This is a genomic window from Gemmatimonadales bacterium, from assembly GCA_036265815.1.
Classification (GTDB): domain Bacteria; phylum Gemmatimonadota; class Gemmatimonadetes; order Gemmatimonadales; family GWC2-71-9; genus CAVVWJ01.
In genome coordinates this window covers 1-57,671 of record DATAOI010000074.1, presented here as the reverse complement: position 1 = coordinate 57,671, position 57,671 = coordinate 1, and the positions used below count along the sequence as shown (strand labels likewise).

49 protein-coding genes (1 of these 49 running past the window's edge) are annotated in these 57,671 nt (G+C 68.5%); 27 read left to right on the top strand and 22 right to left on the bottom strand.

Features of this window, described 5'->3' with window-relative positions; genetic code table 11:
• Window positions 1-759, top strand: the 3' portion of a protein-coding gene (locus tag VHR41_15870) for a copper oxidase (protein ID HEX3235675.1). The gene continues 315 nt to the left of window position 1, outside the view; the window shows 759 of its 1,074 coding nt (coding positions 316-1,074); the start codon falls outside the window, past its left edge; its stop codon occupies window positions 757-759.
• Here VHR41_15870 and VHR41_15865 read toward each other — a convergent pair.
• Genes VHR41_15865 through VHR41_15855 form a run of 3 tightly spaced genes read right to left on the bottom strand, consistent with a single transcriptional unit; the run spans window position 756 to window position 3,314 of the window.
• Complete coding sequence (locus VHR41_15865) at window positions 756-2,435, bottom strand: glycerol-3-phosphate dehydrogenase/oxidase (protein ID HEX3235674.1); 1,680 nt, start codon at window positions 2,433-2,435, stop codon at window positions 756-758. The genes VHR41_15870 and VHR41_15865 overlap by 4 nt on opposite strands.
• A gap of 10 nt (window positions 2,436-2,445) precedes the next feature.
• Entirely contained in the window at window positions 2,446-2,877 is a 432-nt protein-coding gene (locus VHR41_15860) for a cbb3-type cytochrome c oxidase subunit I (GenBank protein ID HEX3235673.1), read from the bottom strand.
• The gene (locus VHR41_15855) at window positions 2,874-3,314 is read right to left on the bottom strand and encodes an Rrf2 family transcriptional regulator (GenBank protein ID HEX3235672.1); all 441 of its coding nucleotides are present in this window, start codon (window positions 3,312-3,314) and stop codon (window positions 2,874-2,876) included. The genes VHR41_15860 and VHR41_15855 overlap by 4 nt, the downstream gene beginning before the upstream one ends.
• A 207-nt stretch (window positions 3,315-3,521) precedes the next feature.
• Here VHR41_15855 and VHR41_15850 point away from each other — a divergent pair, with 207 nt between their 5' ends.
• The 6 genes from VHR41_15850 to VHR41_15825 are packed head-to-tail and all read left to right on the top strand — an operon-like array spanning window position 3,522 to window position 9,410.
• Window positions 3,522-3,953, top strand: a complete 432-nt coding sequence (locus VHR41_15850; protein HEX3235671.1) for a plastocyanin/azurin family copper-binding protein — start codon at window positions 3,522-3,524, stop codon at window positions 3,951-3,953.
• A 23-nt stretch (window positions 3,954-3,976) separates the two neighbouring features.
• On the top strand, window positions 3,977-5,947 hold the full coding sequence (nosZ, locus tag VHR41_15845; protein ID HEX3235670.1) for a Sec-dependent nitrous-oxide reductase: 1,971 nt from the start codon (window positions 3,977-3,979) through the stop codon (window positions 5,945-5,947).
• 4 nt (window positions 5,948-5,951) lie between these two features.
• Window positions 5,952-6,575 (top strand): hypothetical protein, encoded by a 624-nt coding sequence (locus tag VHR41_15840; GenBank protein ID HEX3235669.1) that lies wholly within the window; start codon window positions 5,952-5,954, stop codon window positions 6,573-6,575.
• A complete protein-coding gene (locus tag VHR41_15835) occupies window positions 6,575-7,834 on the top strand; it encodes a nitrous oxide reductase family maturation protein NosD (GenBank protein HEX3235668.1) in 1,260 nt (419 codons plus the stop codon). Before VHR41_15840 ends, VHR41_15835 begins: the two co-directional genes overlap by 1 nt.
• Window positions 7,831-8,556, top strand: coding sequence for an ABC transporter ATP-binding protein (locus VHR41_15830; protein ID HEX3235667.1), 726 nt, complete (start codon window positions 7,831-7,833; stop codon window positions 8,554-8,556). The genes VHR41_15835 and VHR41_15830 overlap by 4 nt, the downstream gene beginning before the upstream one ends.
• Window positions 8,553-9,410, top strand: a complete 858-nt coding sequence (locus VHR41_15825) for an ABC transporter permease subunit (GenBank protein ID HEX3235666.1) — start codon at window positions 8,553-8,555, stop codon at window positions 9,408-9,410. The genes VHR41_15830 and VHR41_15825 overlap by 4 nt, the downstream gene beginning before the upstream one ends.
• Window positions 9,411-9,522: 112 nt before the next feature.
• Here VHR41_15825 and VHR41_15820 read toward each other — a convergent pair whose 3' ends face one another.
• Together VHR41_15820 and VHR41_15815 are read right to left on the bottom strand one after the other, a co-directional pair.
• The gene (locus tag VHR41_15820) at window positions 9,523-9,705 is read right to left on the bottom strand and encodes a DUF4342 domain-containing protein (protein HEX3235665.1); all 183 of its coding nucleotides are present in this window, start codon (window positions 9,703-9,705) and stop codon (window positions 9,523-9,525) included.
• A gap of 63 nt (window positions 9,706-9,768) precedes the next feature.
• A complete protein-coding gene (locus VHR41_15815; protein ID HEX3235664.1) occupies window positions 9,769-11,157 on the bottom strand; it encodes a nicotinate phosphoribosyltransferase in 1,389 nt (462 codons plus the stop codon).
• A gap of 94 nt (window positions 11,158-11,251) precedes the next feature.
• Between VHR41_15815 and VHR41_15810 the strand changes: the two genes are divergently transcribed.
• Both VHR41_15810 and VHR41_15805 read left to right on the top strand, forming a co-directional pair.
• A complete protein-coding gene (locus tag VHR41_15810; protein HEX3235663.1) occupies window positions 11,252-11,806 on the top strand; it encodes a hypothetical protein in 555 nt (184 codons plus the stop codon).
• A gap of 70 nt (window positions 11,807-11,876) precedes the next feature.
• Entirely contained in the window at window positions 11,877-12,503 is a 627-nt protein-coding gene (locus tag VHR41_15805; GenBank protein ID HEX3235662.1) for a carbonic anhydrase, read from the top strand.
• A 109-nt stretch (window positions 12,504-12,612) separates the two neighbouring features.
• Here the strand turns inward: VHR41_15805 and VHR41_15800 are convergent, their stop codons facing one another.
• From VHR41_15800 to pdxH, 3 genes are all read right to left on the bottom strand, one after another.
• Window positions 12,613-12,927 (bottom strand): hypothetical protein, encoded by a 315-nt coding sequence (locus VHR41_15800; GenBank protein HEX3235661.1) that lies wholly within the window; start codon window positions 12,925-12,927, stop codon window positions 12,613-12,615.
• 171 nt (window positions 12,928-13,098) lie between these two features.
• Window positions 13,099-13,710 carry a DUF4142 domain-containing protein gene (locus VHR41_15795; GenBank protein HEX3235660.1) on the bottom strand — a complete coding sequence of 204 codons (612 nt, stop codon included), beginning with the start codon at window positions 13,708-13,710 and terminating at the stop codon, window positions 13,099-13,101.
• Window positions 13,711-14,517: 807 nt separating this feature from the next.
• Window positions 14,518-15,159 carry a pyridoxamine 5'-phosphate oxidase gene (gene pdxH / locus VHR41_15790; GenBank protein ID HEX3235659.1) on the bottom strand — a complete coding sequence of 214 codons (642 nt, stop codon included), beginning with the start codon at window positions 15,157-15,159 and terminating at the stop codon, window positions 14,518-14,520.
• A gap of 48 nt (window positions 15,160-15,207) precedes the next feature.
• On the opposite strand from pdxH, the gene VHR41_15785 reads away from it, so the two are divergent.
• From VHR41_15785 to VHR41_15775, 3 genes are read left to right on the top strand one after another with little or no spacing between them, the layout of a single operon-like run.
• Entirely contained in the window at window positions 15,208-16,131 is a 924-nt protein-coding gene (locus tag VHR41_15785) for a PHB depolymerase family esterase (GenBank protein ID HEX3235658.1), read from the top strand.
• Window positions 16,132-16,144: 13 nt separating this feature from the next.
• A complete protein-coding gene (locus tag VHR41_15780; protein ID HEX3235657.1) occupies window positions 16,145-17,764 on the top strand; it encodes a long-chain fatty acid--CoA ligase in 1,620 nt (539 codons plus the stop codon).
• Window positions 17,761-18,531 (top strand): glycerophosphodiester phosphodiesterase, encoded by a 771-nt coding sequence (locus VHR41_15775; protein ID HEX3235656.1) that lies wholly within the window; start codon window positions 17,761-17,763, stop codon window positions 18,529-18,531. Before VHR41_15780 ends, VHR41_15775 begins: the two co-directional genes overlap by 4 nt.
• Before the next feature lie 3 nt (window positions 18,532-18,534).
• Here the strand turns inward: VHR41_15775 and VHR41_15770 are convergent, their stop codons facing one another.
• The 8 genes from VHR41_15770 to VHR41_15735 all read right to left on the bottom strand — a co-directional run bounded on the left by VHR41_15770 (window position 18,535) and on the right by VHR41_15735 (window position 34,002).
• Entirely contained in the window at window positions 18,535-25,173 is a 6,639-nt protein-coding gene (locus VHR41_15770; GenBank protein HEX3235655.1) for a YDG domain-containing protein, read from the bottom strand.
• 24 nt (window positions 25,174-25,197) lie between these two features.
• Window positions 25,198-25,485 carry a hypothetical protein gene (locus VHR41_15765; GenBank protein ID HEX3235654.1) on the bottom strand — a complete coding sequence of 96 codons (288 nt, stop codon included), beginning with the start codon at window positions 25,483-25,485 and terminating at the stop codon, window positions 25,198-25,200.
• Window positions 25,486-25,861: 376 nt separating this feature from the next.
• Window positions 25,862-26,755 (bottom strand): sulfurtransferase, encoded by an 894-nt coding sequence (locus VHR41_15760; protein HEX3235653.1) that lies wholly within the window; start codon window positions 26,753-26,755, stop codon window positions 25,862-25,864.
• 227 nt (window positions 26,756-26,982) lie between these two features.
• Window positions 26,983-28,158 carry a glycosyltransferase family 4 protein gene (locus tag VHR41_15755; GenBank protein HEX3235652.1) on the bottom strand — a complete coding sequence of 392 codons (1,176 nt, stop codon included), beginning with the start codon at window positions 28,156-28,158 and terminating at the stop codon, window positions 26,983-26,985.
• A gap of 182 nt (window positions 28,159-28,340) precedes the next feature.
• Window positions 28,341-30,206, bottom strand: coding sequence for a serine/threonine-protein kinase (locus VHR41_15750; protein HEX3235651.1), 1,866 nt, complete (start codon window positions 30,204-30,206; stop codon window positions 28,341-28,343).
• Entirely contained in the window at window positions 30,203-30,796 is a 594-nt protein-coding gene (locus VHR41_15745) for a hypothetical protein (GenBank protein ID HEX3235650.1), read from the bottom strand. Before VHR41_15745 ends, VHR41_15750 begins: the two co-directional genes overlap by 4 nt.
• A 27-nt stretch (window positions 30,797-30,823) precedes the next feature.
• Window positions 30,824-31,390, bottom strand: a complete 567-nt coding sequence (locus VHR41_15740) for a GNAT family protein (GenBank protein ID HEX3235649.1) — start codon at window positions 31,388-31,390, stop codon at window positions 30,824-30,826.
• A 257-nt stretch (window positions 31,391-31,647) separates the two neighbouring features.
• Window positions 31,648-34,002: a DUF5916 domain-containing protein gene (locus VHR41_15735; GenBank protein HEX3235648.1), complete on the bottom strand. Its 2,355-nt coding sequence runs from the start codon at window positions 34,000-34,002 to the stop codon at window positions 31,648-31,650.
• 180 nt (window positions 34,003-34,182) lie between these two features.
• Here VHR41_15735 and VHR41_15730 point away from each other — a divergent pair, with 180 nt between their 5' ends.
• The 3 genes from VHR41_15730 to VHR41_15720 are packed head-to-tail and all read left to right on the top strand — an operon-like array spanning window position 34,183 to window position 36,340.
• Entirely contained in the window at window positions 34,183-35,118 is a 936-nt protein-coding gene (locus VHR41_15730) for a trypsin-like peptidase domain-containing protein (GenBank protein ID HEX3235647.1), read from the top strand.
• Entirely contained in the window at window positions 35,115-35,711 is a 597-nt protein-coding gene (locus VHR41_15725; GenBank protein HEX3235646.1) for a trypsin-like peptidase domain-containing protein, read from the top strand. Before VHR41_15730 ends, VHR41_15725 begins: the two co-directional genes overlap by 4 nt.
• Window positions 35,708-36,340, top strand: a complete 633-nt coding sequence (locus VHR41_15720) for a response regulator transcription factor (protein HEX3235645.1) — start codon at window positions 35,708-35,710, stop codon at window positions 36,338-36,340. Before VHR41_15725 ends, VHR41_15720 begins: the two co-directional genes overlap by 4 nt.
• A 3-nt stretch (window positions 36,341-36,343) precedes the next feature.
• Here VHR41_15720 and VHR41_15715 read toward each other — a convergent pair whose 3' ends face one another.
• Window positions 36,344-37,762, bottom strand: a complete 1,419-nt coding sequence (locus tag VHR41_15715) for a M20/M25/M40 family metallo-hydrolase (protein ID HEX3235644.1) — start codon at window positions 37,760-37,762, stop codon at window positions 36,344-36,346.
• A gap of 91 nt (window positions 37,763-37,853) precedes the next feature.
• Here VHR41_15715 and VHR41_15710 point away from each other — a divergent pair, with 91 nt between their 5' ends.
• Window positions 37,854-38,270: a HEAT repeat domain-containing protein gene (locus VHR41_15710; protein ID HEX3235643.1), complete on the top strand. Its 417-nt coding sequence runs from the start codon at window positions 37,854-37,856 to the stop codon at window positions 38,268-38,270.
• A gap of 8 nt (window positions 38,271-38,278) precedes the next feature.
• Here the strand turns inward: VHR41_15710 and VHR41_15705 are convergent, their stop codons facing one another.
• Genes VHR41_15705 through VHR41_15695 form a run of 3 tightly spaced genes read right to left on the bottom strand, consistent with a single transcriptional unit; the run spans window position 38,279 to window position 43,515 of the window.
• The gene (locus VHR41_15705) at window positions 38,279-39,397 is read right to left on the bottom strand and encodes an aminotransferase class I/II-fold pyridoxal phosphate-dependent enzyme (protein ID HEX3235642.1); all 1,119 of its coding nucleotides are present in this window, start codon (window positions 39,395-39,397) and stop codon (window positions 38,279-38,281) included.
• A 14-nt stretch (window positions 39,398-39,411) separates the two neighbouring features.
• A complete protein-coding gene (locus tag VHR41_15700; protein ID HEX3235641.1) occupies window positions 39,412-41,622 on the bottom strand; it encodes a bifunctional alpha,alpha-trehalose-phosphate synthase (UDP-forming)/trehalose-phosphatase in 2,211 nt (736 codons plus the stop codon).
• Window positions 41,623-41,667: 45 nt separating this feature from the next.
• Entirely contained in the window at window positions 41,668-43,515 is a 1,848-nt protein-coding gene (locus tag VHR41_15695; protein ID HEX3235640.1) for a M1 family metallopeptidase, read from the bottom strand.
• A 296-nt stretch (window positions 43,516-43,811) separates the two neighbouring features.
• Between VHR41_15695 and VHR41_15690 the strand changes: the two genes are divergently transcribed.
• The 3 genes from VHR41_15690 to VHR41_15680 all read left to right on the top strand — a co-directional run bounded on the left by VHR41_15690 (window position 43,812) and on the right by VHR41_15680 (window position 47,310).
• Window positions 43,812-44,417, top strand: a complete 606-nt coding sequence (locus tag VHR41_15690) for a DinB family protein (GenBank protein HEX3235639.1) — start codon at window positions 43,812-43,814, stop codon at window positions 44,415-44,417.
• Window positions 44,418-44,509: 92 nt separating this feature from the next.
• Window positions 44,510-46,072, top strand: coding sequence for a Do family serine endopeptidase (locus VHR41_15685; protein HEX3235638.1), 1,563 nt, complete (start codon window positions 44,510-44,512; stop codon window positions 46,070-46,072).
• 206 nt (window positions 46,073-46,278) lie between these two features.
• Entirely contained in the window at window positions 46,279-47,310 is a 1,032-nt protein-coding gene (locus VHR41_15680) for an SDR family oxidoreductase (protein HEX3235637.1), read from the top strand.
• A gap of 9 nt (window positions 47,311-47,319) precedes the next feature.
• Here VHR41_15680 and VHR41_15675 read toward each other — a convergent pair whose 3' ends face one another.
• Window positions 47,320-48,015 (bottom strand): hypothetical protein, encoded by a 696-nt coding sequence (locus tag VHR41_15675; GenBank protein ID HEX3235636.1) that lies wholly within the window; start codon window positions 48,013-48,015, stop codon window positions 47,320-47,322.
• Window positions 48,016-48,133: 118 nt separating this feature from the next.
• On the bottom strand, window positions 48,134-48,571 hold the full coding sequence (locus tag VHR41_15670) for a PAS domain-containing protein (GenBank protein HEX3235635.1): 438 nt from the start codon (window positions 48,569-48,571) through the stop codon (window positions 48,134-48,136).
• 370 nt (window positions 48,572-48,941) lie between these two features.
• Between VHR41_15670 and VHR41_15665 the strand changes: the two genes are divergently transcribed.
• From VHR41_15665 to VHR41_15630, 8 genes are all read left to right on the top strand, one after another.
• Window positions 48,942-49,088, top strand: a complete 147-nt coding sequence (locus VHR41_15665; GenBank protein ID HEX3235634.1) for a lmo0937 family membrane protein — start codon at window positions 48,942-48,944, stop codon at window positions 49,086-49,088.
• Between the two features lie 123 nt (window positions 49,089-49,211).
• Window positions 49,212-49,457 carry a hypothetical protein gene (locus tag VHR41_15660; protein ID HEX3235633.1) on the top strand — a complete coding sequence of 82 codons (246 nt, stop codon included), beginning with the start codon at window positions 49,212-49,214 and terminating at the stop codon, window positions 49,455-49,457.
• A 227-nt stretch (window positions 49,458-49,684) separates the two neighbouring features.
• Window positions 49,685-50,011: a helix-turn-helix domain-containing protein gene (locus VHR41_15655; protein HEX3235632.1), complete on the top strand. Its 327-nt coding sequence runs from the start codon at window positions 49,685-49,687 to the stop codon at window positions 50,009-50,011.
• A gap of 166 nt (window positions 50,012-50,177) precedes the next feature.
• Window positions 50,178-51,377: an efflux RND transporter periplasmic adaptor subunit gene (locus VHR41_15650; GenBank protein ID HEX3235631.1), complete on the top strand. Its 1,200-nt coding sequence runs from the start codon at window positions 50,178-50,180 to the stop codon at window positions 51,375-51,377.
• A 3-nt stretch (window positions 51,378-51,380) separates the two neighbouring features.
• On the top strand, window positions 51,381-54,572 hold the full coding sequence (locus VHR41_15645; protein HEX3235630.1) for an efflux RND transporter permease subunit: 3,192 nt from the start codon (window positions 51,381-51,383) through the stop codon (window positions 54,570-54,572).
• Complete coding sequence (locus tag VHR41_15640) at window positions 54,565-56,028, top strand: efflux transporter outer membrane subunit (GenBank protein HEX3235629.1); 1,464 nt, start codon at window positions 54,565-54,567, stop codon at window positions 56,026-56,028. Before VHR41_15645 ends, VHR41_15640 begins: the two co-directional genes overlap by 8 nt.
• Window positions 56,029-56,060: 32 nt before the next feature.
• Complete coding sequence (locus VHR41_15635) at window positions 56,061-56,885, top strand: metallophosphoesterase (GenBank protein ID HEX3235628.1); 825 nt, start codon at window positions 56,061-56,063, stop codon at window positions 56,883-56,885.
• 198 nt (window positions 56,886-57,083) lie between these two features.
• A partial coding sequence (locus tag VHR41_15630; protein HEX3235627.1) for a hypothetical protein occupies window positions 57,084-57,671 on the top strand: 588 nt, incomplete at its 3' end.

Below are 57,671 nucleotides of genomic sequence, written 5' to 3'. Positions count from 1 at the left end.
GACCTCACTGCCGAAGTGATAGACTGGGAAGTGGAGCCGGGGCGCACGGTCAAAGCGTGGACCTACAACGGCCAGGTGCCCGGTCCCCAGATCCGGGTGCGCGAGGGCGACCGGATGCGGGTCAACCTCACCAACAAGCTGCCCCAGTCCACCGCGATTCACTTTCATGGACTGGAGCTGCCGAACGATCAGGACGGCGTTCCGTTCATCACTCAGCCGCCGGTCAAGCCCGGCGAAAGCTTCACCTATGAGTTCACGGTGCCGAACGCCGGATCGCACATGTACCACTCGCATCACAACGCGGCCGTGCAGGTCGGCAATGGCTTGCTGGGGGCCATCATCGTCGAGCCCAAGACGGTGCTGAAGGCGCACCGCGCCGACCTGGATTACGTGCTGGTGCTCAACGACGGCTCCCATGGCTTCACCCTCAATGGCAAGGGCTTTCCCGCCACCGAGCCGCTGGTCTGCAAGCAGGGACAGACCGTGCGTATCCGCTTCATGAACGAGGGCATGATGATCCACCCCATGCACCTCCACGGGATGCACATGACCGTCATCGCCAAGGACGGCTGGGATCAGCCCGCGCCGTGGAAGTGCGACACCCTCAACGTCGCGCCGGGCGAGCGGTGGGACGTCCTGGTGCGGGCCACCAATCCCGGCACCTGGGCCTTCCACTGCCACATCCTGCCGCACGCGGAGTCGGAGCATGGGATGTTCGGGATGGTGACCGCGCTGGTGGTGCAGCCCGGCGTGGCCTAGGCCTTCGAGCTGGCCGAGCGAACCTCGGCCAGCTCGGTTGCTTTCCGGCCGGCGCTCCACCCCAGCTCCTCGGCCGCGAGCTCGGCGACAACGCCGAGCTCGCTGTCTGCCGGGGGTCCCGCTGTACCGAGATCGGTTCGTCGAAAGACGCAGTCGGCGAGGGACTGGGCCATCTCTTCCCTGATCGCGTGTACGATTTCCGCCCTCAATGCTCCGGACGTCCCGATCGGCTCGGCGAGCGATCGGTCGGCCTCGGCGAGCCGGAGCACCTCCCGGTGAGACGAGCCATAGTTTCGGGCCAGACGCTCGGGCACAGGCCCCGCCACGCTCGCCGGCATCAGGTCACGGACGCTCTCCCCAACCTCGGACAGAAGCTCCGCGAACCCGGAGAAGGCGCCGCCATGCAAGGGCGTCTCGGCCGTTCGGCATCTCGGCGGCACTGCTCCGAGCTTCCGGAAGGTGAGGTCGACCGCCCGTTCGGCCACTCCCCTTGCCGTGGTGAGTCGGTTGGTGACGACGGTCACTAGTCCCTCGAGTCCGTCCGCCTCCGCGTTGTCGACCACGTGCGAGCGCTTACCGAAGCTGACGTTGCCGCGCACCAGGCCGCTCTCCGCGATCGGCAGCAGGCCGGCGTGAACGCGAGCGATGTCGCCTCTCGCGAGATCGAGGTGCGGCACGGCCTCCTGGATCTCGGCCAGAAAGCCCGCGATCTCGTCCTCCGTGACCGATAGCGCATCGGGATCGCCCCGAAAGACCGCGCTGCTCACTCCCACGAGGGTCACGCCACGCCAGGGCGCCAGGAAGAGATGGCGTGGGCCGCGGCTCAGGATGGCATCGGGATCGCGGTATCTCGTCTGCAGCGCCAGAGCCCGCCCACCGTCGAGCCGCCTCCGGATGACGAATGCCATGTCGCGGGAGAGTGCGATCCGTGCGGTCTGGCGGATGCCGCATCGGACAAAGAGCTGTTCCGCGAACGGCCCCGCGGCGTTCACCACCACCTTCGCACGGACCTGAAAGCGCTCGCCGCTCAGCCGGTCCCCCACCGCTACTCCCGTGACCCTGCCGTTCCGGCGAAGCAGGTCCGTCACCTCGCAGTAATTGGCTGCCTCTCCACCGCTCTCCCCGGCGGTCCGGATAAACTCCCATACCAGGCGCGGCGGATTGTAGACCTGGCCATCCCAGAACATTCCGGCCCCAGTGAGCTCCCGGTGCTCGAGCTCCGGATACCAGGCCACGACCTGCCGGCGGGAGATCAGGCGGGTCCGAGGCACCCGGCGCTCGGGGTCAACCAGCCCTCGGTTCCGGGTGGCGGTGAGCGCCTCGAGCAGCAGGAACGCCGCAGCGAGTGCCTCACCGCCTCGGATGCCGTGGCCGAAGGTCGGCACGACGACGGGCATCGGGTGCACCAGATGCGGCGCGATCCGAAGCAGTGCCGAGCGCTCGCGGGAGGACTCACGAACCCGGGCGACGTCGAGGTGCTGCAGGTACCGGATGCCACCGTGTACCACCTTGAGCGAGTGCGCCGAGGTGGCGCCGGCGAAGTCGCCCCGCTCGAGCAGGGCGGCCGAGAGACCTCGCTGGACCGCGTCCCGGAGAATGGCCGCGCCACAGATCCCTCCGCCCACGACCACGACGTCGAGCTCGCGATCGGCGAGGGCCGCTGGGTTGCGCCTCATCGACCGCTCGTCATCCGGGTTTCCGGGTCGATCGGATGCGGGGCAGGAGATTGTAAAAGAAGAGCACCAGCCCGACGACTTGCCCGACTCCCGCGAGCACGACCACCCAGCGCTGCGGCAGCGGGGGCGCACTCGGCCGCACCACCTCGCCGATGAAGCGAGCGGTGGTGGACACCGTGAGCAGCCAGTAGGCCAGCTCCGCCGCCGCGGGACGGTACTGCACATCGGTCCGCTCGGGACGAGGAAACATCCAGAGCGCGACGCCGAGGATCATCATCATCACGAACCCCACCAGGATGACGTGCGTGTGCGCGCTGATGAGCCTGGGCGTCGGATACTCCCCCGCGAGCTCCCGCCGGATCAGCATCCAGATCCCGAGCCCCAGACCGGCGAGCAGAAAGCCGATCGCGGTGCGCAGGTAGCGCCGGACCAGTGGGCTCACGGATGCATCCCCCTCACCGGCCGAGTCGGGCCGGTACGTCGGCCGGCGAGCAGGTCGGCCACCGACGTGTCAGCGAAGAAGCCCGCCACCTGTGCGGCAACCGCCTTCCAGCTCGCGTGCGCCTCGCAGGCCTGGGCGTCGCTGCACACCGGGCGGCCGAGCAGGCATTGCCGGCCGTCACCGATCCGATCGAACAATTGGATCACCGTGAGGAGGGTGAGGTCCTCCGGCGGGACGGCAAGCCGGAAGCCGCCGCCCTTCCCTCGCGTCGAGCTCAGGATCCCCTCCTGCGCGAGGCGGTGCAGCGTCTTGGACAGATAGTTGCGCGGCACCGCCAGCGCCGCGGCGATCTCGTCCACGCGGGTGGCCGACTCCCCCGACCGCTGGGCGAGGAAGACGACGGTGCGCAGGGCGTATTCGGCGGTTTGGGAGAGCACAGTGGGTCGAAGAGAGCGGGTTTCAGGTGTATTTCATCATATCATCATGATAAAGTCCGATATTACCCATCGTCAAGCTGACGCCAGACCAAGGGGCGTCGACGCCAGGAGGGTAAAGAAAAGCTCATGGAGCCTTCACGGTCTGCCGCTGCTCGGCGGACGATGTTTCCCAGAACCCCAAACGCCTCCATCGAAAGGTGCGCTCCAATGTCGTCGAAGCTGTCGATCCTCGCTCTCGTTGTCCTCGCGCTGCTCCCCGGGTGTGGTGGAGAGCAGTCCAAAGCGGCGAGCGGCACGTCCGCCGCCGCTGCCGATGCGGCGCCCCCCGCCCCCGCCGCGACGGGCACCGTGATCGAAGTGAAGGCCATCAGCGACGAGACCGGCAACCACTTCGTGCCGAACAAGCTCGAGGCGCACCCCGGGGATGTCCTCAAGTTCACCCTGGTGAGCGGGGTCCACAACGTGAGCTTCCCCGCCGACAAGAACCCCGGAGCCACCGGCCTCCCGGAGCCGAGCGACCTGCTGCAGCTCCCCGGCCAGACGCTCGAGGTGCCGGTCTCGTTCAAGCCGGGTGAGTACCACTTCCAGTGCGACCCCCACGCGGCCCTGGGCATGACCGGGGAGCTCGAGGTCGAATAATGCGAACCCAAGGAGACCACATCATGTCCCGCCTGATGCAGTGGGCCGCTCCCCTGTCCATGCTCGGCGTGGCCGCATGCGGCGGCACCAAGCCCGTGGCGCCGGGGCAGCGCGCCATGGCGACCGGCGACGTCCAGAGCGCGGCGCTCGCCACCTACGTGAAGCCCGGCGATCTCGACACCTACTATCTGTTCTACTCCGGCGGCCACTCCGGTCAGGTGTTCGTCGCCGGCGTGCCGTCGATGCGCCACATCGCCACCATCCCGGTGTTCGCTCCGTATCCGGGGACCGGCTACGGCTTCGACGAAGCCAGCAGGAAGATGATGGGCGACTACACCTGGGGCGACGTCCATCACCCGGCTCTCTCCAAGACCAACGGCGACTACGACGGTCGCTGGTTGTTCGTCAACGACAATGCCAACAACCGGATCGCGCGGATCAACCTGCGCGACTTCAAGACCGCCCAGATCCTGGGCCCCATCCCGAATACGATGGGCAATCATGGCTCGTCGATGGTCACCAACAATACCGAGTACGCCCTGGTGGCGACCCGGTTCTCCGTGCCGCTCGGCTCGAAGTACGAATCGCTCGACGACTACGCCACCAAGTACCACGGCGCCTTCACCGGGATCAAGGTGGACCCGAAGGACGGTACCATGTCGGTCGGCTGGCAGATCATGACGCCGCCCTTCGACTGGGATCTGGGCGCCACCGGCAAGGGCCCCAGCGACGGCTGGGCGTTCTGGACCTCGTACAATAGCGAGCGCGCCACCGGCAAGCTGGAACAGACAGCCAGCCAGCGCGACCGGGACTACGTCGCCGTGGTGAACTGGAAGGCGGCCGAGCAGGCGGTGAACGCCGGCAAGACCTTCGAGTCGGGCGGCGTGAAGATGGTCGACCCGGCCAAGGTGCCCGGCGTCATGTATCTCCTGCCCTGCGGCAAGAGCCCGCACGGAGTGGACGTCGAGCCCAACGGTGAGTACGTGATCTGCTCCGGCAAGCTGCAGCCGACCTCGACCGTCTTCTCTTTCAAGAAGATCCAGGAGGCGATCGCCAAGCAGGACTTCACCGGGAACGAGGACGGCATCCCCGTGATCCGGTATGAGGCGGCGGTGGTGATGGAAGTGCCGGTGGGCCTGGGCCCGCTGCACACCCAGTTCGACGGCAAGGGCAATGCGTACACGTCGCTGTACGTGGAGAGCGCCATCGCCAAGTGGAAGCTGCCGCCCTACGCGCCCGGTACCGATCCCAAGTCGGTCGTGCTGGACAAGATCCCGGTGCAGTTCAACGTCGGCCACCTGGTCGTGGCCGAGGGCGACACCCGCCACCCGCAGGGCACCTACCTGGTGGCGATGAACAAGATGTCCAAGGGTCGGCACCTGAACGTCGGACCGTCGATTCCGGAGAGCTCGCAGCTTATCGACATCACCGGGGCCAAGATGAAGATGACCTACGAGAGCTTCACCGAGCCCGAGCCGCACTTCGCGCAGCTGGTGCGCCGGGAGCTGATCAAGCCGATTGAGTTCTACCCCAAGGAGGAGAACAAGGATCCGGATGCGGTGTGGAACCCTCAGGACGCCAAGGTGGTGCGCCACGCGGCCACCCGTACCGTGGAAGGCAAGGTCTACGCCATCCGCAGCTACTTCGAGCCCGGCCGCATCCAGGTTCAGGAAGGGGACACGCTGGTGCTCCATGTAACCAACGCCGAACAGTCGAGAGACGAGATCCACGGGTTCGGCATCACGGCGTACGACAAGAACATCGTGATCGACCCGGGGGAAACCAAGACGGTGAAGCTGGTGGCCCGGAAGTCGGGAGTCTATCCCTATTACTGCACGAACTTCTGCTCGGCGTTGCATCAGGAGATGCAGGGTTACCTCGAAGTGGTGCCGCTGGGGCAGGTGATGGGACTCTATCGCAATAACCAGGGCGAGATGTTCGCGACGAGCCAGCAAAAGGCCGCCGTGGCGAAGCGCGACGTCGCGCAACGGTGATCGCATGAGATACCTCATCGTCAACCGCCGCCGGCTCCTCATTGGAGCCGGCATCCTGGCCGGGCTCGCGATGGTCCTGCCGCTTTGGGGCATGACGCTGGTCAGCACCCAGTATCCCGAAGGGCTCCGGATGGTGGTGTATTCCAATCACATCCGGGGCGACATCGACGAAATCAACGCCCTCAACCACTACATCGGGATGACTCGAATCCGGGACGGCTTCTTTCCCGAACTTCGTCTGCTCCCGCTCGGGCTCGGCCTGGTGGCCGTGGGCTGTCTCTTCGCGGCCCTCGTTCGGCGAATCTGGGCGGACCTGCTCCCGTTGACGTTGATGATCGCGATCGCGGGCTACGGCCTCTGGTCGATGGCTCACCGGCTGTACCAGTTCGGCCACGATCTCGATCCGACGGCGGCGATCCGCATCGCTCCCTTCACTCCGCCGATGCTGGGTCAGAATCAGATCGCCCAGTTCGCTACCTATTCGTACTTCTCCTGGGGCACCTTCCTGGCCCTCGGAGCGGGCGGGCTCGTGACGCTGGCGCTGGTCGCGGATCTGGCGACCCGCCGGCGTCCGTCCAGGCGGCCAGTGGGCGCCGTGAGCCCTACGCCGTCGGGTGTGCCGGCCTGATGCTGGTCATCTCGCTCCTGCTCGTGCAGGTGGCTGCCCCGGCTCGGACGCTGGTGGTGAGTCGCGGGGTGGACGCGCAATACGTGACCATCGGGGCCGCACTGGCGGCGGCTCGGCCGGGCGACACGATCCGGGTCCGACCCGGCACCTACGCCGAGCGGCTCGTGGTGGATCGTCGGGTCACCCTGCTGGGAGATGCGGGCGCGGAGCTCGACGGCGAGCATCGCGGCACCGTGGTCACCATCACGGCCGACTCGGTGACCATCGCCGGTCTGGTGATCCGCTCCAGCGGGCGTTCGCTCAATGCCGATGAGGCGGCGATCAAGCTGGTTCGCGTCCGAGGCGTCCGGGTGCTCGGCAACACCATCGAAGACCCGCTGCACGGCATCTATCTGCTGGAAGCCCACGACGCCACCATCCGGGGGAACCGCATCACCGGTGCGGCGGAGCTGATCGAGCCCCGGCGTGGTAACGGCATCCACCTCTACGGTTCGACCGGGAACCGGATCGAGCAGAACATGGTCCGCGGCACGCGCGACGGTCTCTACTTCTCCTTCGCCAGCGGCAACACGGTGCTCGGCAACACCGTCTCCGGCGTGCGCTACGGCCTGCATTACATGTACTCGGATGACAATCTGTTCGAGCGCAACATCTTCACCCGAAACGCCGCCGGCGCGGCGATCATGTTCTCCAAGCGCATCACCTTCCGGGAGAACGTGTTCGCGCAGCACGTCGGCTACCGGGCCTATGGCATTCTGCTGCAGACCGCCGAGCAGGTGGTGGCCGAGCGCAACCGGATCGAGGGCAACCTGACCGGGCTCTTTCTGGACGGCGCTATCGGCGACGTGTTTCGCCGCAACCTGATCATCGGAAACGGTGTCGGGATCGACCTCCTCGCCAGCGCCGAGGCGAACACGTTCACCGAGAACGTGATTACCGACAATCGGGTCCCGGTCCGCAAGGTGCTCGGCTCGAGCGAGAATGCCTGGGCCGAGGCTGGCCGCGGCAACTACTGGGGTGATCCCGCCGTGTTCGACCTCGATCGGGATGGCATCGGCGACCGGCCCTATCGCGTGGGCGACGCCTTCGCGACCCTGGCCGCGACCCGTCCCGCGCTCGACCTGTTCACCGGGACGCTCGCTGCGCGCGCCCTCGCCTGGGCGGAGGACGCGTTTCCCGTGTTCGACGTGCCGCGGGTCGAAGACCCGCGGCCGCTGGTCCGACGTCCTTTCGTTGCCCCCAGGAGCACCGGCCGATGATCCGCTACGAGCAGTTCACCAAACGGTACGGCAGCATTGCCGCGGCGCGAGACGTGACATTCTCCGTCGCTCCCGGCGAGACCCTCGCGGTCATCGGTCCGAACGGATCGGGCAAGACCACGACCCTCAAGGCGCTGGTCGGCCTCATCCGGCCCACCTCCGGCCGGGTCCTCGTCAACCGCCTCGACGCCACCAGCGGCGGTGCCACCGCGCGCAGTGCGGTCGGCTATCTCCCGCAGCGGCTCGCCTTCCCCGAGGGCATCACCGCTCGCACTGCGCTGCGGCTCTATGCCCGCCTGCGGAGCGTGCCGTCGGGCCAGGCGGACATGCTGCTCGAGCGGGTGAGCCTTGGCGACGCGGCGGATCGCGTCGTCGATGGGTTCTCGGGTGGCATGCGGCAGCGCCTCGGGCTCGCGGCCGCGCTGATTGGCGAGCCACCCGTACTCGTGCTGGACGAGCCAACCGCAGCGCTCGATCCCACCGGCGCGCTGCTGGTCCGGGACCTGCTCGCCGAAATCCGCCGCGACGGCATCACCGTGCTGCTCTCCTCCCATGACCTCGCTGAGGTAGCCAGCCTCGCCGATCGCATCGCCATCTTCACCGCCGGGCGGGTCAGCGCCGTGGGAACACTCGACGAGCTCGAGCTGTGGGCCAGCGTGCGTGGCATCGAAGAGGTCTATCGCCACCTCACAGGCGCGCTGCCGCTCAGGCGCGTGGCATGAGGTCGCCGGCCCGCAGCAGCCGGCGGCGCGCGGCGGACGCCGTGCTCGTGATCGCCGGCGCGGAGCTCCGAGCCGCGCTGCGTGGTCGTCTGCTCCAGGGCTTCGCGGCCCTCTTCGCGGTGTTGGCTATCGGCATCTCCCTGGCTGGGCTCGGCGCCAGCGGGCAGGTGCTGGTGCAGGGATTCGTGCGGACCGCTACCTCGTTGCTGACGCTCTCCCTCTACCTGCTGCCGCTGCTCGGGCTGGTGGTGGGTGCGTACACCTTCGGCTCGGAGGATGGCGGGACCGAGATGCTCCTGGTCCAGCCGGTGAGCCGCCTCACCGTTCTGCTGGGGCGCGCACTCGGGCTCGCCGCGGCGCTGGGTGGCGTGGCGGTGGTGGGCTTCGGGATCGCGGGTGGAGTCGTCGGCGGGTTCGCGGGACGGGATGGGCTGGCGGCCTATCTCACCGTGGCTCTGGGGACGACGGCGGTGGGATGGGCGGCACTCGCGGCGGGCATCCTGATCGGCGTGGTGGCCCGTCGGCGGCCGGCGGCGATCGGGGCGGCTCTGGCCGCCTGGCTCTGCGCCGCGGTGCTCTACGATCTGTTGGCGATCGCGCTGCTGCAGTTCACCGGCTCAGGCGAGCCAGGCGCCTACCTGGTGACCCTCCTGGCCATGAACCCGGTGGACGGCATCCGTGCGCTGGGGCTGGTGACGCTCGGCGCCGACGTACTGCTGGGGCCCACCGGGGCCGCCATGCAGCAGGCGCTCGGTCCCGGAGGCGGTGCCGTCTTGATCCTGGGCTCGCTCGGTGCCTGGTGCGTCCTGCCGGTCGCGCTGGCGGCGTGGCTCTACGGGCGACGGGACTTTTAGAAGGACGGCGGCGACGGCACGGACGGCAGAGATGCAGGAAAGAACCGCAGTCTTGCTGTTCGGCTCCGAGTCGCCGTGGACCTGTCGGGGTTCCGCCGAGGCCCCCCAAGCTTCACGGGCCTCTCGTCTCCAGGGAGGTCCCTCGGTTGAGCGGTAGCTCCATGATGGTCTGCCCCTCCTCGTTCTTGACGATGATCCGCCGGACATTGCCTTCCTGGATCAGGTCCTTTGCCCGGGCGACGAGCCGCTCTCCACTCACCTTGTGCTCCTCGCGCGGGCTCTCACTGGACGTCATGAGTGATTCCTCCGATGTGATGCGCGGCCTCCGGCCGCTGCTGGATTCCCGCCTCCCGTCGATTTAGTCTGCCACAGCCGCTATGGCCGAAGCCTGCCGCGCGCGAAGCGCGCGACTGTAGCTCACCGGATACACGCCGGCGTCTCGCAGCCGTCGCAGCTCCTCCGGCAGCGAGGCGAGCTGCGCGGCGCAGTGCGCGCGGACCTCATCGAGAGCGGGATGGGGCCGGAGCAGCTCGCCCCTGGCCATCACCGGTTGGAGCAGCGGCTCGGCGCCGGCCGGCACCGGCTCGTCCTCAAGGGCCAGCACATCGGCCGCGAAGCGGCCGTCGGCCCGGCGCGTGCGCAGGATCTGCTTCTCCCCCACCCAGGTCTCCTTGTCCTGGCTCAGCTTGAGGATGTCGCGGCCATCGAAGCGCACCAGCTTGTACACCATGTCGAGCGAGGGCGCGTCGGCGGAGACGTTCATCCGGGTCCCGATCCCGAACGCGTCGATCGGCGCGCCAGCGGCCAGGTACGCCTCGACGGCGTGCTCGTCCAGGCCGCCGCTCACCAGGATCGGCACGCCCGCCAGTCCGGCCGCGTCCAGAATGGCGCGCACCTGTCTGCTGAGCCCGACGATGTCGCCGCTGTCCAGCCGCACCCCGGCCAAGCGGCGGCCCTGCTGCGCAAGCAGGCCGGCCACTTCCACCGCCTTGTGGGCGGCGGCGACGGTATCGTAGCTGTCGAGCAGGAGGACCGCGCCCGCGGGAAAGGTCTCCGCGAAGGCCCGGAACGCTGCCATCTCGCTCGTAAATGCGGTGACGAACGAATGCGCCATGGTGCCGGTGACCGGAATGGCGTACTCCATCCCGGCGAGCACGTTGCTGGTGAGCTCGCACCCGGCGATATAGGCCGACCGCGCCGCTTTCATGGCGGCATCGATGCCGGGCGTGCGCCTGAGCCCGAACTCCGCCACGGATCGCCCTCCTGCGGCCAGCACGACGCGGGCGGCCTTGCTGGCGAGCAGCGTCTGCAGATGGCAGAAATTGAGCAGCGCCGACTCCACCATCTGCGCCTCGAGGATGGGGCCGCTCACCTCCAGGATCGGCTCGTCGGCGAACACCACCGTGCCCTCCGGCACCGCGCGGACCTCGCCGGTAAAGCGGAAGCCCACCAGCCATTCGAGGAACGCCTCGTCGAAGAGTCCGAGCGTGCGGAGATGTGCCAGGGCCGAGGACGAGAAGCGTAGGGCGTGGAGGAAGTCGAGCGCGTCCTCCAGCCCCGCCGCTACCAGGAACGCACGCGTCTCGGGCAGCCGGCGAACGAACAGGCTGAAGCTGGCGGGGCCACGAATGCCATGGCGGAAGAAGGCGGCCGCCATGGTGAGCTCGTAGAGGTCGGTGAAGAGCGCCGCGTCCCCGAGGCGCAGCGGCCCCGCGTCGAACCCGCCCTCGGCGTCGCGGATGGCCATCGCGATCCTCTCCCTATCGAGACGGCCGAAAGCTACTGTCCGCCGGGAGCGGTGGCGAGCTTGCGCTCTCCGCCTGCCCCCTCCAACCTTAGCCGTGCAGCAGATCAAGGGGGCGGTACTCAAATCGCGGCTCGCGTTCGTGCAGGAGCACTTCGGCGCGGACGGACTCCGGCGCGTGCTCGCCGCCCTGCCTGAGGGCGATCAGCGCACCCTCCGCATCGTCTTCACTTCCAACTGGTATCCGTTCGAGCTGGGCAAGACCCTCGACGACACCATCGTCCGCGAGCTGGGCGGCGGCAAGGCTGAGTTCTTCGAGCGGCTCGGCGAGGCGTCCGCCGTCAAGAACCTCGGCAGTATCCACAGCGGTTATCTCACCCAGGGTGATGCCCACGGGTTCCTGGCCAAATCGCCCTCGTTCTACTCCCTCTACTATGAGAGCGGCCACCGGGAGTACCAGCCCATCGGGCCTCGCGAAGGGGTGTTCACCACCTATGACGCCGAGACCTTCAGCGCGCCCGATTGCCTGACCGTGATCGGCTGGTATCGGAAGGCCCTGGAGATGTGCGGGGTGTCAGGCGTGCGGATCCTGGAGGAGGAATGTCGAGCACGGGGCGGACTCGTCTGCCGCTACCGGGTGACTTGGACCTGATCCGCGTCCAGCTGCTCGGCGGCGCCCGCCTGCGCACCCTCGTCGTCCTGCTCCGAAGGATGGGGCTGGAGTGATCTCCGCCGCTGACGCCCTGGCGCGCCTTCGGGAGGGCAATCGCCGATTCGTCGCCAATCAGTTGGGGACCGGGGCGTCCACTCCCGAGCGCCGGGTGGCGCTGCTGGCGGGCCAGGAGCCATTCGCCATCGTGTTGGGCTGCTCCGACTCCCGCGTCCCCGCGGAGCTGGTGTTCGACCAGGGCTTCGGTGATCTCTTCGTCATCCGCGTGGCCGGGAACGTCGTGGCGCCCTCCCAGGTCGGCAGCGTCGAGTTCGCCGCGTCGCGCTACGGCACCCCGCTGGTCGTCGTGATGGGCCACTCGCAGTGCGGCGCGGTCTCGGCGACGCTCGAGGAGCTCCTCGGCGGCGAGACGGCGCAGTCCCGTAACCTGCGCTCCATCGTTGATCGGGTCCGTCCACCGCTGGAAACCTTGCTGTCAGGCCGGGATGTGGCCGACCCCGCCGCGTTGATGGCGGAAGCCGTTCGGGCCAACGTCCGGGCCTCGGTGGATCACTTGCGGCACGGGTCCGAGCTGCTGGAGGAGTTGATCAGGAAAGACGGGCTCCTGGTAGTCGGAGCGGAATACTCGCTGGAATCGGGCATCGTGACGTTCTTCGAGGGCGCGTCGCCGACCAGTTAGTCGTCAGAACGGAGCTGCTTGCTGGTTGCGTTTCATGGAGCGGCGGCCGTGCGCGAAGCGGAACGGGGCGCGGATCTCTCCACGCCCCATTCGTATGCGGTTGCGTCTGCTAGCGAGGAGCGCTCGAACTATCGGCGCCCATGCGCGAACTATCGGCGCCCGTTCTAGAACTATCGACGCCCTTGTTGATTGTGTCACCCTTGGAGGTGACCGGCTGCCCCTGGTCGGGGCGAGTCTTGGTCACATTCGGCCCCAGGGTTGATTTACCGGACGAGTCGGTGACGCCGGACTTCGTCTGGTTGGCTTTGGCGGAATCGGACATTCCTGCAGCGGTCGTATCGCGTGCCGTCCCGACCTGCTCGTCGGTGCGGTTCTTCGCGCAGGCCAGGCCTCCAACCAACAAGACGAGGGCGGCGAAGCGCATTGGTGATGGAATTCGCATTTGGACTCTGGCTAAGGTCATGTAAAAATGCGCCCTGGTGTGCGCCGGCGCCTCCCTATCTTCTAGTTTGGACAACGCGGCCTCGGCACTTGCTTATAGTCGCCCGGAGGCCGCGCTTCCGTGAGCCGAATCACGTCGTGCTGCCGAGAGATCCTAGCTCCTGGCCGTGACCCGGGCCCGCGCCACTACCGTGCTATCTACCCCGACATCCTTTCCGAGCCGCCACGCCGATTTCAGGTGGTCCTGCAGCATTGGCAACTCGTACGCGACCAGCTTTCTCACCGGCGCGGAGCGGGCGGATTCACCCTCATTCTTGAGATAACTCACCGCGTCCATGTGGTTCCGGATCACGGTGGCCACGTACTCCCGATCGAATGTCTTGGGATCGGCCTGCTGCAGCCGGTCTAGCTTCCGCTGGTGCAGCGGGCCCAAGCCGGGCGTGAAGGACACGCCGTGCTTCGACGCCATGACAGTCCATTGATCTTGAAGCTTCTGGTGATCAGCGACCATCTGCTGCGCAAACTGCTTGACGGCGGGATTGCCCGCCTTGCGTTGGGCGGCCTCGCCGAGCCGGACCTCCAACAGGTTGTCGGCAGCCGCCTCGTGAATGAACTTACTGTCGCGCCGGATGCTATCGGTGCTTGCGGCCGCCGTGGAGCTTGTGCTCTTCTGGGTACCTGGTGTCGCTTGCGCCTGCAACGAGGCGAATGACGCCACTGCGAGCAGCAATCCGGCGGCTGTGATCGCGTGATGTCGTCCTGACATATGCTTCCTTCCTTTCCTGCGTTCTCTGTCTCAAATATGTGGTCCGTCTCCTGACCAAGTCGGCGCTGAAGAGTCAGCGCGGCCAGGACGTAGGTCGGCCGGGCAAATCCTAGACCAGTCCACACCTGGCGATTTGCAGGTTTGAGTGCCGTCGGGAGGGACAGTTTGGCCTCCGGAATTCGCGCCCGGACAAGGTGACACGCCCGCCCGGCTGGCGGCTGAGTGAGGTCGATCACTGCCCTTGTGGTTGCGCGCGGTCAGCTTATCGGGGCTCGCCTGATGGCGGAGACGATCTGGACGAAGTCGAGGAGGTCAGAGATGCGATATCCATTGGCAGCTGCCCTGCTGGTCATAAGCCTGGCCGGGTGCAAACGCGGGGCTGAAACCGGGCGCGTCGGAGAATCCCGAGACACACTGATCACGAACAAGCAGACACAGGACACCACCATCGTGACCCACGACACGACCGTAAAGGTGGACACGACTACCAAGCACGGTGATCGGACCTTGCGTGCGGACACCGTGAAGAAGACGAGTGGTACGCAGCCGAGTACCTCGGATACCACTAGGGCTCGGTAACACTGCTTAGACGGCGGTGGCAGCCGCCGTCCTTCAATCCGATGCGGACAGGCACGCCGGGGCGCCGGGGAGGACAGGGCACGCTGGCGTGCCACATCCGATCGTCCAGGAGCAGCCACAGCGGCAGGGGACACGAGCATGGAGCACCAAGCCGCTGCGTCGCCCCGATTACCGCGACCCAAGTGAGGCGCTGCATGCCGCGCCCCAGCCCAGGGGAGAGCCCGTCACTCACGGCGACAACCGCTCCCTTCTCCACTCCTTTCCCTGATCCGCTCGCACATACTGAATCCGATCGTGCAGGCGGCTCTCCCTTCCCTGCCAGAACTCGATCGCATCCGGCACCACCCGGTACCCGCCCCAGTACTCCGGCAGCGGCACATCGCCCTCCCGGAAGCGCGCCTCGACCTCATGCAGATCCGCCTCCAGCACCGACCGTCCCGGGATCACCCGGCTCTGGTGCGACGCCCATGCGCCCAGCCGGCTGCCGAGCGGCCGGCTCCTGAAGTAGCGCTCCGACTCCTCGCGCGACGTCGCGGCCACGCGGCCGGTGATCCGGACCTGCCGCTCCAGCTCCCCCCAGTAGAACACCAGGGCCGCTCGCGGATTGGCGGCCAGCTCGGCACCCTTCCGGCTTCGGTAGTCGGTGAAGAAGACGAAGCCGCGCTCGTCGAACGCCTTGAGCAGCACGATGCGGGCAGACGGCGCGCCGTCCGGGGTAGCGGTGGCCAGGGTCATGGCGGTGGGATCGGGCACCTGCGCGTCCTGCGCCTCCGCGAACCAGCGGGCGAACTCGACCATCGGATCGTGGCTTACGTCGGCTTCATCGAGCCGGGCGCGCGCGTACTCCCGGCGAAGATCGGCGATGGACATGGCCCTAAGGTAATCCGATGATGGCGCCCACGTGGCTAACTTTGGCACATGCCCCGGCACGTGCCACTACTCGGTGAGCTGACCGCCGCCCTCCTGCTGCTCGGCGGTGTCGCTCCGATCCTGCCGGCCCAGGTCCCTCGCGTAGAGGAGCGGCGCACCCTTCGGGTGAACGGACAGGAGCGCAGCTACCTCCTGTACGTTCCCAGCGGGCATCGGAGCGACCAGCCCGCGCCGCTGGTGCTGGTGTTCCACGGGGGCGGCGGCCGGGGCCGCGGGATGGCGACCCATACCGGGTTCTCCCGACTCGCCGAGCGCGAGGGGTTCGTCGCGGTGTATCCCGATGGGCTCGGCCGCCGCTGGAACGACGGCCGGGGCTTCGCCGCAAGCCACGACGACGTGGGGTTCGTCCGCGCGCTGCTCGACACGCTCCAACGCGGGCTGAGCCTCGATCCCCGCCGGATCTACGCCACCGGCATCTCCAACGGCGCCATGTTCTCGTACCGTCTTGCCTGCGATCTGCCTGGCGTGCTCGCCGCCGTCGCCCCGGTGGCCGGTGCCTTGCCCGCCCAGCTCGAAGCCGGCTGTGCTCACACGAGTCCGGTGTCGGTCCTGGCCTTCCAGGGCACGGCCGATCCGCTGGTGCCGTATGCCGGAGCTGGGGTGGCCGGGACACGAGGCAGCGTCCTTGCCGCGGAGCGCAGCATCGCCTTCTGGGCCGAGGTTGACGGGTGCACCGGTCCGCCGGGCACGACGCTCGAGCCGGATCGGGTCCACGATGGCACTCGGGTCCGGCGGAGGGAGTTCACCGGCTGCCGGGAGGGGCGGTCGGTGGTGCTCTATGCCATCGAAGGCGGGGGACACACCTGGCCGGGCGGGCCGGCGGCGGGGCGGATCGTCGGACGGGTGACGCGGGAGCTGGATGCGACGGAGGTGATCTGGGCGTTCTTCGCGACGCAGACGAGGGCCCGGTGAACGGGACGGTCGCGTGCTGGGACTGACGATGGACTTCCAGCTCACGCTCTCCGCCATCGCCCGGCGGGCGGAGTGTCTCTACGGACGGAAGCAGGTGGTCAGCCGCCGGCCCGACCGCTCGCTGCATCGCACCTGCTACGCCGAGTGCCTCGAGCGCGCCCGCCGCCTGGCCGTGGCCCTGGCGAGGCTTGGCGTCCGTCCCGGTGACCGGGTCGCCACCCTCTGCTGGAACCACCACCGGCACTTCGAGGCGTACTTCGCCGTCCCCTTCCTCGGCGCGGTGCTGCACACGCTGAACCTCCGGCTGCATCCCGACGAGCTCGCCTACATCGCGCGACACGCGGAGGACCGGATCCTCATCGTGGACGCATCGCTGCTGCCGCTGCTCGAGCGGTTCCGCAGCCGAGCCGGGCTCCAGGAGATCATCGTGGTCACCGATGGCGGTGAGGTCCCGCCCGGGATGCTGAGCTATGAGGCACTGGTTGCGGACGCCGATCCCGCCGGGTTCCAGCCGCTCGAGCTCGACGAGCGTACCGCCGCCGCCATGTGCTATACCTCCGGCACCACCGGCCGCCCGAAAGGCGTGCTCTATTCCCATCGCGCCCTGGTGCTCCACTCGATGGCCACCGCCATGGCCGGAAGCTGCGCCATCCAGGAGTCGGATACCATCCTGGCCCTGATTCCCATGTTTCACGTCAACGCCTGGGGGCTGCCGTTCACCGCGGCGCTCACCGGTGCCGGGCTGGTGCTGCCGGGCGAGCAGCTCGACCCCCGCTCGCTGCTCGAGCTCTGCCAGACCGAGCGCGTCACCTTCAGCGCCGGTGTCCCCACCGTCTGGCTCGGCGTGCTCGAGCTGCTGGATGCGGCACCCGCCGCATACGACCTTTCGGCGCTGAGGACCATCGTGATCGGCGGCGCGGCCGCGCCCGAATCGCTCGTGCGAGGCCTGGAGGAGCGGCACGGCCTTCGTCCGGTCACCTCCTGGGGGATGACCGAGCTCGCGCCGATCGGCACGATCGGCCGGCTCACCACCGAGGGCGAGGCGCTGCCCCCAGCCGCCCGCCACCTGCTACGGATGAAGCCGGGGCAGCCTGGCGCCCTGCTCGAGCTGCGGGTCCGGAACGAGACCGGCAACGTGCCCTGGGACGGGACCTCCATGGGCGAGCTCGAGGCCCGCGGCGCCTACGTTGCCTCGGCCTACTACCGGCCCGACGGGGACACCGGCTGTTTCACCGAGGACGGCTGGTTCCGTACCGGCGACATCGCCACGATCGACCCGTTGGGATACATCGAGATCCGCGACCGCAGCAAGGACCTCATCAAGTCGGGTGGCGAATGGATCAGCTCGGTGGCGCTGGAGGGCGCGCTGATGGGGCACCCCGCCGTCGCTGAGGCCGCGGTGGTGGGCGTGGCCCATCCCAAGTGGCTGGAGCGGCCGCTCGCCGCCGTGGTGCTGCGGGAGGGCCGGGCCGCCACGGCGGCGGAGCTGCGGGACCATCTCGATGGCCGCTTCCCACGCTGGTGGCTGCCGGACGACATCGTCTTCGTCCCGGAGATCCCCCGAACCTCCACCGGCAAGTTCCTCAAGTCCGCGCTCCGGGAATCGCTGCGCGGCCACTATGGGGTCCAGTGAACCCGCTGCTCGACCTCTCCGCTCGGCCGGTCATCGCCCACCGTGGCGCCTCGGGGCTGGCGCCGGAGAACACCCTCGCCGCGTTCGAGCTTGCCATCCGTCAGGGCGCGGATGCCCTGGAGCTGGACGTGCGGCTCACTCGGGACGGGGCGGCGGTCGTCATCCACGATGCCACGCTCGATCGGACCACCGACCGCGCCGGGCCGGTGCTCGCCCAGACGCTGGCCGAGCTGCGAATGGCGGATGCCGGCGCGCGGTTCACCCTCGACCGCGGGCGGACCTTCCCCTTCCGCAGCACCGGTGTCCGCATTCCGACGCTGGCCGAGGTGCTGTGGGCGTTTCCCAAGGTACCGGTGCTGGTGGAGGTGAAGGAGCCCGAAGTGCAGGAGGCCGTGCGCCGGGTCCTTCTGCAGGAAGATGCGGCCGCCCGGTGCGTGCCCGCGTCGGAGCATGGCGCGGCGCTTCAGGCCTTCCGCGAGCCTCCGTTTGCCTGCGGCGGGTGCGGCAGCGACATCGCGCAGCTCTATTGGGCAGTCATGTTCCGCCGCCGCCTGCCCCAGGCCGGGTACCGGTTCCTGTCGGTTCCCCATCGGCACCGTGGCCTGCCGGTCCCCACCTCCCGCTTCGTCGCAGCCGCACGATCGCTCGGCTCGCCGGTGCATGTGTGGACCATCAACGACGCAGCCACCGCCCGGCGCCTGTGGGCGCGGGGGGTGGCGGGGATCGTGACCAACCTGCCGGAGCTCGTGCTGGACGGGCGCCCCTAGCGGCTACTTCGACCTACCGTCCACCTCGGCCGTGATCTGACTGCCATCGTCGAGATTCGCGATGATCCGGTAAGTACCCGCCGTCCAGTTCTTGGTGCTGAGATTGAAGATGAACTGCCCCGACGACGGCCGGAAATTGATCCCGTCGTCCGCCGGCGAGGTGATCAAGTCCTCGTTGATTGGCGTCTCGGCCGTATTGTCGAGCTTCACCACCGCGATGGTCGCGACGGCGCTGGTGATCGGCGTAGTGCCGTCCGCCTTGAAGAGCTGGAACTTGGTCGGGATGGTCGAGCCGATCTTGAAGCTGCTCCGGTTACCGGTCGTCAGGTTCGGATTGATCGGTTGCAGGAACGAGTGTCCGGCCGCCACGTTGTAGAGCACCTTCATTGCCCCCGCACCGCTCGCCGTCGTGAAGTTCGGGTCGCTCCCATTGTAGGAGAGCGCGACGGTCAGACCGGTCCCGCTCGGCGGGAACGCCGACGTAGTGAACGTGGCGGTGAAGTTCCCGCTCGCCTGGATCGTGGCCGGCTGGGTCTGGCCATTGACCGTGATGGACGCCGCGCCCGAGGGGAATACCGTCGCGGCCGTTCCCAGGTACTTGAGGTTGCCGCTCACGGTGCTCGAGCCCTGGCCCACGACCACGTTCGGGATTGCCAGACTGTTGAACGAAGGCGTGGCCTTCTGCACCGTCAATCCCCCGTTGACCAGCACCACCTCGTAATTGCTCAGCACGCCGCTGGGCGAGCCCGAGACCTCGGGAATAATCGGGTACGGGCTTCCGGACACTCCGGTTGTCGGCGTCACCAGGGCCAGCCCGCCGGTCGCGATGTACGCGGTGTACGTCGCCGAGATGTTATCGCTGAACTTGACGCCCACGATGCTGCCGGTCAGGGGGGCCGGGACGGCATTCCCGAACGTCTTGCTGGTGCTGTTCGCCGTCACCGTGAGCGTGGCCTGAGTGATCGCCAGGCTCGCTGGAGTGAAGGCGAGCGCGTAGTTCCCGCCGGCCGTCAGCGTGCCCTGGTTGATGGCATACGGACTACCCGGGACAGTCTCACCCGCCAGGCGGAACAGGCCGCCGGTGAAGGCATCGCCGCCGACCAGCGAGCCGCTGGTGAGATGATAGGTGAGCGACGGATCGGCATTCCCGTAAACCTTGGTCTTGGCGTCGGCCGCCACCGCGATCGGCCGCTGGCTGATGGAGGCGGTCGTCGTGGCCGTTGCCGGGACCAGCGCGTAGTTGCCCGCGTCGCCGCCCGAGAGGCCGAATCCGCTGGCCGTCACGCTCTTGGTCGTGCCGACGTTCTTGTCCGCGAAGCTGGCCGTGCCGTCGCTCAGGCTCACGTCATCGCTCAGCAGCACACCGGTGAGGCTGCGGGTGAGGATCGCCGCGACGGGGGTGCCGTCGTAGACCTTGTCGCTCGCGGTGATATGCGGCGCGAGGGCCGCCTGGGTGATGCTCGCCGTGGTCGAAGCGGTGCTGTTGGTCGGGTCATAGTTGCCGGCGTCGGCCCCGCTGATCCCGATGCCACTCACGCTCACCGGCTTCCCGTTCCCCACGTTCTTGGTATCGAAGTTCGCGCTGCTGTAGCTCAGCGTGATGTCGTCGCCGGCGACCCGGTTGTCACCCAGCGTGACCGTAGCCGCGGTGGTGGCGTCATACACCCGATCATGCCCGGTCGCCGTCGCCACAAGCGGCCGCGTCGTGATGTCGGCGCTAGTTGTGGCGCTCGTCGGATCGAGGACGTAGTTGCCCGCGTCGGCGCTGGCCAGAGTGAAACCGGTTCCCGTCACGTTCTTGCCAGTTCCGACGTTCTTGTCCCCGAAGCTGGCCGCACCACCGGTCAGCGTCACGACGTCACTGGCCAGGATGCCGGTGAGGCTTCGCGTCGCGATGGTCGCCGCGCTGGTCCCGTCATACACCTTGTCGCTGGCCGTGATGTGCGGCGCCAGGGAGGCCGGAGTGATGTCGGCCGCAGCGGCGGTGGTCGTGTTGCCGAGCTGATAATCGCCGGCGTCCGCGCCGCTGCCGATCGCGATGCCGATGACGCTCACCGGCTTGCCGTTCCCGACCTGCTTGTTGACGAACGTCGCGCTGCCATAGGTAACCGAGAAGACGTCACCCGCTACACGATCATCTTGCAGCGTGACGGTGGCCGCGGTGGTCGCGTCGTAGACCTTATCATGCCCCGTTGCGGTCACCGCGAGGGTGCGTGCAGTAATGTCGGCCGAGGCGGTCAGTGTGCTGGAGGCCAGCTCGTAGTTTCCGGCGTCGGTCCCGGCCAGGCTGAAGCCGGTCCCGGCCACCGTCTTGCCCACGCCCACGTGCTTGTTGGCGAAGCTCGAGCTGCCGCCGCTCAGGCTCACGTCGTCAGTTCCGATCACCCCGGTGAGCGTGCGGGTCGCGATGGCCGCCGCCGGGCTGCCGTTGTAGACCTTGCTGGCCGCCGTGAAGTGGCCGGTCACCGTGGCCGGCATGATGTCGGCCGTGGTGGCCACGGTCGTCGAGGCCAGGACATAGTTTCCGGCGTCGGTGCCGCTCAGGGTCAGTCCCGAGACGGTGATGGTCTTCCCCGTACCGACGTTCCTGTCGTCAAAGGTGGGGGTGCCAGAGCCGAGCGTGAGCGCGTCGCCGACTACCCGATCGTCGCCCAGCGTCACGGTCGCGGCCGCGGTGCCGTCGTAAACCTTGTCCTGCGCCGTGGCCGTGGCTGTGAGCGTGCGCACCGTGATGTCGGCGGTCGTGGTGAGCGTCGAGGAGGCAAGGACGTAATTGCCTGCGTCCCCACCCGAGAGCCCCAGGCTCGTCGCGGTCACCGTTTTTCCAGAGCCCACCTGCTTGTCCGAGAACGTTGGTGTCCCGCCGGTCAGCGACACGTTGTCGGTCCCGATGACGCCGGTCAGCGTGCGGGTGGCCAGAGTGGCCTGGTCCGTCCCGTCGTAGACTTTGTCGTTCGCGGTGATGTGCCCGGCCACGGTGGCAGGCGTGATGCCGGCCGTCGTAGTGAGCGTACTGGATGCCAGCAGGTAGTTCCCGGCAGCCGCACCGGCCAGGCTGAAGCCGGTTCCGGTGACGGTCTTACCAGTGCCCACGCTCTTGCTGCCGAAGCTGGCGCTGCCGCCGGTGAGTGACACGGCCTCGCCGCTCACCACCCCCGTGAGGGTGCGGGTGAGGATGGTAGCGCTCGTCGTGCCATCGTAGAGCTTGTCGCTGACCGTGAAGTGGCCGGTCACCGTGGCGCTGGTGATGTCAGCCGTGGTAGTGACGGTCGTGGACGCGAGGACGTAGTTCCCGGCGTCGGCCCCGGACAGAACGAGGGTGGTTGCCGTCACCGTCTTCCCCGTCCCGATGTCTTTGGTATCGAACGTGGCGTTGCCGCCCGTGAGGGTGACTGCGTCGCCTGGCAGCACGCCCGTGAGGGTACGAGTCGCGAGGACCGCTGCCGTGGTCCCATCATAGCCCTTGTCGTTGGCGGTCACATGACCCGTCAGCGTCAGCGGGGTGATATCCGCAGTGGTGATGGCGAACGTCGCGGAGAGCACGTAGTTGCTGGCGTCCGTTCCCGCCAGCGTGAAGCCGGTTCCGCTGACAGTCTTGCCGTTGCCGGCCGTCTTGCTATCGAAAGTTGCCGACCCGCCCGTGAGAGTGACGTCATCGGTGCCCACCACGCCGGTCAGGCTCCGGGTGACGATCGTGGCCGTGGTGGTGCCGTCGTAGGCCTTGTTGCTGACCGTAATGACCGGAGTCACGGTCGCAGTGCTCACGGTGAGCGTATTGGTCCCGTTCGAGGCCGTGAAGCCGGCGTCTCCCGCGAAGCTGGCGGCCACGCCGGTGGAATAGACGCCAGCGTCGATCGCGGCGAGGCTCGCGGCCGCGATAGAGGCCACGCCCGAGGCGTTGGTGGTCGCGGAGCCCGCGCTCGAGCCGTTCAGGCTGAAGCCGATCGACTTGCCCGGCACTGGATTGCCGCCCGAGGTCAGCGTAGCCGACAGCGCGGCCGTTGCACCGTAGATGCCGGAGGCCGGAGCCACCGTGAGCACCGTGGCCGGGGCCCTCACCGTGTGCGCCGCCGTGGCGCTGGTGCTGGCCGCGAAGCTAGCATCGCCCGCGTAGGCGGCAGTCAACGTGCGCGGGCCGCTCCCGGTGAGCGTGATCGAGCAGGTGCCGGCCGCCACCGTGCCGGTGCACGTTTCCGTCCCGCCGCTCGCGCTTACCGTCACGTTCCCGCCTGGCGTCCCGCTGCCCGGCGGGCTGGCCGTCACGGCGAAGTTGACCGCGACCGGCTGCCCGGCATCCGATGGATCGGGCGTGTCGGAGGTGATCGTCGTGCTGGTCGCGGCCTTGTTGACCGTCTGGGTGAAGCTGGCCTCGCTGGGGCCGAACGAACCGCTGCCGTCGTAGCAAGCGAGGACGCTATGAGCTGCCACTGACAAATTGTTGGCCGTGTAGGTGACCACTCCAGCCGCGCTCGGCGTCTGGTTGCTCTGGAGGCTGGTGCCAGGCGTGGTGCAGGTGCCACCCTCGATGAAGCTGATGCTGCCAACCGTGATGGGCGTAGCGCCGTTCTTCACGGTAGCGGTAAGCGTGATGGACTGGCCGAACACCGACGGGTTGACCGAGGAGGTCAGCGTCGTGGTGGAGAGGGCCTGGTTCACGGTCTGGGTCGCGATGACCGTGCTGGTACTGCTCGCGAACTTGGGAGCCGATGGCGCGTCGGGGGTGTACACGGCGGCCACTGGATGGGCGCCCACCGCAAGCGAATTGGTGCTGCCGCTGGCGGCCACACCAGCGGACAGCGTAACCGGCGAGCCGAAGTTCGAGCCGTCGATCTTGAACTGGATGGAGCCGGTCGGCGTCCCGGTTCCCGCCGGACCGCTCACCGAGGCGCTCAGCGAGATCGACTGCCCGAAATTGGACGGGTTCACCGAGGACGACAGTACGGTGGTCGTACTCGCCGGATCCACCGTGTGGCTGAAGTTCGGGGAGGTGCTCACGTCGAAGTTGGCGTCGCCGGAATAGACCGCCGTGATGGTGTGGGCACCGCCCGTCAGCGTGGAGGTACTCACCGAGGCGGTACCACCCGAAATGGTCTGCGGAGCACCCAGGTTGACCCCACCATCTTTGAACTGCACCGTGCCGGTAGGGCTGGGCCCGCCCGCCACCGTGGCTGTGAAGGTGACCGACGCGCCGAAGGTGGAGCTCGCGGGGCCGCTCACGGTCGTGGTGCTCGCCCGCTTCACCACCAGGGTCGTCGTGGCGGTCTGGGTGATGCTGGTCGAGCAGTCGTTGCCGCTGCCGCCCGTGCCAGTGGCTCGCACGACGATCGTGCTGGTGCCGGTCGCAACCGCTCCCGTGGTGTTCACGGTCAACAGGCTGAACTGATTGCCGCTGGAGGTACCCGTCAGGGTGCTGGGCACGAGCGTCGAGCTGGCACCTGACGGGAGCCCTGAGACCGAGAGCGCCACCGTGCAGCTCCCGTTGCCGTTGAATCGGACCTGCACCGAGTTCGAGGCGACGGTCCCGTAGGTGGCCGAGCCTGGCGGGTTGAGCGGGGTCGGGCTCTGGGTTCCTAGGATGGTGACGCTGTTGAGCCCGGTGTTGTCCGTGAACGTCGCCTGCGCGGTCCGGCCGGACGTCTGGCCGGTGGCGGTCAGCGTGAAGCGAACACCGATGGCGGCCGAATCAATGGCGAACTGCTGGTCGAGAATGTGCCCCGCGTCATCGGCCACGGTGGTCAGGCTGACTTCGGGGTGAACCGACGGACTCGCGTCTTCCTGGATCACCAGCCGCACCGTCTCACCGGGCTCCCATCCCGCGCCAGTCACGATCACGGTGTCGGGGGGGAAGTAGTCTTCCCGGTCGGTCTGCACCGTGGCGATGTTCGGATCGCTGGGCTCGCCGGCTATCGTCGCGAGCACGACCGCGCTGGTGCGGCCACCGGTCGCGTCGGAGCTGGTGCCGGCGGCGGGCAGGAGCGCAAACGTCGCCATGTTGGTGTAACCGATCTGCACGCCCCCGCTGGTCAGGATGGCCGAACCCGCCTGCGTGAGTACTTGGACGTTCGAGTAGACTGTAAACGTGCTGTCCGCGGCCACCGATGCGCTGGAGATAGCGCCCAGCCAGCCATACCTCAACGACATCTCATCCGAGTTGTCTTGCAGCACCACGACGCCCGGCCCATGGCTCCCCGCCGAGTCGGGCCGCACCCATCGCGCCAGATTCCGGATCAGGTTGTCCTTGGCCGTCCGGTTGGTCGAGCCCACGTCCGGCGTTCCCGACCAGACCGCCACCCGCCCCATGAACGCCTGCTTGATCCGTGCGGCGATCGTCGGATCGCGCAGCAGGGCGTAGGGTGTGGTGCCCGCGCCATCCGCCAGCGACGGCACCAGGAGGACGGCGTAGCCCGCGAGATCGACCGTCGCCAGATCCATCGTGCCCTGAGTACCGTCATAGGCGCCGTCGATGCCGCCCGGAAAGAGGGTCGTGTCGGCGCCAAGCGCGGCGACGATCGCGCCGCAGCCGGCGGCATCGATCGAGACCGGGCAATAGACCAGCGCTTTCTGGGCGGCCAGCGATGCTGGAAGGCTGAGGCCAGCGGCGAGCGCGAGTGCCGCAACCCAGGCACGGGTGATTTTGGACATGGTCGATCCGGTGGAAGGAGGCGGCTATTCGCAGGCGTCGGCGATCACGGCGTTGAGCGAGAGCTCCCTCGACTTGAGCCCTTCCAGCTCCTTCGCCGTCTTCCACACCAGCTCGGCCCGCTTGACCTGCGCGAGCTGCCGCTGGTACGACGCGCACACGGTCGACCGCCCCTTGGAGCTCACCGAGAACGCCGCCTTGTTGGCCGGCGTCTTCACGGTCCGCGTGACCGGCCGTTCCTTGAGGATGTTGTCGGCGCAGCCCCCGACCGCGAGCGCGGCGAAGGCGAGGACCAGGACTCGGGCGCGGTTCATGACCATTCTCCTGAGTGACGGACGAGGACGCCCTCAGGGCGGGCGCGGGGGCCGAGCGTGCCTCCGGCTACGCCTTGCGGGCAGTGCGACGCGGCGCTCCCCTGCCCGGGGAACGGACCGCGTGTCGAGCGTTGATTAGAGATTGAGCGGTGGGGACTAATGCACGGGTGATGCCAATTGTTTCAGGCGTTGCATCTACGTGCAGGGCCGAGAGCTAGCGGGGTGACGCTGGTGTAGCACCGATCCGGCAGCGGTAACGAGACCACAACATGAATGCACGGCGTCGCGCTGTGGCCGAGGTGCGGGCGATAACAGACAGCCGGCCCACGCTGCTCAACGGGGCCGGCCGCACCTTACCGATCGAGCGCGGCCGTCGCTACGGCTTCTCCACCGGCAGCCGCACCGCGTTCCCCCACTCGGTCCACGATCCGTCGTAGTTGCGCACCTTGTCGAACCCCAACAGATAGGTGAGCGCGAACCAGGTGTGCGACGAGCGCTCGCCGATCCGGCAGTAGGCGATCGTCTCCTGGTCCTTCTTGAGGCCGTTGTCCTCTTCATAGAGCTTCTTGAGCTCGCTTGCCGAGCGGAAGGCGTGGGTCTCCGGATCGACCGCCTTTGCCCATGGAATGCTCTTGGCCCCCGGAATGTGGCCCCCGCGCAGGCAGCCTTCCTGGGGATACTCGGGCATGTGGGTCTTCTCGCCCCGGTACTCCTCCGGGCTCCGCACGTCGACCAGTTGGCCCTTGCTCTTGAGGTGCTGCAGCACCTCGTCCCGGAAGGCACGGATCCGGCTGTCACTCCGCTCGCCGATGGTGATGTTCCCCTCGGGATACTTGGGAGCGTCGGTGGTGAGCTTGCGCCCCTCGTCCACCCAGCGGAGCCGGCCGCCGTCCAGGATCTTCACGTTGGTCACCCCGAAGAGCTGCAGCACCCACAGCGCGTAGGTGGCCCACCAGTTGTTCTTGTCGCCGTAAAAGACGATCGTCGTGTCGTTGTTGATCCCTTTGGAGCGGAGCAGCTTCTGGAGCCGGTCGCGGTCGACGTAGTCGCGCACGACCGGATCGTTGAGATCGGTGGTCCAGTCGATCTTCACCGCTCCGGGAATGTGACCGGTGTCGTAGAGCAGGATGTCCTCGTTCGACTCCACCAGACGCACTTTGGGGTCGGTGAGATGGGCCGCGACCCAGTCGGCCGACACCAGGACCTCGGGATGGGCGTAGCCGCGCTGCTCGATCGGCGTGACCGGCGGCGCCGCCTGTGCTGTGGCCATGATCTTCTCCTTGAGCAAAACGGCCGCACACCCGGAAGGGAGTGCGGCCGGCCAGACTCGATGATGCGCGATTCCAGCGTGAGGCCGGCGCCTACCCTCCGGTGCGGGACCGGACGGTACAGCCGCGGATGCGCGGCATGGACCGCGTACACAGGTGGCGAGGCATGGGGAAAACTTACAGGCCGCCCGCGCGGACTGTCAACCGGGCGCTGGCGGGGGCCGGACGTTCACCAGGTCCCGGAGGGAATCTCCGCGGGCCGGGCGGGGGCCAGCCGGCGACGCTGCACCCCCGCGTAGAGCGAGAGCCATCGCTCGGTGATTCGGCTCCAGTCCAGGGTGGCCTTGGCCTTGAGCCGATTGCGCCGACCCATCTCGCGCCGCAGCTGCAGATCGGCGGCCAGACGCGCGATCGCGTCGGCAATCGCCCGGACGTCCCCGGGGCGGACCAGCAGCCCGTTGCTGCCGTGCTCCACCAGCTCCGGAATGGCACCCACCGAGCTCCCCACGATCGGCAGACCCGAAGCGAGCGCCTCTGCGAAGCCGCTGCCGGTGAACTCCGCCGCAGGCGCCACGGTGAAGAGGTCCGCCGCCCGGTACCGCTCCGCCAGGTCGGCCGAGCCGACCGGGGCGCGGAAAATGACCTCCTGGGCGACGCCGAGCTTCGCCGCCAGTGCACGAAGCCTCGATTCCTCGGGGCCCGTCCCCACGATCTCGAGCTCGAAGCGATCCCGTTCCAGCAGCGCCAGCGCGTGAAGCAGATCGGCCACCCCGCCGTGCGCTGAGAGCCCGGCGACGGCGAGACAACGGATCCGGGTCGAGCGGCTCCGCCGAAAGGTCCGCACCGGATGGAAGCGGGCCAGATCGACACCGCCCTGCACCACCGAGTAGCGCAGGTTGGCCGAGCCGCGAAGCGCCAGATGCCCCAGGCTCTCGGAGGCCGCCACCAGCCGGTCGGCGCGACGCCAGGTCCAGCGGTGAAAGGGGATCAGCAGCACGCGGGCGAGCCGCTCAGTCGGGCCGCGCGGACCGACATCATCCGCCCGATGCAGGGAGACGATGACCGGTACATCCCCCAGGTTGAGCAGCGGGAGCAGTGCCGCGGTCGGGGCTGATAAGAAGAGATGGACCAGGTCGTACGGCGCGCCCCGTGTCAGCCGCCTGAGCAGCGGCAGCGCCGCAAGCAGGTAACCCGGGCCGCTCTTCACCCGGTGCACCGTGAGCAGCCCTTCCTCCGATGCTCCGCCGTTCCACAAGACCTGGGATTCGGTGGTGCTGCGCTCACCGGTGGTCACGACGTCCACCATGAGTCCGCGCGAGGCGAGGCCCCGCGCCAGCGCCTCACTGATGGCGCCGGCGCCGCTCGGGCGCGGAGGGCAGTCGTAGTCGAGCAACAGCACACGCATGGCGAGCCACCGTGGGCGATCGGGTCGAGACAGATTGGTTCTGATGGTGCCTCGATCAAAGGCAAGACACACGCCACCGGCAGTGTGGTGCCATCGACCGCCGGGTAGAATCCCTGAGCCGAGGGGCAAACGGCTGAGTGGGGACGATTTAGATGGAGCGGCGCGAACCGGCGGGACTGGACCTACACAGCCAGGTGTGGAATTTCCGTGTTGCGCCCCGGCGACAGCGCCAGCAGTGCCTCGACCTCTTCGGCCGCCGCGCTCTGGGCCAGTGCATCCTCCTGCAGCTCACGGGTGAGATCGGGCAGCGTCGGATCGCTCGCGTCCGCCAGTTCGGCGCTCTGGCTCTGCAGCTTGCCAAGGACCGTCATCGCCTCGAGCAGCCGCTGGACCAGAGCATCGCGGATTCGCTCGCAGCGCGCCAGCGCGTCCAGCCAGCCGGGCGGGAAAACGGCGAACCGCTCACGCTGGCGCTCGAATCGGCTCAGATTCTCGTCCAGCTGTGCCAGGTCCGACGCCGCGGAGCACGCGGAGATGAGCAGGTCGGTGAGGGCGGCCGCCAATCCGCGATCGTCGCCGGTGCGCTCCAACCGCGCAAAGAGCGCGCGACCCGCGCGCACCAGATCGGCCAGCAGGCCGCGCGCGGTGCCGGGCGGCACCTGGGCCAACGTACGCAAGACTTCCTCTTCGACCGTTCTGGGGAGGTCGTCCCGGCGCGGCGACGGTGTGACGGCAGGCGTACGCGCGCCCCTCTCGGCACCTACCAGCATCAGCACGCCGAAGAAGGGGCTGGTCCAGAGCAGCACCGGCTCCGCCAGAGAGCCCGCGACGGCCCCTCCCAGCAGCACCGCGGAGACGAGCGCGTAGAGACCCGTCGGGACCGCGCGCCATGCGTGGGCCACCGGCAGCGGGTGAGCGGCCAGCTCCCGGCGCTCGAGCTCGTCGACCAGGCGTGGCGCGCTTACCGCGGCGACCCGAAAGAGCGGGCGTTGTCCCGAGGCCACCGCCTCCGCCTCCGAGCCCTCCAGGTCGGGGAGCACCAGAGCCAGGCGGAGCGCCATGGCGCGCCGCTCGCTTGCGCTGGCGGGGCGCCGCAGGAAGACCAGCGTATCCGCCATCCCGGCCGACCCGCCGCCGCACGCAGGACACAAGCCGATGGCCAGCGGATCGGGACCGTTGCACAGGATGCAGGTCTCGCCCCCGCCGGTGACTAGCAGACCCGCCGCGCCCGGCCGCGCCAGCGCCAGATCCAGCGCGGCCGCGGTGGGGAAGCGGTCCTCGACGGCCGCCGACGTGGCGCGGGCGATCACCTGGTCGAGCCACTCCGGCACGGTGGGCTTGACCGTCCGTGGATGGTATCCGTCGGCCGAGGAGGTCGGCGGAAGCGAACCGGAAGGCCGCTCGGGAAGCTCACCCGTGAGCGCGTAATAGAGGGTGAGGCCGAGCGCGTAGACGTCCGCCCGCGCATCGCCCCGGCGCCCGGCGAGCACCTCGGGCGCGGTATACGCCAGGGTGCCGGCCAGCGCGCCGGTCCCGGTGACGCCGAGCTGGCCATCGAGCTTGGCCGAGCCGAAATCGGTCAATCGGGCGCGCCCGTCGGGATCGAGCAGGATGTTCTGCGGCTTGACGTCGCGGTGGAGAATCCCGCGCCGGTGGGCCGCCGTCAGCGCGGCGGCGACGTCCCGGCCGGCCCGGACCGCGGCGTCGCCGTCCAGTACGCCGCGCTCCCGTACCCGCACCTGGAGATCCGGCCCGGCGACGTACTCCATGACGATGAAGCTCCACGGCCCTTCTTCGAGGAAATCGAAGACCGCGACGATGTTGGCGTGCGACAGGGCCCGCACCGCCTGGACCTCGCGGCGCATCCGCTCGCGCGCCACCTGCGCGGCCGCCGGCGGCGGCACCAGGAGCTTGAGAGCAACCTCGACCTGCAGCTCGCGGTCACGCGCCAGATACACCACCGAGTAGCCGCCCCGGCCGATCTCGCGGACGATCTCGTAGCGTCGGCAGAGGACCGCGCCCGGCGCGAGGTAGGTCGACTCGGTCACCGCGAGCCGCTCATGCGGCCGAGCACGTCCTCAGCGTTCTTGCGCCAGCCGTCTTCGCTGCTGTACAGCTGGAGGAAACGCTCCAGGTGGGTCCGGGCGAAGTCCCGCTGGCCCAGAATGTATTCCGACATCCCCGCGTGGTAGAGCGCCATGTAATTGCCCGGCTGATAGCTCACCACCAGCCGCATGATCGGTCCGGCCGACTGGTCGTCCCCCGCGTCGGCCACCGGATGTCCGATCGCGAACACGATACCCGCGGCCTGGCTGCGGTCCCGCGATGAGAGGCGGTCGATCACCTCCTGGGCCCGCTCGATCTTGCCGGCCAGCGCATAGCAGGCCGCGCTGTACCCCGCCCCCTCCACCCCGCTCGGGGCCGGGAGCTGTTGCTGTCGGACTTCCACCTCGACCGAATTGCAGAACGGCTTGACCTGGGAGAACCATTCGCCGGCCGCGCCAGCGTATGGTGCGGCAGCGTTGTGCGGCTCTCCGCCTCCGGGCGCTACCAGGCGCGCCGGGGCCCTGGACTTTGCCAGGACCAGGCCGCAAAGCGCCACATAGCTCCACCCGGCGGCGTAGAGTACCCGATGCATGGACCCTCTCGATGTGGACGGTTTGGCTCAGGATGGGGCAATGTCCATGCCCCCGCAAGACGGGGGATGCGGCAGCCGGGCGTCCTGTGACACCGCGTAGAGGTACTGGTCGAGGATTCGCCCGTCCTTGTACACGGCGCGCCGGAGCCGCCCCTCCAGCGCGTACCCGGCTCGCTCGAGCACCCGGAAGGAGGCCGGATTGGTCTCGAACACCAGGGCGTAGATCCGACAGAGCTCGAAGGTCCGGAACGCGTACTCGGTGAAGCGGGAGACCGCCGCGGTCATGATCCCCCGGCCCCAGTACGCCTCACCCAGCCAATAGCCCAGCTCCGCCGAATAGCGGGCCACGTCTTCCTGCAGATCGAGTCCGATTCCGCCGACGGCCTCGCCGGCCACGTCGATCGCGAAGTGGGTCTCCGGCAGGTCGGAGGTGGCCCGCACAATCCAGGCGTCGGCGTGCGCTCGGGTATAGGGGTGCGGGAAGCGATCGCGCACGGTGCGCCAGATGTTCCGGTTATCCGCCTCGCGCACCAGGCTCTCCTCGTCACCAGGGCGCCAGCTCCGGATCCGGCTGGAGGGGAGATCGAGCTGCATCAGGCGGCGGTCATGGTCGTGGTTTCTGGGAGGCCAACATGGGTATCGGATCCCCGCGGTCATCCCGAGGAGCGGAGCGACGAAGGATCTTGCCCGCGGTGCCGGACCGTCGCCGTGGAGGTCCGCTCCGGGGGAGAAGATCCTTCGCGCCAGTTGGCCCTAACCGCAGCGAATGGGCTCGGGATGACCGATGGGCGCTCGGGCTCGTTCTATCCAACCAATGTAACGTCCGGCGCGAGCGGCAACGCCCCGGAAGGTTACATCCGGAAGAGATAGCTCATCTTGAGGAAGAACCCGTCGTCCGCCCGGCGCAAGCCGGTCCGCGACGAATCGACCGGGTCGACCGGATCCCGCAAGGTGCTCCCGTACCCCGCGAAGAGGACGGTGCCGGGCGTGGGCTGGTAGGAGAAGAGCAGGTCGCCACGGAACGAGCGGTGGTTGAACGGCGTGGTCCGCACGAAGTCGCCCACCACCGGGTCGTAAATCAGGATCGGCGCATCGGTGCGGCTGTCGTCGCGGAGCGCGTCCTGCCGCTCGCTCCGATACTCACCCACGACCCGGAGGAAGATCGGTCGCGACAGCTGATACTCCATCTTGAGCCGGGGAATCCGCTGCAGATTCACGGTGCTCCCATCGGTCCGCCGGCCCACCCACTGGACCTGGTACCGGCCCTCGAAGCGGAGCTTGTCGGTGGGTCGCCAGTCCAGGTTGAGGTCCAGCCATGCGATCGAGCCGGAGGCCCACTCGTAAAAGTTCTCGTCGTGGCCCCAGATCACGAAGACGCTGCCACCGAATTGGGCGAACTCCGGCGTGTTCAGCGTGAGCACGTAGTCGCGGTTGGGGATCCGGCGCTGGCCCACGAACGGCACCGTGTCGACGCCGCTGCCGTCGGCCCGCGGGCGCTCGAGCCGGTACCCGGTGTACACCTCGGCGGGATAGCCGAACGCCTCGTTGAGGACCGACGCGCCCACCTGCCAGCCGCCGCGCAGCGTGGCGTTGGTGTTGACGTGCGCCTTCTCCTCCTGCATCCCCTCCGATTCGCCGAACTGGCCGTAACGGTACAGGCCGTCCAGGTTGAGGTCGACCGTGACGTTCTCCAGCAGCCCCCCGCTCTTCCCGTACAACGTGACTCGGGGATTGACGTTGCCACGCACCAGCCCGGGACGGGAGAAGAAGCCGCTCCGCGCGCGGAAGTCGGGGTCGCTGCCGCTCATCGAGATCCGCCCGCCGAAGGTGTGGCCGTTCCGGTCCACCCGGGCGAGCCAGAGCGGCGCCGTCGTGGTGATCCCGCTGGTCCGCGTCCGGCTCCCGGCCACCTGGAACAGCGCGCTGTAGATCTCCCCGAACACCAGCCGGCCATCCACGCCGCCCACCCGGTTGTAGTCGCCGCCGTCGACCCGATCGGTATACGCCAGCCCCACCCGGGAGTGGCCGCCGATCCCGCGCTGAAGTCGCACCAGGTTGTAGACCGGATGATCCTCCCCCGACCGCGACACCTCCCGCTCGTCCACCGCCGAGAGGAGCGCGATGTCGGTGCCTAGTCCCGTACCGGTGAGCTTGACCGCGGCCACCGGCTGGACGATGCGCCGGGTATAAATCAGGCTATTGGGGGTGTTGAACTGCTCGACACCGTCGAGGAAGAACGGCCGCTTCTCGGACAGCAAGATCTCGTTCCGAGGATCGAAGTTGAACTGGCCGGCGTCGGACTCCACCTGGGAGAAGTCCGGGTTGGCCGTGCCGTTGAGATTCAGGTTGTTGGTGATGCCCCACCTGAGGCTGCCCCCCAGCTCGGGACTCCCCCCGCTGTAGTCCCATCCGGTGGCACCCGGTGTTCCCGTGGTCTTGGAGGTGACCGAGGGCGTGAGCTCCAGCACCAGGCCACGGCGAAGGTCGGTGAGTCCGAGCAGGTGACCCGACTGCGCCAGGAACGAGGCGCTCGCGCGCTTGGCCGGGGTCCAGGAGTCTTCGACACCGGAGTGCTGCACCCGGCGGGTGACGTTGATGCCCCAGCGCTGCTCCCGCGCCGGCTGAAAGCGGAGGCTCTTGAAAGGGACCCGCACCTCCACCACGTACCCGCCCCCGGTAAGCCGCCCCTTCGACTCGTAGACGAAGTCCGGACGCAGGTCCGCGCTCTCCCGATTGACCACCGAGTTGTTGAAGCCGTTTCCCGAGGTCGATCCGGTCTCGATCAGCGCGCCGTCCGACTGGATCCCGAACGGATTCACCGCCAGCACGGTGGCCTGGCGCGCGTCGTTGAAGGTGCTGAGCAAAATCTGGATGTAGTCGTCGGAGGCGATCTTGTCGCGGTCCGCCAGGGTCGCGTGAACCGCGCCGTGCGCCTCGAACGCGCGGATGCCGAAGTAGATCGCGCCCGGCGAATACCAGACCAGGACCTCGGTCGAATCCACCGAGGGAATTCCGTCCGAGGGCGAGAACTGACTGAAGCCGGTGAGCAGGGCCGCCTCGCCCCAGACCGCCTCGTCGAGCACGCCGTCCACCTTCACCTGGACGTCCACTCGCGGCGGCGTGACGTCGAGCCGGCCCTGCCGGCCGTTGTACACGCTGGCCGGATCGGTTCCACCCAGGTGCAGCATCAGCAAGGTCAGGAACATGGATCCGGTCGCGGAGGTTGGTACCTGGGCCTACGCGGCGGTCGGGGCCCTGGTTTCGGCTCGGCCGAACGTCCGATCGCCGGGTCCCCCGTTCGGCCGATGCCTGGGAGCCCTGAGGGGGACATCGTTGGGTCAGCCGGCGGATGCATCCCGCATTCGCCGTGACCCTCGGAGGACCGCATGACAGCATCTTCTTCCGGCCAGCCCAGCCTGCTGGCCGGTCTCTCCCGCGACCTAGCCGCCACCGTCGAGCAGGTGGGCCGCTCGGTCGTCGCCATCCATGGGCGCCGCCGCATTCCATCCTCGGGCGTGGTGTGGCGGCCCGGCGCCGTGATCGCCGCGAGCCACACGATAAGCCGGGACGAAGATCTCAGCGTTACCGTGGCCAGCGGCCGGACCGCGACGGCCACGCTCGCCGGGCGCGATCCAACCACCGACCTCGCGGTGCTCCGGTTGGAGGATGCCGCCGTTCCACCGGTCGAGCGCGGCGACGAGACCGACCTTCAGGTCGGCCGGCTGGTCCTCGCCCTCGGACGCCCCGGCACCCAGCTGACCGCGAGCCTGGGACTGGTGAGCGCGGTGGGTGGCGAATGGCGCACCTGGCAGGGAGGCAAGGTCGATCGCTTCGTCCGGCTCGATCTCTCCATCTACGACGGGTTCTCCGGCGGACCGCTGGTCGAGGTCGGCGGCCGGGTCCTCGGCATCAACACCTCCGGCCTGAGCCGGGCCGTGGCGTTGGCGCTGCCCGTGAGCACCGTCGAGCGCGTGGCCGAACAGCTCCTCACGGCGGGACGGGTGCGCCGCGGATTTCTCGGACTCGCCGCCCAGCCGGTCCAGCTCCCCGAACCGCTCCGGTCGCGGCTAGGGCTCACCGGCCGGATCGGGCTGGTGATCGTGAACCTCGAGGCCGGAGGTCCGGCCGAGCAGGGAGGGCTGCTGCTGGGAGACATCATCGTCACCCTGGACGGGCACGAACTGGGCGACCCCGGGGATCTGCTGGCCGCCCTCGGTCCGGAGCGGGTCGGCCAAGGCGCCGCGGTACAACTGGTCCGCGGGGGTGAGGCCCGCACTGTCACCGTCACCGTTGGCGAGCGCCCCGCCCGCCGGGGCCGGTGAGCGTGCTCGCGCTCGAGCTGGGCGCCGCGCTCGCGGGAGTGGCCGACCTGCTTCGCCGGGCGACGGTGCAGGTCCAGGTCGGTGCCCGCGGAGAAGGCTCGGGTGTGCTCTGGCGAGCAGATGGGCTGGTGCTCACCAACGCCCACGTGGCGCCGGCGGACGGCGCGCGGGTCCGGCTCTCGGACGGACGAATCGTCGAGGCCTGGCTGGTGGCGCGCGACCCGGAGTGCGATCTCGCGGCCCTGCGGCTCCCGCCCGGCGAGTACCCGGTGGCCGAGCGGGGGGACGCGGCCGCGCTCCGTCCGGGCGAGCTGATCCTGGGGTTCGGCCATCCGCTTGGGGTGCCCAACGCGCTGAGCCTCGGCGTGGTTCACCGGGTCCTGCGGGATGACGCCGGGGCGCCGCGCTGGATTCAGGCGGATGTGCGATTGGCGCCGGGGAATTCCGGTGGCCCCCTGGCAGACGTGTACGGCCGGGTACTCGGGCTCAACACGCTGGTAGCCGGCGGTCTCGGCTACGCGGTGCCGGTGCCGGTCATCTCGCGCTTTCTCCAGCGCGCCGGCCCACCCGCTCCGGGAAGACGCGCCGCGTGACCCGAGTCGTGATCGCCGCCGCCTCACCCGCCGTACGGGCCGGTCTGGCAGCGCTGCTCGCCAATCATTCCGGGTTCACGCTGCTGGAAACGGTGGCGCGTCCAGCGGGCCTGGCGGATCTGGCGGAGACGGTGGAAGCCGACGTCGTTCTCCTCGCCCTCGAGCCGGGCGAGCCGCTCCCGCTGCCGCTCTCCCTGGTACCGGATCGTCTGGGACGCGCACCCGCCGTGGTGGTGCTGGGAGACGAGACGGCTGATGGCTGGGTTGAGCGCGTGCTTCGCTCCGGTGCCCGCGGCGCGCTGGCGAGGACGGTCACGGGGGAGCAGATCGCCGCCGCGGTGGCGGCCGCGGCGGCCGGTCTGGTGGTGCTGCCGGTCGAGCCTGCCGGGAGCGGTGCCCCGCGGCCGGTACTGCGTCCTCCCTCACCCGCGCCGGCCCTCACCCCGCGCGAGATCGAAGTGCTCGGCATGCTGGCCGAGGGGCTGGGCAACAAGATGATCGCGGCGCGGCTGGGCATCTCGGATCACACCGTCAAGACCCATGTCGCCGGGGTCTTCGGCAAGCTCGGCGTGTCCACTCGGGCGGAGGCGGTAGCCAGCGGCGCCCGGCTCGGGCTCATCATGCTGTGAGCGCTACTGGCTCACCGCATCCGAGATCGGGCTCCGCGCGAGCGGCTCCGGAAGATCCGCTACCACGTACGCCATCACCGCCAGCGTCGCGACGCAGCGAGCCACCTCCGCGGCGTTGAGCTTGTCGAGCGTATCGCCCTCGCTGTGGTGGTACCAGAAGTAGCGGGTGTCGTCGGTCTGGATCTCCATCCCCGGCACTCCCCCGTCGACCAGCGTGGTGATATCGGCGGCCGGGCTCTGCCGCTCCCGCTTCACGGCGGTGGCGCCGATCGGCTGCAGCAGCGCCGCGATCTGCTGGACCACCGCCGCGGCCGAATCCGAGCCGGCAAAGACGTAGCCGCTGGGATTGAACACGCCGTTGTCGGACTCCATCGCCAGCACGTGGCGGCTCACCTCGGCGGCATGCGCGTCGTGGTACGCCTGGCCGCCCCTGCCTCCGTTCTCCTCGTTGGTCCAGAGCACCACCCGCACGGTGCGCCGGGGCCGCAGACCGAGCCGCTGGATCAGCCGCACCGCCTCCCAGGCGCTGACCGCTCCGCCGCCGTCGTCCATTGCACCCTGTCCCACATCCCACGAGTCGATGTGGCCGCCGAGCACGACGACCTCCTCCGGTTTCTCCCGGCCCACCACTTCCGCCACCGCGTTGCGCGAGGGTGAATCGGGGAGCGTGCGGGCCCCCATCCGGAGGGTCACGACCACCGGCTCGCCCCGGTCGGCAAATCGGTGGAGCATCATCGCGTCTTCCACGCTGAGCGCCGCCGCCGGAATCTTCCGCGCGGTCGAGTCGTACACCAGGGCGCCGGTGTGCGGACTGCGAATGCTGGCGGAGGCCACCGAACGGATGAGGCAGGCCACTGCGCCGGCCCGCGCGGCGGCGGACGGGCCATCGGTGCGGTATTTCCGGGCCGCAGTGTACTCGGTGAACGGCTCGTCGAAGAGGACGATCTTGCCCCGAGCCTCGGAGGCACGACGCGTGAGCTCGTCGAAGCTGGTCACGAGCAGGACGGGCGCCGTGATGCCGCCTTTGGGCGTGCCGACGCTGCCGCCCAGCCCAAGCATCTTGAGCGCCATCGAGCGCGGCTTCACCAGGTCGGCGGACTCGGCGCCGCGGACCCAGTGGGGCACCATGACCGGCTCGCCGCGCACGTTCTGCAGCCCGTCGCTCTGCATCTCGTGCAGCACCCAGCCAATCGCCGCCTCCAGGCTGGCGGACCCGCTCAGCCGATGACCGAAGGTGTCGACCAGTCGGCCCAGCCGGAGGTAGGCCGCGCTGTCGGCGGTGGCGGCGTGGATCAGACTGTCGGCGATCGCCTGATAGCGCGCCGCGATGGATGGCGTCTGCGCCAGGGCCGGCGCCGGAGCCGTGCCTAGCAGGAGCATCGAACCGGCGACAAGGTGGCGAGTGACTCGAAATGGATTCATCCGTGGTACCATCGAAGAGGTGGAGACCCGCAGGGGCTATATTTCTATCGGGCGCGATGGCGCCCGGATGGACATTCTCGCTGGAGGATGCATGCTGAAGCGCACGTTGGGGTCGCTGGCCACCGCGGTGTTGGTGCTGAGCTCGGTGGCCTCGGCCCAGACTGAATCGGCCGACAAGGAGCCCGTCACCGATGGCCGCAAGCTGAGCCAATGGGTGGCCGACCTCAAGGCCCCGGCCCCGCAGACCAGGAACGCCGCCGCCTATGAGATCTCAGGCCTGGGTCCCGCGGCCGCCGCAGCGGTTCCGGCGCTGATCGAGGCGCTTGACGACCCGGATCCCACGGTCCGCTTTCCCGTCACGGTGGCCCTGGGCGAGATCGGACCCAAGGCCAAGGCCGCCGTGCCCAAGCTCAAGACGATGGTCGACGAGGAGATCAACGACGAGATCGCCGCGGCGGCCCGCCGGGCCATCAGGCGGATCGCCCCCGAGGCCCTGACCGACAAGTAGCAGGGGGCTCACCCGAGCGCCTGGTCGAGATCCGCGACCAGGTCGTCCGGGTGCTCCAGCCCGACCGAGAGCCGGAGCAGGCCCGGTGGAGAGCAAGTGTCCGGCCCCTCCACCGAGGCGCGGTGCTCGATCAGACTCTCAGGTCCCCCCAGGCTGGTGGCCCGGATGAAGAGCCGGGCCCGTCCGGCCACCGCCAGCGCCGGCTCCGCCCCACCGCGCATCTCGAACGACACCATTCCTCCATAGCCCGCCATCTGGCACCGGGCCACCTCGTGACCCGGATCGCTGGCCAGCCCGGGATAGTGCACCACCTCCACCAGCGGGTGCTGGGCCAGGAACGTGGCCACGACGCCGGCGTTCTCGCAGTGACCCCTCATACGGTATGGGAGGCTTCGGAGCCCTCGGAGAACCAGCCAGCAATCGAACGGCGAGGGAACCGCGCCACCCACGGTCTGGATGGTCCGGAGCCGCGCGACCAGCTCGTCCTCACCCGGCGCCACCAGGGCGCCGCCGGTCACGTCGCCATGGCCGCCCAGGTACTTGGTCGTCGCGTGCATGACCAGGTCGGCTCCCAGCGCGAGCGGGCGCTGCAGCACCGGCGTGGCCCAGGTGTTGTCGCATACGCATCGAGCACCGGCGGCGTGGGCCAGCTTCGAGACCCGGGCGATGTCGGTGACGGCGAGGCTGGGATTCGAGGGCGTCTCGGTCCAGATGAGCCGGGTGTGGGGGGTGATCGCACGTTCGACGGCGGACAGGTCGGTCATGTCGACGAAGCTGCTGGCCAGTCCCCACGGCCCGAGCACCTCGCGGAGGAACTTGGCCGTGCCGTAGTACGCGTCCGCGGGAGCGATCACATGGTCGCCCGGTGCCAGCGCCTGGAACACCGCGGCGGTGGCCGCCATGCCCGAGGCAAACGCCAGCGCCACGCCGCCGCCTTCCAGCGCGGCGAGCGCCGTCTCCAGCGAGCGGCGGGTCGGGTTGTCGCTCCGGGCGTAGAGGAACCGGTCCGGCAGGCTGCCGTCCGGGCGCCGGGCGAAGGTGGTGGAGAGGTGAATCGGCGGGGTGACCGCGCCGGTCGACCGATCCGGCTCCTGTCCGGCGTGGACGGCGAGTGTCTCGAGGCGCATCGCTGCTCCTGGGGTTACCGGAGGTCCGCGCCGACCCCCGCATCCACGATCATTTGCAACAGGCTTCGCACCGCCTCGATCCCGTCGAGGCGGTAGCGGGCATGGGTGAGGCCGGGGCCCGTACGGATGGTGATGGCCTCCGGCGGTAGCGCGCCGAAGAGATCCTCGTCCGTCCGATCGTCGCCGATGGCCACCACCGCGGTGGTCGCCAGCCGATCGGGTGGCAGCGGCGGCACGATCCGGCCCTTGTGGATGCCGTGGGGCCGGATCTCGATGACGCGGTTACCGGCCAGGATCTCCACCGGCTGGTTGCTGAGGAGCTGATTCAGGTGAAGCCTGAGCTCGTTGGCGCGCCGCGCGCCGGTTTCCTGGTCCGCCAAGCGATAGTGCCACGCCAGCGCGGCCGATTTGACCTCGATGAGCGAGCCCGGCGTCCGGGCCGTCGTGTCGCGGAGAATCGCGAGCACCGGCTCCCGCCAGGCTCCCCCCACCTCCCCGGCCGCCACCCACTCCATGGTGGCGGGGTCGCGGGACCAGAACCCGTGCTCCGCGTGGAGCCAGACCGGCAGCCCGCCGAGCCAATGCTGGAGCGACTCCCGCGCCCGGCCGCTCACCAGGTGCACCTCGGTGTCCGGCCGGTTGGCCAGCGCGCGGAGCAGCTCGATCAGCCGGCCGTCGGGCCGGGCGAGCTCCGGGGTGGGGGCGTAGGGCACCAGCGTTCCGTCGTAATCCAGCAGCAGCAGCAGGGAATCGGTCTCGGTCAGCCGCCGGAGGACCGCCTTCCGCGTGGCGGCCCCGCCAAGGACCGGTGTTCCGACGGTCGGCCCGGTCGGCCCCGGCACCTCTGCCAGGGTCTCGAGGAACGAGGTGACCCAGCGATGGACGTCGAAGGTTTCCACCCGGGCCCGGAGCGGCGCCAGCCGGGCCCGGCGCTCATCCGCGCTCATCGTGAGCGCCCGATAAAAGACCTCGGCGGCGCCGTCCACGTCGTAGGGGTTGACCGGTACCGCCTCGGGGAGCTCCCACGACGCGCCGGCAAACTCGCTCAGCACCAGGACCCCTTCGCCGTCGGTTCGAGAGGCGATGAACTCCTTGGCCACTAGGTTCATCCCGTCGCGCAGCGGGGTCACCAGCATGACATCGGCCGCGCGATAGAGCGCCACCAGGTCGGGCTCGGAGAGCGCCCGGAAGATGTAGTGCACCGGCACCCAGCGCGGGGTGCCGAACGATCCATTGATCCGGCCCACCAGGCCATCCACCAGGGCGCGGAAATCCTGATAGGCCTCGACTCCCGTGCGCGAGGGGACGGCCACCTGGACCAGACGCACCCGCTCCCGCAGCTCGGGATGGGTCTGCAGCATCCGCTCGTAGGCCATCAGCCGGCGGGGGATTCCCTTGGTGTAGTCCAGCCGGTCCACCCCCACCAGGATCCGGACGCTTCCGTCTCCCCGGATCGCCTTCGCCTCACCGTCCACCGCCGGGTCCCGCGCGATTCTCCGGAACGTGGCTGCGTCGATTCCCATCGGGAACACGCCCAGGCGGACCTCGCGTGATGGCAACTGGACCCGGTCGATCTCCAGCGAGTGGCCCAGGATGTCCACCAACGAGGTGGCGAAGTGACGCAGGTAGGCCGGGGTGTGAAAGCCGACCAGGTCGGCGCCGAGCATCCCCTCGAGCAGCTTGTCACGGGCGGGGAGGGTCCGAAAAAGCTCTTCCGACGGGAACGGGATGTGGAGGAAGAACCCGATCCGCGCCTCTGGCAGCCGGCGGCGCAACATCCCGGGCAGGAGCAGGAGCTGGTAGTCGTGAATCCAGATCAGGTCACCCGGCTGATACTGGCCAGCCACGACGTCGGCGAAGGCCTCGTTGACCTCCACGTAGCTTTCCCAGTCGCCCACGTGGAGGGGGATCTGGTCCAGCAGATAGTGGAACAACGGCCACAGCACGCCGTTGGAGAAGCGTTCGTAGTAACGAGTTACCTGGTCAGCGGTGAGCGGAACCGGCACCAGGCGCATGGCGGCGAGCTGCTCGTTCAGCTTGGCCTGCTGCTCCGGAGGAAGGCCTTCCGGCGCGCCGGACCAGCCGATCCAGAGCCCGCCCGACTGCTCGTGGGGAACGGCCAGTCCGGTGGCGAGCCCTCCGGTGCTTCGCTGCACCTCAACCACCCCAGCAGCGGTGCTGACGGTGATGGGCAGCCGGTTGGCGACGATCAGGAGCCGGGGCATCCCTGAAATCTAGTCGGGGCCCTGGTCTGCCGGCCCCCTTTTATGTCACCTTGGCCAGCGCTGGTTGTCCCGGTCGACGTCGGGGAACTCCCGGCCGGGGTCGATCTCGATGCTCTTGACCGGCGGCGCCTTGGCAACCCTGACCGTGGTGCGCTTGGCGCCCCCCAGCCAGACCGTCACCGGGACGGTGAGGGTGTCGGCGTGGCCGCTGGTCCGAGTGACGACCAGCTTGACCGGCATCGGTGCCCGACCCCGGTTCTGCAGCCCGATCTCGAGCGAGTCGCCCACCGTGGTCACGGTGTCGATGGCCTGGTCCAACTTCCAGGTCTCGAAGAACCAGGTCCGCCAGAACCAGGAGAGGTCCTGGCCGGACACGTTGTCGAAGGTGTCGAAGAAATCGTAGGGCGAGGGATGCTTGTACTGCCAGCGGCGGATGTACTCGGTATATGCCTTGTGAAAGGTCTCACGGCCGAGCACCCCACGAAGCGCCACCAGCACGCTGGCCGGCTTGTAGTAGGCGGCCACGCCGTACGCCGGGTAGTTGGGGAAGCGGTCGCCGTGGTGCATCATCTCGACCTCCCCGCCCGCCTCGACCAGGTCGAGGTAGCCCTTCTGGTTCCGGGCCTCGTCGTCGAACCCCTTGAAGAAGTCGGCCATCGACTGGGATTGGTCGAACTGGGTGAGCCCCTCGTCCATCCAGGCGAAGCGCTTCTCGTCGGAGCCCACGATCATGGGAAACCACATGTGGCCGATCTCGTGGGTGGTGACCTCGTAGAGGCCCAGGGTGTCCCACTGGCCTCCGATGCAGGTCATCATGGGGTACTCCATCCCGCCGCACGAGGTGGGTCCGTCCACCGCGGTCATGTGAGGATAGGGGTAGGGCCAGAGGTAGTGGGAGAAGAACTCGATCGAATGGCGCGAATAGCGCGCGCTCTGGTCCCAGTGGCTGGTTCGCGCCTCGGGACGCCAGAGAGAGTAGATGGCGGCGGTGTCGGGCCGGCCATCCCCGTCCCGGTCGCCCACCGCCGCGTTGGTGGCATCCCACAGGTACTTGGCCGAGGTGGCCCAGGCGACATCGCGCACGTTCTGAGCGCGGAAGCGCCAGGTGAGCTTTCCGTCGGACCCGCCGGTGGTGGAGGTGCCCGGCTTCCGGTCCGCCTCGGTGACCACGTGGACGATCTCCTTGGCGCTCGTGGCTGAGTCCAGCCGGGCGCGGGTCTGCGCCGTCAGCACTTCGGAGGAGTTCTGCAGCGTGCCGGTCGCATCCACCAGCCAACCGGCCGGCACCGTGAGCGCCACGTCGTAGTTCCCGTAGCCCATGTAGAACTCGGCGTTGCCGAAGTACTGGTCGATCTGCCACCCGTTGATGTCGTCATAGACGGCCATCTGGGGATACCAGTAGTTGATATAGTACACTTCGCCATCCTGGCCTCCCCGCGGCGCGCCGTCGGGGGGAATGCGAAGCTTCCAGGCAAAGGCGAAATCCGCGCTGCCGCCCGGCAGGATCGGCTGGGGCAGGCGCAGCCGCATGATGGTGCCGTTCACCTCGTAGCCGGGACCCTCGCCCGCGGCGGCTGTGAGGTCCTTGCCCTGGGCCGCCACCCGGTCCAGCTCGATTCCCTCCACGGACCAGGGCACATTGGTGTTGTGGCGGGCGCCCGGGGCATAGATGTTCTGGAGCAGCTGGATATACACCACCCTGAGGGTGTCGGGCGAGCGGTTGCGGTAGGTGATCGTGCCCTTCCCGGTCAACCGTTTGGAGAGCGGGTTGAGCTCGGCTTCGAGCTTGTAGTCGGCCCACTGCTGCCAGTACCGCGGCCCCGGCACACCCGTCCGGGTGCGGGTTTCCCGCGCCACGGCCTGCTCGAACGACTCCAGGACGGGCACCGGCATGGCGCGGGCACTCGCGGCAGGGGCCCCGGCCCTCGCGGGCGCCGGGGCCGGCGAGACGGGTGCCGATCGCCCGCTGCTGCAGGCGGAGAGAGCGGAAAGCAGGACGAGGACTGACAGGGGCCACGGACGGGAAGCTGCCAAACGAGCCATCAGGCGGTCTCCGGCGAGTCGGGGGTCGGGCATCGGGTCGGCCCGCGGGCCGGATGATGCCCTGACTACGGGATGGAGGCAAGGTTCGGTTTCGGGTGTTGCTGCCTGGCACCCGGGGAACCACGACACTCGGCTTCGAGACAGCGATGCGTTACGACTTTCTGACCGAGACCTACGCCACCGAACGGATCAAGGTGCTCACGGTCTGGAGCTCCTTCCAGGACAGTGATCTGCCGGTGCGCCCGCACCCGACCGATCCACGCGGCCGCAGTGTGCGGGAGCAGATGGTACACCAGTGCGTGAGCGAGAACCTCTGGTTTCGCGACATGCTGGGGGTGGACGTCGCGGCGGCCCCGCTCCCGGCCACAGAGCTCCGGCTCGAGTTCCTCCGGCGCTACGCCGAGGATTCGGCCCATCGGCTGGAGGTCCTGCGGAGGCAGGAGGAGTCCTGGTGGGAGACGCCGGTCGCCTTCTTCGAGGTGGTCCGCTCCCGCGCCTGGGTCCTGGTCCGGCGGATCGCCCATACGGCGCATCACCGCGGGCAGCAGACGATCCTGCTGCGCCAGCTCGGCCGGGAGGTCTACAGCACCTATGGCCCGACGGCCGATACCGGCGGACTCATGGTGAACCGGGCTCCGACGGTGTATCCCTATACCGACGAGCGCGCCCTGCTCGACGGGGAAGCCGTCGGCGGCCGGAAGCGCCCGCTGCCAGGCGCGGGGGCTCGACCGGCAACCGAGCGACCCGGCTGAACTGCGACGCATCCCCTGGATCGAGCATCAACCAAGGGTCCGGGCCCCCTGAGGCCCCCGTGTATCGGATCTCAGCTCGAGGAAGAGAGCGTATGAACGAAGGATGGACACGCCGGACCGGCGGCATCGCGGCGGCATTTCTGGGAGGCCTGCTGTTTGCGGGCATGCTTCACCTGCCCCACTTCTCCTCCGCCCAGCAGCCGGCGGCCAGGTCCAGCACCGGGGTGGCCACCCCCACGCCACTGCCGCCGGGCGCTGCCGCACTCAACGACCTGAGCGAGGCCTTCGCCTCCGTGGCCGAACACGTGAAGCCGAGCGTGGTGTTCATCAAGTCGGGCAAGAAGGCCACGACGCCCGATGGGCCCCAGCTGGAGTTGCCCCCCGGCTTCGAGCAGTTCTTCCCCCGTATGCCGCAGGGCCCGCAGTTCCAGGAGAGCGCCGGCTCGGGCTTCATCGTCAGCCGGGACGGCTACATCCTCACCAACGATCACGTGGTGGCCGGCTCCGATCAGGTCACCGTACGGCTGCTCGACCGGCGGGAGTTCAAGGCGAAGGTCATCGGCACCGATCCCAATACCGATCTGGCCGTAGTCAAGATCGACGCCGACAACCTGACCCCCGCCCCGCTGGGCGAGAGCGACGCCGCCCGGGTCGGCGAGTGGGTTCTCGCGGTGGGGAACCCCCTCGGCGACAACCTCACTTTCACCGTCACCTCCGGTATCATCAGCGCCAAGGGCCGTACCCTGGCATTGCCCAACGCGAGCGAGCGGAGCATTCAGGATTTCATCCAGACCGACGCGGCGATCAACCCCGGTAATTCCGGTGGCCCGCTGGTGAGCGTGCGGGGCCAGGTCATCGGGGTGAACTCCGCCATCGCGAGCCAGACAGGTTTCTACTCGGGGTACGGCTTCGCCATTCCGATCGATCTCGCCCGCAATGTGATGGACCAGATCATCCGGCACGGCCGGGTCGAACGGGCGGCGCTGGGCGTGAGCGTGCGCAACGTGTCCCCCAACGACGCCGCCTACGTCGGCTTGCCCGACATCCGGGGCGTGGTGGTGCAGGACTACACTGGTGAGGATTCTCCCGCCAAGCGGGCCGGACTCCAGCCCGGTGACATCATCGTCTCCATCGACGGCAAGCCGGTCGAGTACGTCGGTCAGCTCCAGCAGAAGATCGCGTTCCGGAGCCCGGGCGACGTTGCCAAGGTGGAGGTCGCGCGAAAGGGCGGCGTCCGCAAGATGTTCGATGTTCGGCTTCAGGCGTTCTCTTCGCCCAAGCAGGTGGCTTCGAACGATGGCGAGGACGCCGACAGCGCCACCGCCGCCGCCGAGGGCGCGAAGTCCTTCGGTAAGCTCGGCATCACCGTCGCTCCGCTGGATGAGGACGACATACAGCAGCTCCACCTTCGGGCCGACCAGCGTGGCGTCGTCGTCACCGACGTCGTGGCCGGCGGCCCCTCGTATGGTGAGCTGGTGGACGCGGACCACGGCGGGCCGGACGTGATTCTCTCGGTCGAGGGAACGCCGGTGAAGACGCCGGCGGACCTCCGGAAGGTGCTCGCGGCGCAGAAGCCGGGCAGCATCGTGAGTCTCATGGTCTACAATGCCCGGATCCAGAGCCGCCGGGTGGAGCGGATCAAGGTGGGCGAGTGAACCTGCCGTAGGGGCACCAGCGGTAGCGGTCAACGATACCGAAGGCGGCATGGCGACGGGCATGAGAGCCTGTCGCCATGTTGTCATATAGGGGAGCATTAGACCGGCGCCGGGGGGTGAGCGCTGTCACATCGTCCGCGACGAAGTTCGCCGCATGATCACCCATCACGCGTCGGGTGATCGATGAACTTCACAGGAGGCGGACCGTGGCAGTCAAGAAGAACGCCGGACGCTGGTCCGGCAGGAAGAAGAGTGGAGGCGCAGCCGGCGGCCGCGCCACGGCAGAGTCCAATCGCGAGCTGCAGCGCGAAGCCGAATCCAAGCAGCGACGCGGCCAGCAATCCAGTCAGAAGAAAGGCGGCGCGGTCCAGGCCGGCGCCCGCCGCCATCCAGCGCCACCACTCCCCAAGCAGCATCAGCCCAAGCCCGGAACCGAGGCGGAGCTGGAGCCGCGTCCCCAGTACCTGGCCCCGGGGTACCGCGGTTCGGGCAAGCTCGAGGGCAAGGTCGCGCTCGTCACCGGCGGCGATTCCGGCATCGGACGGGCGGTGGCGGTGCTCTACGCCCGCGAGGGTGCCGAAGTGGCGATCGTCTACCTGAGCGAAGAGGAGGACGCGGAGGAGACGCGTAAGGCGGTCGAGGCCGAAGGCCGGCGGGCGCTGCTCATCCCTGGCGACGTGATCGACCCCGAGTTCTGCCAGGAGGCGGTGGAGGCGACGGTCCGGGAGTTTGGCCAGCTCGACGTCCTGGTGAACAATGCGGCATTCCAGCAGCACGCCGAGTCGATCGAGGACATCTCGGAGGAGCAGCTCGACCGGACCTTCAAGACCAACATCTACGGCTATTTCCACATGGCCCGCGCGGCGCTGCCCCATCTGGACGAGGGGAGTGCCATCCTGAACACCGGATCGGTCACCGGTATCGAGGGCAGCAAGCACCTGCTCGACTATTCGGCCACCAAGGGCGCCATTCACGCCTTCACCAAATCATTGGCGCAGAATCTGGTCGAGCGCGGGATCCGGGTGAACTGTGTAGCGCCGGGCCCGGTCTGGACCCCGCTCAACCCGGCGGACCAGAAAGGCGAGAAGGTCGCCCAGTTCGGCGCCGATGTGCCGATGAAGCGGCCGGCCCAGCCGGAGGAGATCGCGCCGGCCTTCGTGTTCCTGGCCGCGCCTTCCTGTTCCAGCTACATCACCGGTGAGGTCCTGCCGATCCTGGGTGGGAACACGGTAGGGTAAGCGCCTGATTCATTTGAGCGTGATGGTGACCTGATAGGCCGCAGCGGGCTCCGACGGTACCACGCTGACGATGTAGTCCTCGGTGGTCTCGAGCCGCCCGCCGTAGAAACGGAGCCGCTCCGGCAGCGGAGCCAGCTGGACGCCGTCATCCAACCCATAAATGTGCAGAGAGGTGGCGGGCCGGGATTCCTGCAGGCCGACTTCGAGCGTACGGCCCGACTCGCCGCGGACGAGGTAATCGATCGGCGCGCGGGAGGGCGCCACTCCGGAGAAGGTGGCGGGCCGATCGTCCTGCAGAAGGACACGACGGGGAATCTGGACGGCCATTGTGTAGGCCGTCGCCGCCACCACCGTCACCCGGACGAGATATTCGCCCGAGTTCGGCAGCCGTCCGAACCAGAGCGGCCCCGGTCCTCCCCCGGCGGCGAGCTCGCGACCGGTGGCTACCTGTTGGACCTGCACCGACGCCTCGGGGGGCGTGGCCTTGCTGCCCGGCGCAGGCCAGACGATGCCGTGGGCCAGCATCACCTGCCCCTGAAACGCCTCGATCAGATAACGTTTGGTCTGGCCGGCACCGAGACTGTCGTTCAGGATTCCCGAGGTGGTGCCCCGGGCGAACCGGATGCGGGTGGCTCCCGCCGTGTCGGGCACTCCCCCCGCGGCTGGAGCGGCCGTCGGCGAAGCCGGTGGGGCGCCCGCCCGCACTGCTCCTCCGCCGCACGCAGCGAGAGAGCCCAGAATACACGCGAGCCTGGCGAGCAGGATAATTCGAGCGGCGAACAGTATCGGGTCTCCTCAAGGCGACCCCTAAGATAGTCTCGGCCTACCCCGGATGGCTGCCGGCGGACCAGGCCCCGCTCAACGCTGCCAGAGGAGGCGCTCGCCACGGCTGGGGCTGCCGCTCGAGGATGGCGAGCACGATTGCGCTCCCTTCCGTCTCGGCGCCGATCACACCGTAGGGGTGCCGGCTGCCATCTCTCCGCCGGAAGACCGCACCGGACACCTGCTCCTGTCCGAGCACGACCAGCCCCAGGACCCGCACCTGCTCCTCCCGATCGGCGAAGACGCCGAGCACCATGGCCATCCGCAGCAGCTCGGCTGGAGATTCATACCCCAGCAGACGGGCGAAGGGCCGATTGGCCACCAGCGGCGTCCCGTCCGTGCGGAAGAGACAGAGGCCGACCGGCGCGCCGTCCGCCAATGCGTGCAGCTGCTCCTCCGTCTGGCGCAGCGCGTCTTCCACGCGCCGTCGCGCTGTCATGGCGTCCTTGAGATCGGTCACCTGTTTTCGCAGGGCCGCGACCTCATTGATCAGGTCTTGTTTGGGTCGGTGTTGATCTCGCATGGCAGAGATTAGGACGGAAGCGGCGGAGGATCTTGCACCGACCGGGGCCCGTGTTTCGTCATGCGTCGTCGGCCGGCGTCCTCCCGAAGCCCGCCCCGAACTGGGAAGACGCGCCTCAGCATGGTGCGCCAGATCACTCCCGCGGGGCCTGTAAGTCCGGTCACAGAGAGCTCCCGACCGATGCGCTATACTCGTCGTGTCGCCCGCGGGCTGGCGAGCTGGGGGTACGGGCGGCTCGGCAGGGCGTTCCGCGGGGCGCACTCCTCTTAAGACGAAGAGGTTACTCATGCTCTGGCTCGCGATTCTTCTCGTCGTCGCATGGCTTCTGGGATTCACGGTGTTCCATGTGGCCGGCGGCCTCATCCATCTGCTGCTTGTCATTGCGGTGGTGGTCTTTCTGATCAACTTCATCAGCGGACGGCGGACGGTTTAGCCCCTCGCGCGGAATCGCCCGGCAGGCACTGATATGCCTCCGCGGCCCGGGGCCGCCCCTCATGGGACCGGCCCCTTTCCGTTGCCTACCGCCGTCATGGCCGGAGCGTGAGCAGGAGGTCGCTTGGCGAGTCACCGGGAAGCTCGAGTCAAGCACGCCTACCGCGCCTGGTACCCCAAGATCGACCCGAGTCTCTGGCACCAGGCGGCTCCGCTCGCCCGGATCGTCATGTACCACCGCCGCCACTCGCCGCCGCATTGGAGTCTCGACGGACGGCCTCTCCCCGAGGCCCATTTCGAGTTCCGTCGCGGCGATCCACCCCGCCAGGCCGGCTGGTCCGGCCCATCGAGCCGGGAAAGCGATCAGTAGCGCCGCCTGCCGGGAAGTCGATCAATAGCTGCCTAACGGAACGGCCCGCGCATCCACCGGCGGGTCGTTGTCGCGTCCAGGAGTAATCACCAGCGGGGCGGCACGGGGTTGCGCGCTTCGCCCGTCTGCGGCGATGCTGCTCCTCGGAAGTCGCGCGGCCGGGGGGCCGCAGCGCGGTGGCGTGGGTGCGGCTTGACTCCGGATAGTAGTTCGACGATCATTGAACTATGATGACCCGTTTGCGTCCCGCGCTCGGCGGCACTCAGTTCGACCTGATCGCCAAGGCGTTGGCCGATCCGCGCCGCATGGCGCTGCTCGAGTCGATTGCCGGCGTGGAGGAGTGTCCCTGCCAGCGGCTGCGGCGGCAGTTCTCCATTTCCAAGGCAACCATCTCGCATCATATCAAGGAGTTAGTGCGAGCTGGCCTGGTCGAGTCGTGGCGGGAAGGGCAGTACCTGCACTGCGAGGTACGCCGCGATGTGCTGGAGGCGTACACCAGTGAGCTGATGCGGCGGGTGGGTGCCGGGGTGGCGGCGGGCGGGGAGGGACGATGAGGCTGGTGCCTTGGTCGGGCCGGAGCGGCTCGGGAATGGTACAATAGTCATGAAACTGTTTCACAAGCGTTACACTACCGTCCCGGCAGCAGGCGGGCGTCGTCGGGTTGTCGATTTCGAGCTGGCCCGAACGTCTAGAGACATCCATGGTGTGCAGGAGGAAGGCATGTCGAAAGCTGGTCTTACACTCATAGCTACGCTCGGGCTCGCCACCGCTCTCCCCGGGTGCGGGTCCAAGCCGGCCGACCCGCCGCCGCCCGCTCCCGCCGTTACTGTGGCGCCGGTGCTGGAACGGGACATCAACGAATGGGACGAGTTCACCGGCCGGCTCCAGGCAGTGGACCAGGTGGAGATCCGTCCTCGCGTCTCCGGCTACATCAAGCGGGTGACCTTCCCCGAGGGGAAGGAAGTGCGGAAAGGCGAGGTCCTGTTCGAGATCGATGCCCGTCCCTACCAGGCCGACCTGGACCGCGCCGAGGCTCAGCTCGCGCAAGCGCGGACCAGCGCCGAGCTGGCGGGGCGCGAGGTGGACCGCGCCAAGAATCTGGTGAGCGTCAAGGCGATTTCCCAGGAGGAGTTCGACAGCCGGACCAGCGCCCAGTCGAATAGCCTTGCCTCGGTGCGCGCCGCCGAAGCCGCGCTGGAGACCGCCCGGCTGAACCTGGGGTGGACCCAGGTGCGCTCGCCCATCGCAGGCCGGGTCAGTTACGCGGAGGTCACCGCGGGCAACCTGGTGCAGGCGGGCCCGCCGACCGCCACGCTGCTCACCACCGTGGTATCGCTCGACCCGATCTACGCCTACTTCGAGGGCGACGAGCAGACCTATCTCAAGTACACCACGCTCGCTCGCGCCGGCAGCCGCCCCAGCTCGCGGGATGTGAAGAACCCGATCTACATGGGCCTGGCCAACGAGGACGGGTTTCCCCACAAGGGCTACGTCGATTTCGTCGACAACCGGCTCAACCCGGAGACCGGCACCATCCGGGCACGGGCCGTCTTCTCCAACAAGGACCGTGCGTTCACGCCGGGACTGTTCGCCCGGATGAAGCTGGTGGGCAGCGGCCGGTACCGTGCCGCGCTGGTGCTCGACCGCGCCATCGGCACCGACCAGGACAAGAAGTTCGTCCTGGTGCTCAAACCGGATAAGACGGTGGAGTACCGGCCGGTGCAGCCGGGCCGCCTGGTGGACGGGCTCCGGGTGATCAGCTCCGGCGTAAAGGGCGGCGAGCAGATCGTGATCAACGGTCTCCAGCGGGTTCGACCGGGCATGAAGGTCACCCCGACCGTGGCCACCATGGAGCCGGACTCGACCACCACGGCCAGCGTCGGCGGTGCTACCCGCGCCGACTCCAGCAAGGGACCCTGAGCGATGCGTTTTTCCCGTTTCTTCATCGACCGCCCGATCTTCGCGGCCGTGCTCTCGATCGTGGTCTTTCTGGCCGGCGCGATCGCCATGTTCAGTCTCCCGATCAGCGAGTACCCGGAGGTGGTGCCGCCGTCGATCGTGGTGCGCGCCGTCTATCCCGGCGCCAATCCACGGGTGCTCTCCGAGGCGGTGGCGACGCCGCTGGAGGAGCAGATCAACGGCGTCGAGAACATGCTGTACATGTCGTCGCAGGCCACCTCCGACGGGGTGCTCACCACCACGGTGACCTTCCGGATCGGCACCGACGTCGACCTGGCGCAGGTGCAGGTGCAGAACCGGGTCGCGCAGGCCGTCCCCCGGCTGCCGGAGGAGGTGCGCACCCTCGGCGTGACCACCGTCAAGAGCTCCCCCGATCTCACGATGGTGGTGCACATCGTGTCCCCGGATAACCGCTACAACGTCGTCTACCTCCGAAACTACGCCCTGCTCCAGATCAAGGACGTGATCGGCCGGATCACCGGCGTCGGCCAGGTGCAGGTGTTCGGGGGCGGAGACTACGCCATGCGCATCTGGGTCGATCCCCAGAAGGTGGCCGCGCGCGACCTCACCGCCTCGGACGTGGTCGCGGCTATCCGGGAGCAGAACGTCCAGGTGGCGGCCGGTGTGATCGGCGCGCCGCCGATGCCGGTGCCGGTGGACTACCAGCTCAGCGTGAACGCCCGGGGTCGGTTGATCGACGAGCAGGAGTTCGGGGACATCATCATCAAGACCGGCGACGGCGGGCAGATGACCCGGCTCCGGGACGTGGCCCGGATCGAGCTCGCGTCGGGGAGCTACTCCCTCCGCTCCATGCTGGACAACCGGGAGGCCGTGGGCATCGGCATCTTCCAGGCGCCGGGCTCCAACGCGCTCCAGCTCAGCAGCACCGTGCGCTCGACCATGGAGGAGCTCAAGAAGAACTTCCCCCAGGGCGTGGACTACAAGATCGTGTACGATCCGACCACCAACGTCCGCGACGGCATCCATGAGGTGGTGAAGACCCTGTTCGAGGCGGTCCTCCTGGTGGTGCTGGTGGTGGTGCTCTTCCTCCAGACCTGGCGCGCCTCGGTCATCCCGCTGGTGGCCGTGCCGATCTCCATCGTGGGCACGTTCGCCATCCTGCTGGGCTTCGGGTTCTCGATCAACACCTTGTCGCTCTTCGGCCTGGTGCTGGCCATCGGCATCGTGGTGGACGACGCGATCGTGGTGGTGGAGAACGTGGAGCGGAACATCGAGGCCGGACTCTCGCCCCGCGACGCGTCCTACAAGGCGATGGACGAGGTGAGCGGCCCGATCGTGGCGATCGCGCTGGTGCTCTGCGCCGTGTTCGTGCCGGTCGCGTTCCTGAGCGGCCTCACCGGCGAGTTCTACCGCCAGTTCGCGCTCACCATCGCATTCTCCACGGTGATCTCGGCGTTCAACTCGCTGACGCTGTCGCCGGCACTCAGCGCGATCCTGCTCAAGCCGCACGGGGCCAAGCCGGACCGGCTGACCCGGGTGCTCGACCGGATGCTGGGCTGGCTGTTCCGGCCGTTCAACCGGGGGTTCGCCCGGGCGTCGGCGCGCTACGGCCACACGGTCGCGAGCGTGATCCGGCGGAGCGCCGTCGCGCTGGTGGTCTACGCCGGGCTGATCGGGCTCACCATCCTCGGATTCAACCGGGTGCCGCACGGCTTCGTCCCCACCCAGGACAAGCAGTACCTGGTGGCGTTCGCGCAGCTGCCGGACGCGGCCACGCTCGATCGCACCGAAGCCGTCATCCGCCGGATGAGCGAGATCGGCCTCAAGCAGCCGGGCGTGCAGTCGGCGGTGTCGTTCCCCGGCCTCTCGATCAACGGCTTCGTCAATTCGCCCAACGCGGGCATCGTGTTCTTCACCCTCAAGCCGTTCGACGAGCGCAAGGGCAAGGCCGAGTACGGTCTCAACATCGCCGGCGCGCTCAACCAGAAGCTCAGCAGCATCCAGGACGCCTTCATCGCGGTCTTCCCTCCCCCGCCGGTCTCGGGCCTGGGCACGGTGGGCGGGTTCAAGCTGCAGCTGGAAGACCGCGCCGGGCTGGGCGAGGAGGAGCTCTACCGGGCCACCCAGGCGTTGATCGGGAAGGGATATCAGACGCCGCAGCTGGCCGGGCTCTTCTCCAGCTTCCAGATCAACGTGCCCCAGCTCGAGGCCCAGGTGGACCGGGAAAAGGTGAAACAGGAGGGGATCTCGCTCACCGACCTGTTCCAGACCATGCAGGTCTATCTCGGCTCGGTGTACGTGAACGACTTCAACCGCTTCGGCCGGACCTATCAGGTGATCGTGCAGGCGGACGCGCCGTATCGCGCCACGGCTGACAACATCGCCCTGCTCAAGGTGCGGAACGACAGCGGCTCGATGGTCCCGCTGGGCTCGGTGCTCCGGGTCAAGCAGTCGTACGGACCCGACCGGGGTCTCCGCTACAACGCCTATCCGGCGGCCGACATCAACGGCGGCCCCGCGCCCGGGGTGAGCTCCGGCCAGGCGACCGCCATCATGGAGCGGCTCGCTAAGGAGACCCTGCCCAACGGAATCGGTCTCGAGTGGACCGACCTGACCTACCAGCAGCGACTGGCGGGAAACACGGCGGTGTTCGTCTTTCCGCTCTGCGTGCTGCTGGCCTTCCTCGTGCTCGCGGCGCAGTACGAGAGCTGGTCGCTGCCCTTGGCGGTGATCCTGATCGTCCCCATGTGCTTGCTCTGCGCCATCACCGGCGTGTGGTTGACCCGGGGCGAGAACAACATCTTCACCCAGATCGGATTTCTGGTGCTGATCGGTCTGGCCTGCAAGAACGCGATCCTGATCGTCGAGTTCGCCCGCGAGCTCCATCTCCGCGGCCGCTCGCGGGTGGAGGCGGCGCTCGAGGCCTGTCGCATCCGGCTCCGGCCCATTCTCATGACCTCGCTCGCATTCATCATGGGCGTGGTACCGCTGGTGCTGTCGTCCGGCGCCGGCGCGGAGATGCGGCATGCCATGGGTGTGGCGGTGTTCTCCGGCATGCTGGGCGTCACCTTCTTCGGCCTGATTCTGACGCCGGTGTTCTTCGTAGTGATCGAGCGGATCGTCGAGCGGAACCAGGGACGAAATGAGCCCACCGAGGCGGAGGCGGCCCCTGCGAGAGAGGCGATCCATGCGTAATTCCACGCTGCTCCTTCCGGCGCTGGCGCTGGCGCTGGCCGGGTGCGCCTCCTCACCGGCCTACCGGCCACCCGAGGTGCAGGTGCCCCCGGCGTTCCGGGAGGCGAAGACCGACAGCGCGCTCGTGGTCACTCCGGCTCCGGCAGTACCACAGGCGGCCCCGCCCGCTGGACCGGCCGATACAGGCGCCGGGCTGACCCGGTTCTGGCGCCCGCTGAGCGACACCACGCTCGACCGCCTGATCGCGGAGGTGCTTCGCACCAATCCGGACGTGCACGCGGCCGAGGCTCGGCTTCGCGGCGCCAGGGCGGCCCGGCTGGAATCGGCCTTCGATCTGGCCCCGACCGTCACTGCCGGGGCCGGGTATACCCGGCAGCGCCTGTCCAACGCCACCTTTCCGATCGGCGGGGTGGGGAGCTTTCCCGACCAGGACATCTGGGATGCGGGCTTCGACGCGTCCTGGGAGCTCGACCTGTTCGGCAGGGTGCGGCGCGGAGTCCAGGCGCAGGGTGCGCTGGTCGGCGCAGCCAGCGAAGATGTCCGCGGGGTCCAGGTGGCGCTCACCGCCGAGCTGGCCCGGAACTACTTCGAGCTGCGCGGGGCGCAGGATCAGCTCGCGGTGGCGCGGCGGAACGCGGAGAATCAGCGCAACACCCTGCAACTGACGCAGGAGCGACTCGACGCCGGCCGGGGCACCGCATTCGACACCGAGCGGGCTCGGGCGCAGCTCGGCTTCACGCTGGCGTCGATCCCCGATCTGGCAGCCAGGGTGGCGGCAGCGCAGTACCAGATCGGCGTGCTGATCGGCCGCCCGCCGGCAGCGGTTGCTGGTCAGCTGGACAGCGTTGTGGCTCTCCCCGCGCTGCCTGCGGCCGTTACGCTGGCGAGCCCCGATTCACTGGTCCGGAGACGGCCCGATGTGGCGGCTGCCGAGCGCCAGCTGGCCGCCGAGCACGCATTCGTTGGGGTGGCCAAGGCCGACTACCTGCCGCGCATCACCGTCGGCGGGAGCGCCGGCTACTCGGCGGGCTCGCTGAGCTCGGTGGGTGACGCGGGCACCTTCCGCTACGCGGTGGGCCCGGTCCTCTCGTGGCCGGCCCTCAATCTGGGTCGGATCAAGGCGCGGGTGGACCAGTCCCGGGCACTGGAGGCGGAGGCGAAGGCACGCTACACCCAGACTGTCTTGCGAGCGCTGCAGGAGGTGGAGACCGGACTGGTGCGGTACCGGTCCTCGCGCGAGCGGGTGGCGCGCATCCAGGATGCCGCCGAGGCCAGCACCCGGGCCGCGGAGCTCGCCCGGCTTCGCTTCACCGGCGGCGTGGCCGATTTCCTTCAGGTGCTGGACGCCGAGCGGACTCAGTTGGAGGCCGAGGAGCAACTGGCCCAGAGCCGGACCGATGCCGCCACGGCGTACGCGGCGCTGTACCAGGCATTGGGCGGGGGACCCTTGGAATAAGGGCGAGCCCCCATCCGGCTAGATTCCGTCGGATGAAGACGACCAGACGGCGCTTCATCGCCCTCGCCGGCGGGGCGCTGGGCGCCGCACTCGGAGCCGATGCCTTGCTGATCGAGCCCGAGCATGTGCTGCTCAGCCGGCACGACGTGCGCGTCCCGGGACTGCCGCGAAGTCTCCAGGGACTCCGGATCGCGCAGATCACCGACGTTCACTTCCCGGGAAATGTCGCGGCCGCCGAGTCCGCGCTCGAGCACCTGAAGCGAGAGCGGCCGGAAATCGTCGTGTTCACCGGCGACATGATCGAAAATCGCCGGGCCCTGCCCGAGGTCGCCGCCTTCTCCCGGGCCGCGCGGGGCAGCCTCGCTACCGTCGCCACGCTGGGCAACTGGGAGTACTACTCCCGCGCCATCTCGCCGCTGGGCGAGATCTACCGGGACGCCAAGGTCGAGCTGCTGATCAACGCACGGCGGGAGATCGCGATCGGCGGCACCTCCCTGGTGCTGGTCGGACTGGACGATCCGGTCATGGGCCGCCCCGACATCTACCGCGCCCGGGCGGGCCTCCCGGTCGGAGGGATCGAGATCTGGCTGCTGCACGCGCCGGGTATCGTCTCGCACAGACTGCAGCACGACGAGACCACTCCGGCGTTCCTCCTCGCCGGCCACACCCATGGCGGGCAGATCCGCCTGCCCCTGGTACCGGCCGTCACCCCGCCGGGGTCGGGCCCGTTCGTGGCAGGCTGGTACCGCGACACCTTCGCGCCGCTCTACGTCTCCCGCGGCGTCGGGACCACTACCCTCCCTGCCCGGTTCCGCTGTCCTCCGGAGCTGCCGATCTTCACGCTGCGGCCGGCATAGCGGTCCGCCAGCGGCGATACACCCCCCCCCGGACGTGCCGTAACCACAACACGGACAACAGGCTGGGCGACGAGCGCGATATGGGCAGTCTTGGGGGAGTGCGCGCTCGCCCACCCGACGGTATGTTCACCGATTCCGTAGCTCAGTTTGGACAATCAGGTCTCGCCGAGGTCTTCTTTTTATCAGTTGAGGTAGGCTATGACACGCCTGCGTCCTCGCTGGTCGCTTGCCGCTGCGGCCACGCTTTTCGCCATCGTCAGCGCGGCGCTGGTCTACGCGTGTCGGGAAAAGCCTACCGAGCCTGATCTGTTCGATGCGAGCAATGCAGCCAATAGGAAGCATCTGACCATCGACGCCTCAGCCAGCAGGGCAAACGGCACCATCGCTTCCAGTCGCGGCGGAATCAGCTGCACGGTCACTTACTCGGGAGGCACCACCGCGACACAGAGCGGTATCTGCGGCAAGGACTACAAGACCGGAATGGTGTTGACGCTGACGGCCGCACCCTCCGGGGCTGCTACCGGCGCTTGGACGGGGTGCGATCAGGCCGTGACGGAGAACCCTCTCGCCTGCCAGGTCACCATGAACGTGGCTCGCACGGTGAAGATCACGTTCTCCCCGCCGGCGAGCTCATTCCCGCTGACCGTTGCAGGCGGCGCGGGCGGGAGCGGCATGGTCAGCTCGAGCCCGGCCGGGATCAACTGCACCATCACCGGAGGCTCGGCGGGAAGCTCGGGCTGCTCTGCGACCTACGGCTCCGGTGTATCGGTGACGCTCACCTCCACG

Excerpts from the sequence above, each read along its gene's own strand:
- VHR41_15865 (HEX3235674.1), bottom strand. The coding sequence starts at position 2,435 with ATGAGGCGCAACCCAGCGGCCCTCGCCGATCGCGAGCTCGACGTCGTG.
- VHR41_15850 (HEX3235671.1), top strand. The coding sequence starts at position 3,522 with ATGTCGTCGAAGCTGTCGATCCTCGCTCTCGTTGTCCTCGCGCTGCTC.
- nosZ (HEX3235670.1), top strand. The coding sequence starts at position 3,977 with ATGTCCCGCCTGATGCAGTGGGCCGCTCCCCTGTCCATGCTCGGCGTG.
- VHR41_15840 (HEX3235669.1), top strand. The coding sequence starts at position 5,952 with ATGAGATACCTCATCGTCAACCGCCGCCGGCTCCTCATTGGAGCCGGC.
- VHR41_15835 (HEX3235668.1), top strand. The coding sequence starts at position 6,575 with ATGCTGGTCATCTCGCTCCTGCTCGTGCAGGTGGCTGCCCCGGCTCGG.
- VHR41_15830 (HEX3235667.1), top strand. The coding sequence starts at position 7,831 with ATGATCCGCTACGAGCAGTTCACCAAACGGTACGGCAGCATTGCCGCG.
- VHR41_15825 (HEX3235666.1), top strand. The coding sequence starts at position 8,553 with ATGAGGTCGCCGGCCCGCAGCAGCCGGCGGCGCGCGGCGGACGCCGTG.
- VHR41_15820 (HEX3235665.1), bottom strand. The coding sequence starts at position 9,705 with ATGACGTCCAGTGAGAGCCCGCGCGAGGAGCACAAGGTGAGTGGAGAG.
- VHR41_15815 (HEX3235664.1), bottom strand. The coding sequence starts at position 11,157 with ATGGCCATCCGCGACGCCGAGGGCGGGTTCGACGCGGGGCCGCTGCGC.
- VHR41_15800 (HEX3235661.1), bottom strand. The coding sequence starts at position 12,927 with ATGCGCTTCGCCGCCCTCGTCTTGTTGGTTGGAGGCCTGGCCTGCGCG.
- VHR41_15795 (HEX3235660.1), bottom strand. The coding sequence starts at position 13,710 with ATGTCAGGACGACATCACGCGATCACAGCCGCCGGATTGCTGCTCGCA.
- pdxH (HEX3235659.1), bottom strand. The coding sequence starts at position 15,159 with ATGTCCATCGCCGATCTTCGCCGGGAGTACGCGCGCGCCCGGCTCGAT.
- VHR41_15785 (HEX3235658.1), top strand. The coding sequence starts at position 15,208 with ATGCCCCGGCACGTGCCACTACTCGGTGAGCTGACCGCCGCCCTCCTG.
- VHR41_15770 (HEX3235655.1), bottom strand. The coding sequence starts at position 25,173 with ATGTCCAAAATCACCCGTGCCTGGGTTGCGGCACTCGCGCTCGCCGCT.
- VHR41_15765 (HEX3235654.1), bottom strand. The coding sequence starts at position 25,485 with ATGAACCGCGCCCGAGTCCTGGTCCTCGCCTTCGCCGCGCTCGCGGTC.
- VHR41_15760 (HEX3235653.1), bottom strand. The coding sequence starts at position 26,755 with ATGGCCACAGCACAGGCGGCGCCGCCGGTCACGCCGATCGAGCAGCGC.
- VHR41_15755 (HEX3235652.1), bottom strand. The coding sequence starts at position 28,158 with ATGCGTGTGCTGTTGCTCGACTACGACTGCCCTCCGCGCCCGAGCGGC.
- VHR41_15745 (HEX3235650.1), bottom strand. The coding sequence starts at position 30,796 with ATGCATCGGGTACTCTACGCCGCCGGGTGGAGCTATGTGGCGCTTTGC.
- VHR41_15740 (HEX3235649.1), bottom strand. The coding sequence starts at position 31,390 with ATGCAGCTCGATCTCCCCTCCAGCCGGATCCGGAGCTGGCGCCCTGGT.
- VHR41_15735 (HEX3235648.1), bottom strand. The coding sequence starts at position 34,002 with ATGTTCCTGACCTTGCTGATGCTGCACCTGGGTGGAACCGATCCGGCC.
- VHR41_15730 (HEX3235647.1), top strand. The coding sequence starts at position 34,183 with ATGACAGCATCTTCTTCCGGCCAGCCCAGCCTGCTGGCCGGTCTCTCC.
- VHR41_15715 (HEX3235644.1), bottom strand. The coding sequence starts at position 37,762 with ATGAATCCATTTCGAGTCACTCGCCACCTTGTCGCCGGTTCGATGCTC.
- VHR41_15710 (HEX3235643.1), top strand. The coding sequence starts at position 37,854 with ATGCTGAAGCGCACGTTGGGGTCGCTGGCCACCGCGGTGTTGGTGCTG.
- VHR41_15705 (HEX3235642.1), bottom strand. The coding sequence starts at position 39,397 with ATGCGCCTCGAGACACTCGCCGTCCACGCCGGACAGGAGCCGGATCGG.
- VHR41_15700 (HEX3235641.1), bottom strand. The coding sequence starts at position 41,622 with ATGCCCCGGCTCCTGATCGTCGCCAACCGGCTGCCCATCACCGTCAGC.
- VHR41_15695 (HEX3235640.1), bottom strand. The coding sequence starts at position 43,515 with ATGCCGGTGCCCGTCCTGGAGTCGTTCGAGCAGGCCGTGGCGCGGGAA.
- VHR41_15690 (HEX3235639.1), top strand. The coding sequence starts at position 43,812 with ATGCGTTACGACTTTCTGACCGAGACCTACGCCACCGAACGGATCAAG.
- VHR41_15685 (HEX3235638.1), top strand. The coding sequence starts at position 44,510 with ATGAACGAAGGATGGACACGCCGGACCGGCGGCATCGCGGCGGCATTT.
- VHR41_15670 (HEX3235635.1), bottom strand. The coding sequence starts at position 48,571 with ATGACAGCGCGACGGCGCGTGGAAGACGCGCTGCGCCAGACGGAGGAG.
- VHR41_15665 (HEX3235634.1), top strand. The coding sequence starts at position 48,942 with ATGCTCTGGCTCGCGATTCTTCTCGTCGTCGCATGGCTTCTGGGATTC.
- VHR41_15655 (HEX3235632.1), top strand. The coding sequence starts at position 49,685 with ATGATGACCCGTTTGCGTCCCGCGCTCGGCGGCACTCAGTTCGACCTG.
- VHR41_15650 (HEX3235631.1), top strand. The coding sequence starts at position 50,178 with ATGTCGAAAGCTGGTCTTACACTCATAGCTACGCTCGGGCTCGCCACC.
- VHR41_15645 (HEX3235630.1), top strand. The coding sequence starts at position 51,381 with ATGCGTTTTTCCCGTTTCTTCATCGACCGCCCGATCTTCGCGGCCGTG.
- VHR41_15640 (HEX3235629.1), top strand. The coding sequence starts at position 54,565 with ATGCGTAATTCCACGCTGCTCCTTCCGGCGCTGGCGCTGGCGCTGGCC.
- VHR41_15635 (HEX3235628.1), top strand. The coding sequence starts at position 56,061 with ATGAAGACGACCAGACGGCGCTTCATCGCCCTCGCCGGCGGGGCGCTG.